The sequence below is a fragment of the Mesorhizobium sp. WSM4829 genome (genome assembly GCF_055811475.1).
Genome location: NZ_JBVVQJ010000004.1, coordinates 43,112 through 99,903, shown reverse-complemented (window position 1 = coordinate 99,903; position 56,792 = coordinate 43,112). Strand labels below are relative to the sequence as shown.

At 64.2% G+C, this 56,792-nt stretch carries 49 protein-coding genes and 1 pseudogene (1 of these 50 cut by a window edge); 26 read left to right on the top strand and 24 right to left on the bottom strand.

Annotated features, from left to right (window positions below; genetic code table 11):
• A protein-coding gene (locus AC0L17_RS05665) for a [protein-PII] uridylyltransferase (RefSeq protein WP_473515103.1) crosses the window boundary here: on the bottom strand, positions 1–1,055 show its 5' portion. It extends 1,747 nt beyond the left edge of the window; the window shows 1,055 of its 2,802 coding nt (coding positions 1–1,055); its start codon is at positions 1,053–1,055; its stop codon lies off the left edge, out of view.
• A gap of 106 nt (positions 1,056–1,161) precedes the next feature.
• Between AC0L17_RS05665 and AC0L17_RS05660 the strand changes: the two are divergent.
• The 3 genes and pseudogenes from AC0L17_RS05660 to AC0L17_RS05650 all read left to right on the top strand — a co-directional run.
• Positions 1,162–1,632 (top strand): annotated as a pseudogene (locus AC0L17_RS05660) (HAD-IC family P-type ATPase); the annotation flags it as partial.
• Positions 1,633–1,675: 43 nt separating this feature from the next.
• Positions 1,676–2,077 (top strand): CopM family metallochaperone, encoded by a 402-nt coding sequence (copM, locus tag AC0L17_RS05655; protein WP_473515102.1) that lies wholly within the window; start codon positions 1,676–1,678, stop codon positions 2,075–2,077.
• Positions 2,078–2,146: 69 nt separating this feature from the next.
• The gene (locus AC0L17_RS05650; RefSeq protein WP_473515101.1) at positions 2,147–2,992 is read left to right on the top strand and encodes an aldo/keto reductase; all 846 of its coding nucleotides are present in this window, start codon (positions 2,147–2,149) and stop codon (positions 2,990–2,992) included.
• A 226-nt stretch (positions 2,993–3,218) separates the two neighbouring features.
• Here AC0L17_RS05650 and mutS read toward each other — a convergent pair whose 3' ends face one another.
• Positions 3,219–5,906: a DNA mismatch repair protein MutS gene (mutS, locus tag AC0L17_RS05645; protein ID WP_473515197.1), complete on the bottom strand. Its 2,688-nt coding sequence runs from the start codon at positions 5,904–5,906 to the stop codon at positions 3,219–3,221.
• A 205-nt stretch (positions 5,907–6,111) separates the two neighbouring features.
• Between mutS and AC0L17_RS05640 the strand changes: the two genes are divergently transcribed.
• The gene (locus AC0L17_RS05640; RefSeq protein WP_473515100.1) at positions 6,112–8,391 is read left to right on the top strand and encodes an NADP-dependent malic enzyme; all 2,280 of its coding nucleotides are present in this window, start codon (positions 6,112–6,114) and stop codon (positions 8,389–8,391) included.
• A gap of 17 nt (positions 8,392–8,408) precedes the next feature.
• Here the strand turns inward: AC0L17_RS05640 and AC0L17_RS05635 are convergent, their stop codons facing one another.
• On the bottom strand, positions 8,409–9,401 hold the full coding sequence (locus AC0L17_RS05635; RefSeq protein ID WP_473515099.1) for an adenosine kinase: 993 nt from the start codon (positions 9,399–9,401) through the stop codon (positions 8,409–8,411).
• 210 nt (positions 9,402–9,611) lie between these two features.
• Here AC0L17_RS05635 and AC0L17_RS05630 point away from each other — a divergent pair, with 210 nt between their 5' ends.
• Positions 9,612–10,307 (top strand): sulfate transporter family protein, encoded by a 696-nt coding sequence (locus AC0L17_RS05630; RefSeq protein WP_473515098.1) that lies wholly within the window; start codon positions 9,612–9,614, stop codon positions 10,305–10,307.
• A 100-nt stretch (positions 10,308–10,407) separates the two neighbouring features.
• On the opposite strand, the gene AC0L17_RS05625 is transcribed toward AC0L17_RS05630, so the two are convergent.
• From AC0L17_RS05625 to AC0L17_RS05600, 6 genes are all read right to left on the bottom strand, one after another.
• Entirely contained in the window at positions 10,408–11,403 is a 996-nt protein-coding gene (locus tag AC0L17_RS05625) for a proline racemase family protein (RefSeq protein WP_473515097.1), read from the bottom strand.
• A gap of 14 nt (positions 11,404–11,417) precedes the next feature.
• Positions 11,418–12,221, bottom strand: a complete 804-nt coding sequence (locus AC0L17_RS05620; protein WP_473515096.1) for an isocitrate lyase/PEP mutase family protein — start codon at positions 12,219–12,221, stop codon at positions 11,418–11,420.
• 69 nt (positions 12,222–12,290) lie between these two features.
• Positions 12,291–13,139: a hypothetical protein gene (locus AC0L17_RS05615; RefSeq protein WP_473515095.1), complete on the bottom strand. Its 849-nt coding sequence runs from the start codon at positions 13,137–13,139 to the stop codon at positions 12,291–12,293.
• Positions 13,140–13,224: 85 nt separating this feature from the next.
• Positions 13,225–13,893 (bottom strand): HAD family hydrolase, encoded by a 669-nt coding sequence (locus tag AC0L17_RS05610; protein ID WP_473515094.1) that lies wholly within the window; start codon positions 13,891–13,893, stop codon positions 13,225–13,227.
• A gap of 150 nt (positions 13,894–14,043) precedes the next feature.
• The gene (gene dut, locus AC0L17_RS05605; RefSeq protein ID WP_473515093.1) at positions 14,044–14,529 is read right to left on the bottom strand and encodes a dUTP diphosphatase; all 486 of its coding nucleotides are present in this window, start codon (positions 14,527–14,529) and stop codon (positions 14,044–14,046) included.
• 84 nt (positions 14,530–14,613) lie between these two features.
• Positions 14,614–15,084, bottom strand: coding sequence for an Lrp/AsnC family transcriptional regulator (locus tag AC0L17_RS05600; protein WP_473515092.1), 471 nt, complete (start codon positions 15,082–15,084; stop codon positions 14,614–14,616).
• 115 nt (positions 15,085–15,199) lie between these two features.
• Here AC0L17_RS05600 and AC0L17_RS05595 point away from each other — a divergent pair, with 115 nt between their 5' ends.
• From AC0L17_RS05595 to AC0L17_RS05585, 3 genes are all read left to right on the top strand, one after another.
• Positions 15,200–15,454, top strand: coding sequence for a DUF6356 family protein (locus AC0L17_RS05595; protein WP_473515091.1), 255 nt, complete (start codon positions 15,200–15,202; stop codon positions 15,452–15,454).
• Positions 15,455–15,469: 15 nt separating this feature from the next.
• Positions 15,470–16,270: a class II glutamine amidotransferase gene (locus tag AC0L17_RS05590; RefSeq protein WP_473515090.1), complete on the top strand. Its 801-nt coding sequence runs from the start codon at positions 15,470–15,472 to the stop codon at positions 16,268–16,270.
• Positions 16,271–16,437: 167 nt separating this feature from the next.
• The gene (locus AC0L17_RS05585) at positions 16,438–17,862 is read left to right on the top strand and encodes an amidase (protein WP_473515089.1); all 1,425 of its coding nucleotides are present in this window, start codon (positions 16,438–16,440) and stop codon (positions 17,860–17,862) included.
• On the opposite strand, the gene AC0L17_RS05580 is transcribed toward AC0L17_RS05585, so the two are convergent.
• Positions 17,804–18,880 carry an NAD(P)/FAD-dependent oxidoreductase gene (locus AC0L17_RS05580; protein WP_473515088.1) on the bottom strand — a complete coding sequence of 359 codons (1,077 nt, stop codon included), beginning with the start codon at positions 18,878–18,880 and terminating at the stop codon, positions 17,804–17,806. The two genes, AC0L17_RS05585 and AC0L17_RS05580, sit on opposite strands and share 59 nt — an antisense overlap.
• Before the next feature lie 137 nt (positions 18,881–19,017).
• Here AC0L17_RS05580 and AC0L17_RS05575 point away from each other — a divergent pair, with 137 nt between their 5' ends.
• The gene (locus tag AC0L17_RS05575) at positions 19,018–20,610 is read left to right on the top strand and encodes a peptide chain release factor 3 (RefSeq protein ID WP_473515087.1); all 1,593 of its coding nucleotides are present in this window, start codon (positions 19,018–19,020) and stop codon (positions 20,608–20,610) included.
• Between the two features lie 173 nt (positions 20,611–20,783).
• On the opposite strand, the gene AC0L17_RS05570 is transcribed toward AC0L17_RS05575, so the two are convergent.
• Positions 20,784–21,257, bottom strand: a complete 474-nt coding sequence (locus AC0L17_RS05570) for a VOC family protein (protein WP_287174372.1) — start codon at positions 21,255–21,257, stop codon at positions 20,784–20,786.
• A 297-nt stretch (positions 21,258–21,554) separates the two neighbouring features.
• Between AC0L17_RS05570 and ilvD the strand changes: the two genes are divergently transcribed.
• The 4 genes from ilvD (at position 21,555) to AC0L17_RS05550 (ending at position 26,100) form a co-directional block, all read left to right on the top strand.
• Complete coding sequence (ilvD, locus tag AC0L17_RS05565) at positions 21,555–23,399, top strand: dihydroxy-acid dehydratase (protein WP_473515086.1); 1,845 nt, start codon at positions 21,555–21,557, stop codon at positions 23,397–23,399.
• Between the two features lie 28 nt (positions 23,400–23,427).
• Positions 23,428–24,738 (top strand): amidohydrolase family protein, encoded by a 1,311-nt coding sequence (locus tag AC0L17_RS05560; protein ID WP_473515085.1) that lies wholly within the window; start codon positions 23,428–23,430, stop codon positions 24,736–24,738.
• Between the two features lie 46 nt (positions 24,739–24,784).
• Positions 24,785–25,039 carry a hypothetical protein gene (locus tag AC0L17_RS05555; RefSeq protein WP_473515084.1) on the top strand — a complete coding sequence of 85 codons (255 nt, stop codon included), beginning with the start codon at positions 24,785–24,787 and terminating at the stop codon, positions 25,037–25,039.
• A 140-nt stretch (positions 25,040–25,179) separates the two neighbouring features.
• The gene (locus AC0L17_RS05550) at positions 25,180–26,100 is read left to right on the top strand and encodes a DMT family transporter (protein ID WP_473515083.1); all 921 of its coding nucleotides are present in this window, start codon (positions 25,180–25,182) and stop codon (positions 26,098–26,100) included.
• Between the two features lie 19 nt (positions 26,101–26,119).
• Here AC0L17_RS05550 and AC0L17_RS05545 read toward each other — a convergent pair whose 3' ends face one another.
• Complete coding sequence (locus AC0L17_RS05545) at positions 26,120–27,022, bottom strand: phosphotransferase (protein ID WP_473515082.1); 903 nt, start codon at positions 27,020–27,022, stop codon at positions 26,120–26,122.
• A gap of 159 nt (positions 27,023–27,181) precedes the next feature.
• Here AC0L17_RS05545 and AC0L17_RS05540 point away from each other — a divergent pair, with 159 nt between their 5' ends.
• Entirely contained in the window at positions 27,182–27,814 is a 633-nt protein-coding gene (locus tag AC0L17_RS05540; RefSeq protein ID WP_023802865.1) for a class I SAM-dependent DNA methyltransferase, read from the top strand.
• 115 nt (positions 27,815–27,929) lie between these two features.
• Here the strand turns inward: AC0L17_RS05540 and AC0L17_RS05535 are convergent, their stop codons facing one another.
• Together AC0L17_RS05535 and AC0L17_RS05530 are read right to left on the bottom strand one after the other, a co-directional pair.
• Positions 27,930–30,383 carry a GcvT family protein gene (locus tag AC0L17_RS05535; RefSeq protein ID WP_473515081.1) on the bottom strand — a complete coding sequence of 818 codons (2,454 nt, stop codon included), beginning with the start codon at positions 30,381–30,383 and terminating at the stop codon, positions 27,930–27,932.
• Positions 30,380–31,264 (bottom strand): phosphotransferase family protein, encoded by an 885-nt coding sequence (locus AC0L17_RS05530; protein WP_128168301.1) that lies wholly within the window; start codon positions 31,262–31,264, stop codon positions 30,380–30,382. Before AC0L17_RS05530 ends, AC0L17_RS05535 begins: the two co-directional genes overlap by 4 nt.
• Before the next feature lie 425 nt (positions 31,265–31,689).
• On the opposite strand from AC0L17_RS05530, the gene AC0L17_RS05525 reads away from it, so the two are divergent.
• The 7 genes from AC0L17_RS05525 to AC0L17_RS05495 all read left to right on the top strand — a co-directional run bounded on the left by AC0L17_RS05525 (position 31,690) and on the right by AC0L17_RS05495 (position 39,411).
• Positions 31,690–32,463, top strand: a complete 774-nt coding sequence (locus tag AC0L17_RS05525) for a DeoR/GlpR family DNA-binding transcription regulator (protein WP_091592890.1) — start codon at positions 31,690–31,692, stop codon at positions 32,461–32,463.
• A 76-nt stretch (positions 32,464–32,539) separates the two neighbouring features.
• The gene (locus AC0L17_RS05520) at positions 32,540–33,466 is read left to right on the top strand and encodes a LysR family transcriptional regulator (RefSeq protein ID WP_023802869.1); all 927 of its coding nucleotides are present in this window, start codon (positions 32,540–32,542) and stop codon (positions 33,464–33,466) included.
• A 125-nt stretch (positions 33,467–33,591) separates the two neighbouring features.
• Positions 33,592–34,743 (top strand): ABC transporter substrate-binding protein, encoded by a 1,152-nt coding sequence (locus AC0L17_RS05515; RefSeq protein ID WP_473515080.1) that lies wholly within the window; start codon positions 33,592–33,594, stop codon positions 34,741–34,743.
• 185 nt (positions 34,744–34,928) lie between these two features.
• Positions 34,929–35,927: an ABC transporter ATP-binding protein gene (locus AC0L17_RS05510; RefSeq protein WP_473515079.1), complete on the top strand. Its 999-nt coding sequence runs from the start codon at positions 34,929–34,931 to the stop codon at positions 35,925–35,927.
• A gap of 256 nt (positions 35,928–36,183) precedes the next feature.
• A complete protein-coding gene (locus AC0L17_RS05505) occupies positions 36,184–37,149 on the top strand; it encodes an ABC transporter permease (protein WP_287327952.1) in 966 nt (321 codons plus the stop codon).
• Positions 37,139–37,954: an ABC transporter permease gene (locus AC0L17_RS05500; RefSeq protein ID WP_473515078.1), complete on the top strand. Its 816-nt coding sequence runs from the start codon at positions 37,139–37,141 to the stop codon at positions 37,952–37,954. Before AC0L17_RS05505 ends, AC0L17_RS05500 begins: the two co-directional genes overlap by 11 nt.
• 29 nt (positions 37,955–37,983) lie before the next feature.
• A complete protein-coding gene (locus tag AC0L17_RS05495) occupies positions 37,984–39,411 on the top strand; it encodes a gamma-aminobutyraldehyde dehydrogenase (protein WP_473515077.1) in 1,428 nt (475 codons plus the stop codon).
• 69 nt (positions 39,412–39,480) lie between these two features.
• Here AC0L17_RS05495 and AC0L17_RS05490 read toward each other — a convergent pair whose 3' ends face one another.
• The 7 genes from AC0L17_RS05490 to AC0L17_RS05460 all read right to left on the bottom strand — a co-directional run bounded on the left by AC0L17_RS05490 (position 39,481) and on the right by AC0L17_RS05460 (position 47,092).
• Entirely contained in the window at positions 39,481–39,822 is a 342-nt protein-coding gene (locus AC0L17_RS05490; RefSeq protein ID WP_128168295.1) for a formate dehydrogenase subunit delta, read from the bottom strand.
• Positions 39,812–40,642 carry a formate dehydrogenase accessory sulfurtransferase FdhD gene (gene fdhD, locus AC0L17_RS05485; RefSeq protein ID WP_473515076.1) on the bottom strand — a complete coding sequence of 277 codons (831 nt, stop codon included), beginning with the start codon at positions 40,640–40,642 and terminating at the stop codon, positions 39,812–39,814. Before fdhD ends, AC0L17_RS05490 begins: the two co-directional genes overlap by 11 nt.
• Before the next feature lie 3 nt (positions 40,643–40,645).
• A complete protein-coding gene (gene fdhF, locus AC0L17_RS05480; RefSeq protein ID WP_473515075.1) occupies positions 40,646–43,522 on the bottom strand; it encodes a formate dehydrogenase subunit alpha in 2,877 nt (958 codons plus the stop codon).
• Between the two features lie 10 nt (positions 43,523–43,532).
• Positions 43,533–45,092: a formate dehydrogenase beta subunit gene (locus tag AC0L17_RS05475; RefSeq protein WP_473515074.1), complete on the bottom strand. Its 1,560-nt coding sequence runs from the start codon at positions 45,090–45,092 to the stop codon at positions 43,533–43,535.
• A complete protein-coding gene (locus AC0L17_RS05470) occupies positions 45,089–45,568 on the bottom strand; it encodes a formate dehydrogenase subunit gamma (protein ID WP_473515073.1) in 480 nt (159 codons plus the stop codon). Before AC0L17_RS05470 ends, AC0L17_RS05475 begins: the two co-directional genes overlap by 4 nt.
• A gap of 131 nt (positions 45,569–45,699) precedes the next feature.
• A complete protein-coding gene (locus AC0L17_RS05465) occupies positions 45,700–46,599 on the bottom strand; it encodes a LysR family transcriptional regulator (protein ID WP_473515072.1) in 900 nt (299 codons plus the stop codon).
• A 115-nt stretch (positions 46,600–46,714) separates the two neighbouring features.
• Positions 46,715–47,092, bottom strand: a complete 378-nt coding sequence (locus AC0L17_RS05460; protein ID WP_091592913.1) for a VOC family protein — start codon at positions 47,090–47,092, stop codon at positions 46,715–46,717.
• Positions 47,093–47,329: 237 nt separating this feature from the next.
• Between AC0L17_RS05460 and AC0L17_RS05455 the strand changes: the two genes are divergently transcribed.
• On the top strand, positions 47,330–48,523 hold the full coding sequence (locus tag AC0L17_RS05455; RefSeq protein ID WP_473515071.1) for an Mrp/NBP35 family ATP-binding protein: 1,194 nt from the start codon (positions 47,330–47,332) through the stop codon (positions 48,521–48,523).
• A gap of 236 nt (positions 48,524–48,759) precedes the next feature.
• On the opposite strand, the gene AC0L17_RS05450 is transcribed toward AC0L17_RS05455, so the two are convergent.
• Positions 48,760–49,221, bottom strand: coding sequence for an SRPBCC family protein (locus AC0L17_RS05450; RefSeq protein ID WP_473515070.1), 462 nt, complete (start codon positions 49,219–49,221; stop codon positions 48,760–48,762).
• Between the two features lie 157 nt (positions 49,222–49,378).
• Between AC0L17_RS05450 and AC0L17_RS05445 the strand changes: the two genes are divergently transcribed.
• Complete coding sequence (locus tag AC0L17_RS05445; RefSeq protein WP_473515069.1) at positions 49,379–51,184, top strand: IlvD/Edd family dehydratase; 1,806 nt, start codon at positions 49,379–49,381, stop codon at positions 51,182–51,184.
• A gap of 176 nt (positions 51,185–51,360) precedes the next feature.
• On the opposite strand, the gene AC0L17_RS05440 is transcribed toward AC0L17_RS05445, so the two are convergent.
• Entirely contained in the window at positions 51,361–51,780 is a 420-nt protein-coding gene (locus AC0L17_RS05440) for a GFA family protein (protein ID WP_473515068.1), read from the bottom strand.
• Positions 51,781–51,967: 187 nt separating this feature from the next.
• Between AC0L17_RS05440 and AC0L17_RS05435 the strand changes: the two genes are divergently transcribed.
• The 3 genes from AC0L17_RS05435 to AC0L17_RS05425 are packed head-to-tail and all read left to right on the top strand — an operon-like array spanning position 51,968 to position 54,662.
• The gene (locus AC0L17_RS05435) at positions 51,968–52,786 is read left to right on the top strand and encodes a chromate resistance protein ChrB domain-containing protein (RefSeq protein ID WP_473515067.1); all 819 of its coding nucleotides are present in this window, start codon (positions 51,968–51,970) and stop codon (positions 52,784–52,786) included.
• Complete coding sequence (chrA, locus tag AC0L17_RS05430; RefSeq protein ID WP_473515196.1) at positions 52,783–54,210, top strand: chromate efflux transporter; 1,428 nt, start codon at positions 52,783–52,785, stop codon at positions 54,208–54,210. Before AC0L17_RS05435 ends, chrA begins: the two co-directional genes overlap by 4 nt.
• A gap of 53 nt (positions 54,211–54,263) precedes the next feature.
• Positions 54,264–54,662, top strand: coding sequence for a hypothetical protein (locus AC0L17_RS05425; RefSeq protein ID WP_473510309.1), 399 nt, complete (start codon positions 54,264–54,266; stop codon positions 54,660–54,662).
• Positions 54,663–54,780: 118 nt separating this feature from the next.
• On the opposite strand, the gene AC0L17_RS05420 is transcribed toward AC0L17_RS05425, so the two are convergent.
• Entirely contained in the window at positions 54,781–56,370 is a 1,590-nt protein-coding gene (locus AC0L17_RS05420) for a trimethylamine methyltransferase family protein (RefSeq protein ID WP_473515066.1), read from the bottom strand.
• Positions 56,371–56,792: the final 422 nt, after the last annotated feature.

Here is a 56,792-nt window from a genome sequence, read left to right as displayed (position 1 = left end):
GCCGCGCAGAAGATGCGGGTCAGATCGCCGACGTCCTTGGCGACGAGGAAGTAATGCTTCATGAAGCGCTCGACCGCCGACAGGCCCGGGTGTGTGGTGTAGCCCAGCCGCTCGGCGATCTCGCGCTGGATGTCGAAATGCAGCCGTTCCTCGGCCTTGCCGATGAGGAAATGCATGTGGCAGCGCACCGCCCACAGGAAGTCCTCGGCCTTCTGGAATTCCCGGTATTCGGTGCCGGTGAAGACGCCCTTGTCGACCAGTTCCTCGCCGGTGCGGACCCGGTAGAAATACTTGCCGATCCAGAACAGCGTCTGCAGGTCGCGCAGGCCGCCCTTGCCGTCCTTGACGTTGGGTTCGACCAGATAGCGGCTTTCGCCGGCCTTGGCATGACGCTCGTCGCGTTCGGCAAGCTTGGCCTGCACATATTCGGGTCCGGTCGTGCGCACCACCTCGCGGTCGAAGCGCTGCAAGAGCTCGTCATAGAGTTTCTGCTCGCCCCACAGGAACCGCGCCTCCAGGATCGAGGTGCGGATGGTGATGTCGGTGCGCGACTGCCGCAGGCATTCGTCGATGTTGCGGGTGGCGTGGCCGACCTTCAGCCCCAGATCCCACAGCACGTAGAGCATGTATTCGACGATCTGCTCGCCCCATGGCGTCTGCTTGTAGGGCAGCAGGAAGAGCAGATCGATATCGGATCCCGGCGCCAGCGTGCCGCGGCCATAGCCGCCGACCGCGACGACGGCCATGCGTTCGGCCGATGACGGGTTTTTGACGCGATAGACGTGAGTGGCGGCGAACTCGTAGAGCGCGCGGATGATTTCGTCCATGAGATGCGACAGCCGGGCGGCGCAGGCAGTGCCGCTGCCGTCGTCCATCAGCATGCGTTCGGCGATGCTGCGGCCGGCGGCCAGCCTGCCCTTGAGAAGCTGGAGAACACCGGCACGCGCAGCCTTGCCGGAGCCGTCGCCTACCGTAGCCTCAGTCAGCGCGGTCATCTCGCGGCGCAGGGCTTCGCCGTCGATCAGTTCGTCGAGCTTTAGAGAGATTCTTGCCATAAGTGCCGTTCGGCCTCACCGTTTTGGCGGCGTCTATAGCGCGTTTTCGCGGCGCTGGGTATGGGGCGGACGGACACCCTCTCCACGGGCGTCGTCGATGGCATGCGAACGCACGGCGAAGGCCATCGCAAGCAAACTCGGCATCGACGAGGTGCGTGCCGGCCTGCTGCCGGAACAGAAGAGCGCGCTGGTCGAGGAGTTGCGCGCCAGCGGCGGCGGCGTCGCCATGGCCGGCGACGGCGTCAACGACGCGCCGGCGCTGGCCGCCGCCGATGTCGGCATCGCCATGGGCACCGGCGCCGATGTCGCGGTCGAAAGCGCCGGGATCACGCTGGTCAAGGGGGATCTCAACGGCATCGTCCGAGCCCGCACGCTCGCCCAGGCGACGATCCGCAACATCCGCCAGAACCTGTTCTTCGCCTTCCTCTACAACGTGCTTGGCGTGCCGGTCGCCGCCGGCGTGCTCTATCCGCTCACCGGCACACTGTTGTCGCCGATGCTGGCGGCAGCGGCGATGAGCCTGTCCTCGGTTTCGGTGATCACCAACGCGTTGCGGCTCAGGACGTTGAAACTCTGAGCCAAGTCCCCAGATAGGAACTCGTTCAAAAAGGAGATCATGAATGACGTTGGCCAAGAAGATCGTGCTGCTGCTGATGGCGGCCGGAATGCTGCTTGCCGTTTTCCTGGAAAGCATTCCGTCGCAAGCCCAGGAGACGAAACACGACATGGGGGCGCACGACATGGGGGCGATGGGCGCGCAGGGTGCCTCGACCGACAGCTACAAGGCGGCGATGGACAAGATGCACAGCGCGATGACGGCGATCGAATATTCCGGCAATGCCGATGTCGATTTCGCCCGCGGCATGATCCCGCATCACCAGGCGGCTATCGACATGGCCAAGGTCGAGCTTGCCAATGGCAAAGATCCGGAAATGCGCAAGCTGGCCGAAGCGGTGATCGCGGCGCAGGAAGCCGAGATCAAGCAGATGCAGGATTGGCTGGCCGCCCATCCGGTGAAGTAGCATCAGAGCGGGAAGGACTTTGATCTGGATTTCTCCCCGGCTGCCATCGGGCCTCGACTGGAGCACGCCATGCCGTCAACGATAAGAACCACAACATTGCCCTCGGGCGAAGCCGTTCCCGTGCTCGGTCAAGGCACCTGGAAAATGGGCGAGGACGCCCGCCGCCATGCCGATGAGGTCAATGCCCTGAAGCTTGGGCTGGATCTCGGCATGACGCTGATCGACACCGCCGAAATGTATGCCAGCGGCGGCGCCGAGGAAGTGGTGGCGGATGCTATTGCCGGGCACCGCGACGAGGTGTTCCTGGTTTCCAAGGTGCTGCCGTCCAACGCCTCGCGCACCGGCGTGCCGGCTGCCTGCGAGGCAAGCCTCAGGCATCTGCGCACCGACCGCATCGACCTCTATCTGCTGCACTGGCCCGGCAGCGTGCCGCTGGCGGAAACGGTCGAGGCCTTCGAAGCGTTGAAAAAAGCCGGCAAGATCCGCCACTGGGGCGTTAGCAATTTTGACACTCATGAGATGGAGGAACTGGTCAGCCTGCCGGCCGGCGACGGCGTCCAGACCAACCAGATCCTCTACAATCTGTCCCAGCGCGGCCCCGAATTCGACCTTGCGCCCTGGAGCCGGCAGCGTGGCATTCCGCTGATGGCCTATTCGCCGGTCGACCAGGGCGTATTGGCGCGCAACGCCAGCCTCGAAGCCATCGCCACCCGCTACGATGCGACGCCGGCTCAGCTGGCGCTGGCCTGGGTGATGGCACAGGACGGCGTCATCGCCATTCCAAAGGCCAGCAAGCAGGAGCATATCCGCCAGAATGTCGCGGCGCTCGACATCGAGCTTACGCGTGAGGATTTCGCCGAAATCGACCGCGCCTTCCCGCCGCCGCGGCGCAAGTCGGGCTTGGCGATGATTTGAGGGGAGGGCGGGACCAGAAGCCAAGGTAGCGTTCTACGGCGCCCCCCTCTGTCCTGCCGGACATCTCCCCCACAGGTGGGGAGATCGGCCGTCATCTCGGCTTTCGCCAATTCGCCAACGTTGAAAGAGGAGCGGGACGGCGAAGCTGCCGATCTCCCCACCTGTGGGGGAGATGTCCGGCAGGACAGAGGGGGGCGCCGTAGAGCGCTATCCTACGAAGCCCACTCTACTTCCCCGCCATTCCCTTCAGCCGATACAGCGCCTCCAGCGCCTCCCGCGGCGTCATCTCGTCGGGGTTGATCGCGCCGAGCGCGGCGCCCAGTGCATCGTCCTTCACCGGCTTCGGCGCTTCCCGTTTCACCGCCACCGAAAACAGCGGCAGATCGTCGACCAGCCGATTGGCCTTGCCTGAAACCTCGCCAGCTTCCAGTTGGTGCAGCACTTCCCTGGCCCGCCCGACCACCGCCTCCGGCAAGCCGGCCAGACGCGCCACCTGCACGCCGTAGGAGCGGTCGGCGGCACCCTTGCCGACCTCGTGCAGGAAGACCACGTCGCCTTCCCATTCCTTGACCCGCATGGTGACATTGTGCAGTCGAGCGAGCTTGCTGGCCAGCGCAGTCATTTCGTGGAAATGGGTGGCGAAGATCGCCCGGCAGCGGTTTTTTTCGTGCAGATACTCGACCGCCGCCCAGGCGATCGACAGGCCGTCGAAGGTGGCGGTGCCGCGGCCGATCTCGTCGAGGATCACCAGCGCGCGTTCGCCGGCCTGGTTGAGGATCGCCGCCGTTTCGACCATCTCGACCATGAAAGTCGAACGGCCGCGCGCCAGGTCGTCGGAGGCGCCGACACGTGAAAACAGCCGGTCGACGACGCCGATATGGGCTGATGCCGCCGGCACGAACGAGCCGGTCTGGGCGAGGATGGCGATCAGCGCGTTCTGCCTGAGGAAGGTCGATTTGCCGCCCATATTCGGGCCGGTCAGCAGCCAGATCGCGCCGTTTTTGGCATTGCCTTCCGGCGACAGATCGCAATCATTGGCGACGAACGGTCCTTCGCCCGAACGCCGCAGCGACTGTTCCACCACCGGATGCCGCCCGCCCGAAATGGCGAAGGCGAGGCTCGCGTCCACGATGGGTCGGCACCATGCCTCGCTTTCGGAAAGCAGCGCCAGCGCCGCCGACACGTCGAGCACGGCGAGTGCTTCGGCGCCGGCGCGGATCTTGTCCGCCTCGCCGACGGCTTCCGCCGTCAGCCTGTCGAAGGCGGCAAGCTCGATCGCCAGCGCCCGGTCGGCGGCATTGGCGATCTTCAATTCCAGCTCGGCCAGTTCGGTCGTGGTGAAGCGCATGGCGTTGGCCATCGTCTGGCGATGGATGAAGCGCGCCTTCGCCCCGTCGCTGCTCGTCATGATCGCATGGTTGTTGGCGGTGACTTCGATGTAGTAGCCAAGCACATTGTTGTGCCGGATTTTCAGCGAGCGGATGCCGGTTTCGTCGATCAGCGAGCGCTCCAGCCCGGCGATCACCTTGCGCGATTCATCGCGCAGCGCTCGCATCTCGTCGAGCTCGGCGTTGTAGCTGGAACGGACGAAGCCACCGTCGCGCTTGAGCAGCGGCAGCTCGTCGGCGAGCGCCCGTGTCAGATGCTCGGCCAGCGGGCGCGGCAGCGCCTCGATCGCCGCCAGCGCCGCCGCCAATTCTGGCGACAGGGCGGTCGTCCCAAACAGTTCGGCAATAGCGCCGGCGGCCTCGAACCCGGCACGCAGCGCGCCGAGATCGCGCGGGCCGCCGCGGTTGAGCGCCAGCCGCGACAGCGCGCGTGGCATGTCGGCGACGCTCTTCAGGCTCGCCCGCACCGCCTGGCACAGCCGTGTCTCGGACCGGAAGAACGACACCGAATCCAGCCTTGCGCCAATTGCCGCCGGATCGGTCAGCGGCGCCATCAGCCGGTCGGCGAGCAGCCGCGCGCCGCCGCCGGTCACCGTGCGGTCGATCGCCTTGAACAGCGAGCCCTCGCGGCTGCCGGACAGCGTGCGCAGCAGTTCCAGATTGGCGCGTGTCGCCGGATCGATGAACAGCGTCGAACCCTGCTCCTCGCGCTCGGGCCGCGACAGCGGCGGCCGCTCGGCCTTCTGCGTCTTCTCGACATAGGCGATGGCGCCTGAGATCGCCGACAGCTCGGCGCGGGAAAACGTGCCGAAACTGTCCGGCGTCGCCACCTCGAAGAAACGGGCGATGCGTCCGGCGGCCGACGCCGAGTCGAACAGGCTCGGCGGCTGCGGACTGGCGATGCGGCCGAGCACATCGAACACCGGTTTCAGCTCCGGATCGTAAAATACCGGTTCGGCGACGATCAGCTCGCGTGGGTCGACGCGAAAGACATCGGCGAGCAGCCGGTCGGCGCTGGTCTCGGCAACGCGGAAGGCGCCGGTCGAGATCTCGATCCAGGCCAGCGCAAAACTTCCTTGGTTCCCTGTCGCGCTGCCGCGATCCCCGCTTCTTTGTTCGGCTCCGCCCTTGACCCGGCCAAGTGCCATCAAGAAACTCGATTCCGACGGCGCCAGCAATTTGTCCTCGGTGATGGTGCCGGGCGTTACCAGCCGCACCACGTCGCGGCGCACCACCGATTTGCCGCCGCGTTTCTTCGCCTCTGCCGGATCCTCGATCTGCTCGCAGACGGCGACGCGGAACCCTTGTCCAATCAGCTTCTGCAGATAATCGTCGGCGGCATGCACCGGCACGCCGCACATCGGGATGTCGAGGCCCTGGTGCTTGCCACGCTTGGTCAGGACGATGCCGAGCGCCCGGCTCGCCTTCTCGGCGTCGTCGAAGAACAGCTCGTAGAAATCGCCCATGCGGTAGAACAGCAGCGAATCCGGGTTCGCCGCCTTGATCTCGATATACTGCTCCATCATCGGCGTTGCCGGCGCAAAGGCCGGCGTAGCGCTGTCGCTGCGAATGGGCGTTTCGTCGTTCAAGAAGTTGCTTCCAAAATTTCCCAAGCCATCTGCTTGGCGGTTTACAGCGGCGAAGTGTAGCCTTAATCCCGAACGTTCCACAAAAGAAAGCACCGCGCCCGTCTCAACGAGGTGCTGCACGGGTGAGGAAATCGAAAGCATCATGGCCAAGAAAACCGAAAGCAACGGCCCCTCCGTCAGTGCGCAGGAGGCGCTGGAATTCCACGCCATGGGCCGCCCGGGCAAGCTGGAGATCGTCGCCACCAAGCCGATGGCCACCCAGCGCGACCTCAGCCTCGCCTATTCGCCGGGCGTCGCGGTTCCGGTGCTTGCCATTGCCGAGGATCCCAGCCGCGCCTTCGACTACACGGCGCGCGGCAACATGGTCGCCGTCATCTCAAACGGCACCGCCATCCTTGGCCTCGGCAATCTCGGCGCGCTGGCCGCCAAGCCGGTGATGGAAGGCAAGGCGGTGCTGTTCAAGCGCTTCGCCGATGTCGATTCGATCGATCTCGAGGTCGACACCGAGGATGCCGAAGAGTTCATCAATTGCGTGCGTTTCCTTGGGCCGTCGTTCGGCGGTATCAATCTGGAAGACATCAAGGCGCCGGAATGCTTCATCATCGAGCAGCGGCTGCGCGAACTGATGGACATACCGGTCTTTCATGACGACCAGCACGGCACCGCCATCATTTCGGCGGCCGGCCTGATCAACGCGCTGGAAATCACCGGCCGCGACATGAAGACCACCAAAATGGTCTGCAACGGCGCCGGTGCCGCCGGCGTCGCCTGCATCGAGCTGATGAAGGCGATGGGCTTTGCGCCCGAAAACATCATCCTGTGCGACACCAAAGGCGTCGTCTTCCAGGGCCGCACCGAAGGCATGAACCAGTGGAAGTCGGCGCATGCCGTCAAGACCGACGCGCGCTCGCTGGCCGAGGCGCTCGACGGTGCCGACGTGTTCCTCGGCCTCTCAGCCAAGGGCGCGCTGACCACCAGGATGGTGCAGTCCATGGCCGAGAAGCCGATCATCTTCGCCATGGCCAACCCCGATCCGGAGATCACGCCGGAGGAAGTCGCCGAAATCCGCGCCGATGCCATCATGGCCACCGGCCGTTCGGACTATCCGAACCAGGTCAACAACGTGCTCGGCTTCCCTTACATCTTCCGCGGCGCGCTGGACGTGCGGGCGACCACCATCAATGACGACATGAAGATCGCCGCGGCGCGTGCGCTCGCCGAACTGGCGCGCCAGGATGTGCCTGACGACGTCGCCGCCGCCTACCAGGGCATGCGGCCGAAATTCGGCCCCAACTACATCATCCCGGTGCCGTTCGACCCGCGCCTGATCTCGGCCATTCCGATCGCGGTTGCCAAGGCCGCGATGGAATCCGGCGTCGCGCGCAAGCCGATCCTCGACCTCGACCGCTACGCGCAGGAGCTTTCCGCCCGCCGCGATCCGATCGCCTCGACCCTGCAGCGCATCTACGACCGCGTGCGCCGCCAGCCCAAGCGCATCGTTTTCGCCGAGGGCGAGGAGGAGCAGGTGATGCGCGCTGCCGTCTCCTATGTGAGCCAGCGGCTCGGCACCGCCATCCTGCTCGGCCGCGACGACATCATCAAGGAGAACGCCAGGAACGCCGGCATCGAACTGAACAAGCAAGGCATCGAGATCATCAATGCCAGGCTGTCGCGCCGCAACGGCGTCTACACCGACTATCTGTACGAGCGCATGCAGCGCAAGGGTTTTCTGTTTCGCGACTGCCAGCGCCTGATCAACAATGACCGCAACCATTTCGCCGCCTGCATGGTGGCGCTGGGCGATGCCGATGGCATCGTCACCGGCGTCACCCGCAACTACTCGACGGCGCTCGACGACATCCGCCGCATCATCGACGCCAAGCCCGGCCACCGTGTCATCGGCGCCTCGATCGTGCTGGCGCGGGGCCGAACCGTGATTGTCGCCGACACCGCCGTGCATGACATGCCAAATGCCGAACAGATCGCCGACATCGCCGAGGAGGCCGCCGGCTTTGCCCGCCGCATGGGTTATGAGCCACGGCTGGCCATGCTTGCCTATTCCACCTTCGGCCATCCGCAGGGCGAGCGCTCCGAACGCATCCAGGAAGCGGTGCGCATCCTCGACAAGCGGCGCGTCGATTTCGAATATGACGGCGAGATGGCCGCCGACGTGGCGCTCAGCGCACGCGCCATGGCGCAATACCCGTTCATCCGGCTGACCGGCCCGGCCAATGTGCTGATCATGCCGGCCTTTCACTCGGCCTCGATCTCGACCAAGATGCTGCAGGAGCTCGGCGGCTCGACCGTTATCGGCCCGCTGCTGGTCGGCCTGGACAAGCCGGTTCAGATCGTCTCGCTCAACGCCAAGGACAGCGACATCGTCAACATGGCGGCGATTGCCGCATATACGGCGGGGGCCTGAGGCGCGAGCGCCTCTTCCTAAATCAGGCCTGCCTGCTCAGCCTCGTGGCGTAAATTCTGCCGCGGCCTTGGCCCGATCTGCTGGATCACCAGCCCGGCCGCCAGCGAGCCGAGATCGCCGCAATGCTTCAGGCTGCGGCCTTGTGTGTAGCCGTAGAGGAAGCCGGCGGCATAGAGGTCGCCGGCGCCGGTGGTGTCGACCAGTTCGCGGATTTCCGTCGCATTGATGGTGACGGTCTCGTAGCCGCGCACGATGACCGAGCCCTTTTCGGAGCGGGTGACGGCGGCGATCTTGCAATCCTTGCGGATCTGGGCCAGCGCCTCGTCGAAGGAGGCGGTCTGGTACAGCGACTTGATCTCGTGGCTATTGGCAAAGACGATATCGACGGTGCCCGAGCGCATCAGCTCCAGAAACTCCTCGCGGTAGCGGTCGACGCAGAACGAATCCGACAATGTCATCGACACTTCGCGCCCGGCTGCGTGGGCGAGCTTCGCCGTCTGCCGGAATGCTTCCTTGGCGCGCGGCGGGTCCCACAGATAGCCCTCGAAATAGGTGACGGCGGCGCCCGACGCCTTATCCGCCTCGACATCCTCCGGACCGAGCTCGACGCAAGCGCCGAGATAGGTGTTCATCGAGCGCTCGCCGTCCGGCGTGACGAAGATCATCGAGCGCGCCGTCGGCGGTTGGCCATTGAGCGGCCTGGTGTCGAAGGCCACGCCCTGGGCGTGCATGTCATGGGCGTAGATTTCGCCGAGCGTGTCGTTCGAAACCTTGCCGAAGAAGGCGGCGCGGCCGCCGAAGCTGGCGACGCCCGCCGCCGTGTTGCCGGCGCTGCCGCCGGAGGCTTCGATGGCCGGGCCCATGCGGCTGTAGAGCAGTTCGGCGCGCCTCGTGTCGATCAGGTTCATCGCGCCCTTGATGATGCCGTTCGTCTCAAGGAATGCCTCGTCGCACTGGGCGATGATGTCGACAATGGCATTACCGATACAAAGCACGTCATAGTTCGGCATCAATCATGTCTCCGCGAAAAACCACCGGCTTTCTGGCATGCCGGCCGCGGGCGGGTCTAGCGATTTGATGCGGCTTTGCCTAGGCCGTGATTTTTGAATGGCGTGACGCCGCACTTGGTTGTGCCCTTGGGTTGCGCCCTTTTGGTTGCGCTTGTGACTTCTCGTGTCTCCGCTTATTTCGCAGATGTTCAACATGGAATTGGAAACGCCGTGATCTCCAGCGCCGCCCGCGCCGCCGCCAGCCAGCTGTTCTCGCCCGAATTCCGCTCGGTGTTCGTAAAAACGTTGGGCCTGACCTTGCTGGCGCTCGCCGCGCTTTGGTTCGCCATCGAGGGCCTGTTCGAATGGCTGGCCTGGCCATGGATCGACGCATGGCTGCCCGCCCTGCCGTCCTGGGCCGGATGGCTTGGCTTCATCGTCGCCGGGACCGGACTGGCGCTGGGTCTGGCGCTGCTGATCGCGCCGGTGACGGCGATCATCGCCGGCCTGTTCCTCGACGACGCCGCCGAACTGGTCGAGCGCACGGACTATCCCAATGACCCGCCCGGCCGCGCCATGCCGGCGCTGCGCTCGCTGGTGCTGGCGATAAGATTCTTCGGCGTCGTCATCGTCGGCAACCTTTTGGCCTTGCTGCTTCTGCTGGTGCCGGGCATCAACATCGCTGCCTTCTTCATCGTCAACGGCTATCTGCTGGGACGCGAATTCTTCGAATTCGCCGCCATGCGCTTTCGCCCGGAGGCCGAGGCCCGGGCATTGCGCAAAAAACATGCCGTCACGGTGTTTCTCGCCGGGCTGGTTGTCGCTGCCTTCCTCGCGGTGCCGCTGCTCAACCTTTTGACGCCGCTGTTCGCCGCCGCCATGATGGTGCACCTGCACAAGGCGATCTCGGCGCGGGAAGCAGCGTAGGAGTGCTGATGCTCAGGTGAGGCCGGCCTGCGAATGCCGATGGCCTGCGCTTCCGGGGCGTACCCAACGGTACGCTTGGTTCGGTTTCTCGGGGCCGGCGCTAGCGTAAAAGAAAACCACGTCCCAACTCGTCCTCGGGTTCGACGATGAATTCGGCCCGGCCGCTGTAGAAGGCGCGGCCGCCGACGCGGGCGATGATGGCATCATGCGGCCCGGCTTTCGCGGTCCTCGCCACGCTGCCGGAAAAGCGCGAGCCTGCAACACTCTCGAACACCCGCGTCTGGCCGGCGATTTCGCCCTTGGCATGCATTGCCGTCAGCCGCGCGGCGACGCCCGATCCGGTTGGCGAACGGTCGACCTCGGCGTCGGCGAAGACGCAGATGTTTTTGGTCGGGCTATCGGAATATGCGTCCTGTCCGTCGGTCAGGATGGTGCCGTAGAGAAAGGCAAGGTCGGCATGGTCCGGATGCGACAGCGGGAATACTCTCTTCAGCCTCTCCGTCAGCGCCGTCGCCGCATCGACGAAATCACGCACGCGGTTTTCGCCGAACACCAGCCCGAACTGCCGGCAATCGGCGAGCGCATAGAAGGCGCCGCCATAGGCGATGTCGAAGCTGATTGCCCCGAAGCCCGGCAATTCGACCTGCTGGTCGCGGGCGAACAGAAAGGCCGGCACGCTTTCGAACGATACAGCACCGGCCTTGCCGTCTTGCACCTCGACCGAGGCGACGACCAGTCCGCACGGCGCCTCGATGTTGACTGTCGTCAGCGGCTCCTGCCGCGCCACCAGTCCCTCGTCGACGGCGTAGCGGCCGAGCGCGACGATGGCGTGGCCGCACATCGTCGAATAGCCCTCATTGTGCATGAACAGCACGGCGAGGTCGGCGCCGGGCAGGTCGGGTTCCACCAGCAGCGCGCCATACATGTCGTGATGGCCGCGCGGCTCGAACATCAGAATCTTCCTGAGATGATCGAGGTGATCGCGCACATAGGCGCGTTTTTCCAGGATCGTGCCTGCAGGAATCCTTGGATAACCACCGGTGACGATCCGCAGCGGCTCGCCGCCGGTGTGCATGTCGACGACGCTGAGCGTCATGCGTTGGGCCCTATCTAAGCTGAAGATTCGGCAAACAACGCCTGCAGCTTGCCGAACGGCATGGCGGTGCGGGTGAAGCCAAAGGTGCCGTCCTGCTGGATCTCACGCGCCGCCGTTTCCAGCATGCCGAAGGCATAATTGGTCAGCCAGGGCCCGAGCGAAATGCGCTTGACCCCTACCAGGGCAAGATCGGCGACGGTGAAGCCGGGCCTGACCATGACGTTGACCGGCTTGGTCAGAGCCGAGCAGACGGTTTGCACCGTCTCGATATCGCCGAGGCCTGGCGCGTAGAGCACGTCGGCGCCGGCCTTCTCGAAGGCCTGCAGCCGCTTGATCGTGTCGTCGATGTCTGGCCTGCCCCACAGAAAATTCTCGGCCCGCGCGGTGAAGACGAAGTCATGCTTCAGCGCCCGTGCCGCCTCCGCTGCAGCGGCGACGCGCTCGACGGCATGCGAAAATTCATAAATCGGCTTGTCGGGCTCGCCGGTGTGGTCCTCGATCGAGCAGCCGGCGAGGCCTGCCGCTTCGGCTGCGAAGACAGTTTCCGCGGCACTTGTCGCGCTGTCGCCCTTGCCCTTCTCGAGGTCGGCCGAGACCGGCAGGCCGGTCGCCGCGGTCACCTCGCGGCAGTGGTGGATCATCGCCTCGAAGGTCACCGCGCCATCGGGCAGGCCGCGCGAAAAGGCAAAGCCGGCGCTGGTCGTCGCCAACGCCTTGAAACCGAAGGAGGCCAGCAGTTTCGTCGTGCCGACGTCCCAGGGGTTGGGCATGACGAAGATCGAACTGTGCAGGTCGCGAAAGATTTTGCCCTTGTCCATGGATGCTCCCCGGAGTGCGAAGCGCATTTTATCCCGCCACTGCCCGCCGGGCAAACGAATGCGATTGGGTCAGAAGCGATTGGCGTTCTCTCCTGCCAATTTGTCCAGTGCGTCGGACCCCTTGACGTATGCGGTCCCGTCCCAATGGTAGGTGACGGAGATGTCGCGCGAGGAAGCCTCGGGCGCCGCATCGTCGCAGCTTTCGCCATTCGGCATGGTGGCATCGGTCACCGTCGCCTTGATGGCCGCATAGGGCTGGCCTTCCGCAACGGTCTGAAACGCCAACTCCTGCGTGCGCCTGTAGGCGCACAGGGACTCGTCGAACGTAGAGATCATGTCGATCAGCTCGAACCTGTCGTCGCGGACCAGGATCAGCGGCGTGCTCACATAGCCCTGGCTCGAATTGAAATGCGTGCTCAGGGTGATGATGACGTCATCGCCTAGCCCGATCGAAAGCTTGCCCGGATCGCGGAAATAGGTGCTCCGGTCGACGGCGACATTGACAGCGTCGAGCAGTCTCGGCTTGCCGGCAAGATCGTAGAGCGCCAGCACCGCAAAGCCCTCTGCGCTGTCGGAGGAACTGCCGAGGTCGAACAGCATGGCCAGCCGTTCCTTGCCGCCGGCCCTGATCTGGAGCACGCCAGCATCGGAAAAGCCCGACGTTTCGGGCGGCGAGCCACCGCTATCCCCACCTTCGATATGGCGCATCTCGATCGGCATGGAACCACGGTAGAAGCCATCCTTGTCCGCCGCCAGATCGGGAATGACCATCCTGGCGAGGTCGAGATAGGTCGTGTTCTCGTGGCCGGGGAGGGTGCTGCCAAGGTCCGGGAAGCTGACGCCCTGCGCGCCGGCCGCGGCCCACAGACACGGCAGCAGCAAGCAGGCGAGGGTGAAGCGAAACAGGATCGAGTTCATAGGCTGGGCGCCTCCCACTGTCGAACATTGGCAAGCTAGCATGGGCGCCTGGCGCGTCCAGCCGGATAAAAACCTGAAGACCAGATCAGGGGATCGGCACCAGCCCGGCCAGCTCGCGCATGTCGTCAAACAGGATGCCGCCGGCCTCGGTCAGGCCGACGCGGTCGGAATGCGGGTCGCCGTAGTAGGAAAATACGCGCATGCCGGCGGCAATGCCGGCTAATGTCCCGGCGACGCTGTCCTCGATGACGATGCAGTCGGCTGGCGGGAAGCCCATCGTGCTTGCGGCATGCAGGAACAGGTCGGGAAAAGGCTTGCCGCGCGAAACCATGGTCGAGCTGAACAGTGCACGCTCGAACAGCGGCAGCAGCCCGGTCTGGCCGAGCGTGATGTGCATTTTACTCACCCGCGCCGACGAAGCGACGCAAGTTGCGATGCCGGCAGCGTGCACGGCTTCGATGAACTGCCTGACATAGGGGACGGCTTCGACGCCATGCGCGAACAGGTCCGGCAGACCGGCGTTCCAACGGTCGACGAAATCGGCGCCGAGGCTGGCGCCGGTCGCCTCGACTTCCTTCTGCACCGAGACCATGGCGCGGCCGGAGAAGTTCTTGCGGCAATATTCGAAGCTTGCCGGGTAGCCGGCGGCGCTGAGCCATTCGGCGAGGCGCCGATTGGCCAGATTCTCGGTGTCGACCAGAACCCCGTCGCAATCGAAGATGACGAGTTTGGGAAGGGATCGTGTTTCACTCATATTGAACCATTCTGCCGGAGGGAATTCGGGTCAAGGTCGAGGCCTTCGGCGTGGGCCGTGCTGGTGGCACGGCCAAGTCCGAAGGCCGAAGGATTTGGCTCGAATTAACCCTGCAGAATGGTTCAATATGAGTGAAATACGACCCAGACATCAGGCCGTGCCGGTCGATCCGAAGCCGCCGGAGCCGCGCGTCGTTCCGCCGGCCAAGCTGCGCTCATCGACCGTCGCCTGCGTCACCGGGGCGAAGATGATCTGCGCGATCCGCATGCCGCGCGTCACCGCGAAATCCTCGTCGCCAAGATTGATCAGCAGCACCTTGACCTCGCCGCGATAGTCGCTGTCGATGGTGCCCGGCGTGTTGAGGCAGGTAAGCCCGTGCTTGAAGGCGAGGCCCGAGCGTGGCCGGACCTGGCCTTCCACCCCCTCCGGAATCTCCAGGATCAGCCCGGTCGGCACCAGCGCGCGTTTTCCCGGCAGGATCAGCAGCGGCCGGTCGTCCGGCACCGCGGCGCGCAGATCCATGCCGGCGGCGCCCGGGCTTTCATAGGCGGGAAGCGGCAGGCCTTCACCGTGCGGCAGCCTGATGAAGCCGACGGACGGACCGATGACGGAGGAAGTGTAGAGTGCTGCGCGCATGAGGCTGATCCTATCGCTGTCAACGCCGATTCAGTCAACTCGGCGGCCAGACTATCAACGGCTTTCTTTCAGCGCAGTTCCGTTTCAGCGCAGTTCTACGGGGACGATGGTCGTCTCCTTGATCTCCTCCATGACGAAGGACGCCGAAACATCCGACAGCGCCACCTTGGCGATAAGTCGCTGATAGAGCCGGTCATACGCCTTCACGTCGGCGACGCGGGCACGCAATACATAATCGAGGTCGCCGGACATGCGGTAGACGCCGGTGATCTCGGGAAAGCCGCTCACTGCCGCCCGGAATTTTTGCAGCCAGTCCGGATCATGATTGGAGGTCCGGACCAGGATGAACACCGAAAGGCCAAAGCCAAGCTTGTCGGCATCGACCAGCGCCACCCGGCCGGTGATGACGCCGTCTTCCTCGAGCCGCTTGACGCGGCGCCAGCAGGCGTTGCGCGACAGCGACACTCTTTCCGACAATTGGTCGACCGACAGCGTGCCGTCGCGTTGCAACTCGGCCAGCAATCTTCGGTCGATCTCATCGATTTCCAGAGACATGTGGGATGCTTGTCCCATTATTTGGCCAAACACAAGGATGATTTGGGACCGATGAACCGAAAGCTCGTGCCAGAATACTCAGCATCGGGGGCTTACCCAGCCAGGAGGGATCACCATGACGACACGGCTTGCAAGGCTCTTTACCTCTCACCCGGCCAAGGTGGGCGAGACCTATTTCAGCCATATGGCTTTCGCGGCGTGGTTCTGCTCGCGTCTGTTCATGGCAGCGTTCGCCGCACTCGTTCACGCTTTCTTGCCGTTTCTGTGTGAGACTACGGCCAGCCGAATCGTCCGCGAGCTCTATGAGCGCACGCACAACAGAGGCACACACGCGATCAAGGAGCCTGCGGCTCGAATGGATCGCGCCTGAGGGGGGATTAAGCAGATGTGCCGGTGGGCGGCCTACCTTGGCGAAGCGGTTTTCCTGGAAGACATCGTCACGGCGCCCTGCCATTCGCTGATCGCCCAGAGTCATTGCGCCCAGGAAGCCAAGTCGCCGACCAATGGCGATGGCTTTGGTCTCGCCTGGTACGGCGACCGGCCCGAACCGGGCCTGTATCGCGACATCCTGCCGGCCTGGTCCGATCCCAATCTGAAGAGCCTGTGCCGCCAGATCAAATCCGGCCTGTTCCTGGCCCATGTGCGCGCCTCGACCGGCGGCGCCACCAGCCGCATGAACTGTCATCCCTTCACTGCCGGCCGCTGGTCGTTCATGCACAACGGCCAGATCGGCGGCTTCGAAAGAATCCGCCGCGCGCTGGAAAACGCGCTCTCCGACGATGTCTTCGATCGGCGCGAGGGCACCACCGATTCCGAACTTTTCTTTCTCCTGATGATCGACGAGGGTCTGGCGGGCGATCCGCAAGGCGCGGTGTCGCGCGCTACGGCGCGGGTGATCGACGCCTCGCGCCGCGCCGGCTTCGAACCGGCGCTGAGACTTACCGCCGCCTTGTCGGACGGCGAATCGCTCCATGCGGTGCGCTATGCGACCGATGCCCACGCGCCGACGCTCTACACCTCCGTCTTCCGCAACGGCGGCGGGCGATGCCTGATGTCGGAGCCTTTCGACCGTGATGGCGGCGACTGGCAGCCGATCCCGCCCTCTAGCTTCGTCACCATTACCAGAGACGGCATGACCACTCGTCCATTTGCGCCGGAACCGGCAAGACTGGCGCTGGCCGTGTAGCTCCCTCGCTATCGCGGCAACATCGCGGGACAGCGCCCCTCAACAGACCCTCGCAGCGCAATTCCGATCAAGCACCACCTGTCCTCGAATGCTGAACTCGGCTTGAAGACGCGCCGTAGTCCGCCATTTGGTGAGGCTGGCGCCGCTAGCAAGCCGGAGCATTGGTCATGGACCTCGTCTTTTCCTCCACCAGAGACTTGGCTGCCGCGATCCGCGACCGCAAGATTTCCGCCGTGGAAGCGCTGGACGCGCATTTGGCTGAGATCGACAGGCATAATGAGGCGGTCATCGCGGTCGTCACGCTCGACAGGGAAGGGGCTCGCGCTCGCGCGAAGAAGGCCGACGAAGCGCAGGCGCGCGGCGACGCTCTCGGGCCGCTGCACGGCGTGCCGTTCACGCTGAAGGACACTCACGAAACACTGGGGATGAAGACGACGGTCGGCTTCCCGCCTTTTGCCGACTATGTGGCGAGAAAAGACAGCCCGGTCGTTCTCAGGTTGAAGGCGGCCGGCGGCGTGCTGGTCGGCAAGACAAATGTCGCAACGATGCTGGGCGACTGGCAGTCGAACAACCCGCTTTTCGGCCGCACCCGTAATCCGTGGGATCTATCGCGCACCGCCGGCGGCTCCAGCGGGGGAGCGGCGGCAGCACTTTGCGCGGGCATGACGTCATTCGAACTCGGCACCGACATGCAGGATTCGATCCGCCTGCCGGCAGCCTTTTGCGGCGTCTACGGGCTCAAGCCGACCGAGCATCGCGTCTCCCTGGCCGGCGCCTTTCCCAATCCCGGTGGCGTACCGCGCGGCGTACGGCTGATGTCCTGCATCGGTCCGCTGGCCCGCAACGTCGAAGATCTGGCGCTGATCCTGAGGATCATTGCAGGACCGGATGGCAGCGACACCGACCTTGCCCCGGTGCCTGTCGAGGGCACCCCGGAGGTCAATCTCAAGACCCTGCGCATCGCTTTCGCGCCGGCCTTTCCGGGTTTTCCGGTAGCCGGCGAGATCAGGGCCGCGGTCGAAAGTCTGGCCGAGCAACTCAAGTCTGCGGGGGCAGCCGTCGAGGAAGCAAGACTGCCGACGCTCGATCTGCATGACGATCTAACGCAAGGCGGCGCGCTGATCGGCATGATGCTGGAGGCTGCGCAGCCGGAGCCGCCAGAAGAACCGACACCGGTCTCGCGCTGGTTCGAAGCGCTCGCCCGCCGCGACCAGTCAATCCTTGCCTGGGACCGGTTTTTCGAAGGTTGCGATGTCTTGCTTTGTCCCGTCGCCATGACCACGGCCTTTCCGCATTGCGAGCCGGGAACACCAATCAAGGTCGATGACAGGGAGCAGAGCTACTGGCTGCTGCCAGCCTATGGCGCGGTGTTCAACTACAGCGGCCACCCGGCACTGTCGATGCCCTGCGGGCAGGACCGCGACGGCCTGCCCATCGGCCTGCAGCTGGTCGGCCGTCGCTGGTCAGAATCGCGGCTGCTTGGCATCGCCAGGGCGATAGCGCCGCTGAGCGGCGGTTTTCGCCGCCCCCCGGCTATTGAGCAAACCGCGTCAGCCCATAGGGCTCAAGCAGCGGATCGCGCGCGTCATTGAGGATTTCCCGGGCGGCGAACAGGCCGACCGCAGGCGCCAACGTGATGCCCGAATGCATGACCGCGACATAGAGGCCGCTCACGCCTTGAGCCCGCCCGATGATCGGAAAGCCGTCGACGGGCGTCGGCCGATAGCCGACGGTGTGAAAATCCAGTTCCAGCCGGTCGGCGCCGCGCAGCATGGTTTTCATCGACGCATACAACTCGCGGGCTGTGGCTTCGGCATCCATGCCCGGATCGGCGCCGCCGAAATCCGAGCCGGCGATGATGCGGCCCTCGGCAGTCTGGCGGATGTGCAGCCGGTCGCCGATCACCAGGCCGTTGAGCAGCTTTTCGTACGGGCGTGAATGGACGATCAGGCCGGGCGGCGTCTCGATCGGCAGTTTTAGCCCGGCCGTCGCCGCAATTGCCGCAGAGCCGGCGCCGGCCGCGATCACCACCTCGTCGGCGACAATCCGTCCGCCTGATGTATCGACGCCGCTAATCCTGCCATTGGTCTGTATCAGCGCGGTGACTGTCGTGCCGGTAATCACCCGCGCGCCAAGTCGCTCGGCGTCGGCCAGCAGTGTCTGCGTGGCCGCGACCGGTTCGGCCACGCCCTCCCCAGCGACGTGAAGGGCGAAGTCGGGAAGCTCGGTCAAATTGGGCTCTATACGTGCGGCTCCCGCGCGGTCGACGCGCTCGATCCCGTAGCCCCAGGCGGAATGCTCGGCGGCATAGGCCTCAAGCTCGGCCGGCGGCAGGTCCCAGCACAGGCCGCCGCACCAGGCGAGCGGAATGCCGGGCACGTCATGAGCAAGCCGCGTCCATTCGGCCATCGAACGGGTACGCAGCCGGAAATACGGTTCTGGATTGCCCCAACTGGCATTGATCCAGGCAAAGGAATTCGGCGTGGCGACACCGCCGGCGCCGCTGTCGGCAATGATCGTCACGTTCGCGCCAGCCTTCGCCAGATGCCAGGCGATGGACGCGCCGATGATGCCGGCGCCGACAACGATGACGTGCTTGGCTGCGCTCATGGATGGACCTTTATCGAACCGCCTCTTGTTGATGCCATTGCGGCGGACCTATCTCAAGGCCGGGCAACCGCCCAAAATTGTTCGACAGGCTGCAAAAGCGCTGCTAGAAGCCCGCGCACCACATGGGATTCCATAAATTGGCTGAAGACATCACGAACGCGGTGGCGCGCCGCCGCACTTTCGCGATCATCGCGCATCCGGACGCCGGCAAGACGACGCTGACCGAAAAGCTGCTTTTGTTCGGCGGCGCCATCCAGCTTGCCGGCGAGGTCAAGGCCAAGAAGGATCGCATCCAGACCCGGTCGGACTGGATGAAGATCGAGCGCGAGCGCGGCATTTCGGTCGTCACCTCGGTGATGACCTTCGAGTATGAGGACAATGTCTTCAACCTGCTCGATACGCCCGGTCACGAGGATTTCGCCGACGATACCTATCGCACGCTGTCGGCGGTCGATGCGGCGGTCATGGTCATCGACGCCGCCAAGGGTATCGAGCCGCGCACGCTAAAACTGTTCGAGGTCTGCCGGCTTCGCGATATCCCGATCATCACCTTCGTCAACAAGATGGACCGCGAAAGCCGCGACCCGTTCGAGATCCTCGACGAGATCGAGCAGAAGCTGGCGCTGGACACCGCACCGATCACCTGGCCGATCGGCCGCGGCAAGACCTTTTCCGGCACCTATCATCTGGCGCTGAACGCCGTGCGAAAGGGCGACGCGGAGAAAGAACGCACGCCGGTCAACGGTCCCGATTCCAACCGCGTCGCCGGCCTGTTGCCGGAGAACGAGCGCGAGGCTTTCATCGAGGAGCTGGAGCTGGCGCGCGAAGCCTGCCGCCCGCTCGACATCGATGCGTTCCGCGAGGGCCATCTGACGCCGGTCTATTTCGGTTCGGCGCTGCGCAACTACGGCGTGCGCGATCTGATCGAGGCGCTTGGCGCCTACGGACCGCCGCCGCGCGCGCAGGAGGCCGACACCCGCAAGGTCGAGGCGACCGAGGATAGGATGACCTCCTTCGTCTTCAAGATCCAGGCCAACATGGATCCCAACCACCGCGACCGCATCGCCTTCGTCCGCGTCTGCTCGGGCAAGCTCGAGCGCGGCATGAAAGCCAAGCTGGTACGCACGGGAAAACCGATGAGCCTGTCGGCGCCGCAATTCTTCTTCGCCCGCACCCGCGTCACCGCCGACGAGGCCTTTGCCGGCGACGTCGTCGGCATCCCCAACCACGGCACGCTGCGCATCGGCGACACGCTGACCGAGGGCGAGGAGATCCTGTTCCGCGGCGTGCCGAATTTCGCGCCGGAAATCCTGCGCCGCGTCCGCCTCGGCGACGCGATGAAGGCCAAGAAGCTGAAGGAGGCGCTGCACCAGATGGCCGAGGAAGGCGTCGTGCAACTGTTCTCGCCAGAAGACGGCTCGCCGGCAATCGTCGGCGTCGTCGGTGCGCTGCAGCTCGACGTGCTGAAGGAGCGGCTAAATATCGAATACACGCTGCCGGTCGATTTCGAGATGTCGCGCTTTTCCGTCTGCCGCTGGATATCGGCCGACGACAAGGCCGAGGTGCATCGCTTCATCGAGGCGCATCGCGGCGACATCGCGCGCGACCTCGACAACGATCCGGTGTTCCTCGCCCAGCACGCCTTCTCGCTCAACTACGAGGCCGAGCGCTGGAAGGCGATCCGTTTTGCGGCGGTCAAGGATTACCAGGTCCGCGACAAGGCGGCCTGAGCACTCTTCACCTTCTCCCCTTGTGGGAGAAGGTGTCGCCGAAGGCGACGGATGAGGGGTGGCCCAGGGAACACCGACGTCTCATTCTGTCCAACACCCCTCAACCGTCTCGGCGCTGCGCGCCGATCCACCTTCTCCCACAAGGGGAGAAGGCAAGATCGGTCGTCTTCCGCTCACCCCCTGGCGGCCTCTTCGATCTTGGCGATGTCGATCTTGGTCATCTGCATCATCGCCTGCATGACACGGCCGGCCTTTGCGGTGTCGGGGTCCTGCAGCAGCCTCGGCAATTGCTCCGGCACGACCTGCCAGGAGACGCCGAATTTGTCCTTCAGCCAGCTGCACTGGCCGGGCTCGCCACCGCCCTCGATGAGCCTGTCCCAGAAATAGTCGACTTCCTCCTGCGTCTTGCAGTCGATGGACAGCGAGACTGCCTCGGTGAACTTGAATTGCGGCCCGCCGTTGAGCGCCTGGAACTGCACGCCGTCGAGCTCGAAATAGGTCACCAGCACCTTGCCCTCATTATCGCCGCTGCCCTTGGGCCAGCGCATCACGCTCAGCACCTTCGAGTTCTTGAAGATGGAGATGTAGTGGTTCATGGCCTCCTCGGCCTGGTCGTCGAACCACAGGCAGGGGGTGATCTTTTGCATTTTCTTGCTCCTCGGGCTGTTTTGGCTTGTTTTCATGCGTAGAACGGCCGGCTGGCGATTGATGCCGGTCGCCGCCGTCTGCCCAAGGACGCTCGAACAAAACACGATCCGACAGCACCTCCGACTTTTTTACGGCCTGGTCCGGCTGCCCGACTTTGGCTCGAGACCATCGCCGCTGGTTCCATTATCTGGCGCATCGCAAAACCGTGGCCAGACCAGACCGCGGCGTATATAACGCCGCTCAATTCCGGTTTTCCGCGCCTGTCCGGGCGCGACGCAGACAGCAAGGGACAGCCTATGCCCGCCTATCGCTCCCGCACAACCACCCATGGCCGCAACATGGCCGGCGCCCGCGGCCTGTGGCGCGCCACCGGCATGAAGGATTCCGACTTCGGCAAGCCGATCATCGCAGTGGTCAATTCCTTCACCCAGTTCGTTCCGGGCCACGTCCATCTCAAGGATCTCGGCCAGCTGGTCGCTCGCGAGATCGAGAAGGCCGGCGGCGTGGCGAAAGAGTTCAACACCATCGCTGTCGACGATGGCATCGCCATGGGTCATGACGGCATGCTCTATTCGCTGCCTTCGCGCGAGCTGATCGCCGACTCGGTCGAATATATGGTCAACGCCCACTGCGCCGACGCCATGGTCTGCATCTCGAATTGCGACAAGATCACGCCGGGCATGCTGATGGCGTCGCTGCGCCTCAACATCCCGACCGTCTTCGTCTCCGGCGGCCCGATGGAGGCCGGCAAGGTGGTGCTTGCCGGCAAGACGCAGGCGCTCGATCTGGTCGACGCCATGGTCGCGGCTGCCGACGACAAGATCTCCGACGACGACGTCAAGACCATCGAGCGCTCGGCCTGCCCGACCTGCGGCTCCTGCTCGGGCATGTTCACCGCCAATTCGATGAATTGCCTGACCGAGGCGCTCGGCCTTTCGCTGCCCGGCAACGGTTCGACGCTGGCGACGCACGCCGACCGCAGGCGGCTGTTCGTCGAGGCCGGCCACCTGATCGTCGATCTCGCGCAGCGCTACTACGAGCAGGACGACGACACCGCGCTGCCGCGCAGCATCGCCTCGAAGGGCGCCTTCGAGAACGCCATGACGCTCGACATCGCCATGGGCGGCTCGACCAACACCGTGCTGCACATCCTGGCTGCCGCGCATGAGGGCGAGATCGATTTCGGTCAGGACGAGATTGACGCGCTGTCACGCAAGGTGCCGGTGCTATGCAAGGTTGCCCCCGCCAAGGCGGATGTGCACATGGAAGACGTCCACCGCGCCGGCGGCATCATGGCGATCCTCGGCCAGCTCGATAACGCCGGACTGATCAACCGCGACCTGCCGACCGTGCACACCGCAAGCCTCGGCGAAGCGCTCGACCATTGGGATATCTCGCGCACGTCAAGCCAGAATGTCCGCGACTTCTTTCTGGCGGCCCCGGGCGGCGTGCCGACGCAGGTCGCCTTCAGCCAGGATCGCCGCTGGGACGAACTCGATCTCGACCGGGAGAAGGGTGTCATCCGCTCGGCCCAATATCCTTTTTCCAAGGATGGTGGCCTTGCCGTGCTGAAAGGCAACCTGGCGCTCGACGGCTGTATCGTGAAGACCGCGGGCGTCGATGAATCGATCCTGAAATTCACCGGCCCGGCCAGGGTGTTCGAAAGCCAGGACGCCAGCGTCAAGGCGATCCTGTCCAACGAGATCAAGGCCGGCGATGTCGTCGTCATCCGCTACGAAGGGCCGCGCGGCGGCCCCGGCATGCAGGAAATGCTCTATCCGACCAGCTATTTGAAGTCGAAGGGCCTCGGCAAGGCCTGCGCGCTGGTCACCGATGGCCGCTTCTCCGGCGGCACCTCCGGCCTGTCGATAGGCCATGCTTCTCCCGAGGCGGCGGAAGGCGGGCTGATCGGGCTGGTGCATGAGGGCGATACGATCGAGATCGATATCCCGAACCGCACCATCCGGCTTGCCGTCGACGATGCCGAACTGGCCGCCCGCCGCGCCGCGATGGAGGCCAAGGGAGCCGCCGCCTGGAAGCCCGAGGAAAAGCGCAAGCGCAAGGTGACAATGGCCTTGCGCGCCTACGCCTCGATGGCGACCAGTGCTGCAAAGGGTGCGGTAAGGTATGTGCCGGAATAGGTTCGCTTCTTCAAAGGGATGACGGTAGATGGATTTCGACCTTATCGTCCGCGGCGGCACGCTGCCCGACGGCAGGATCGCCGATATCGGCATCATCGGCGAGACGATCGCGGCCATCGAGCCGGAGCTGAACGCTGGCGCGGGCACGGCGATCGACGCCCATGGCAATCTGATCTCGCCGCCCTTCGTCGATCCGCATTTTCACATGGACGCCACGCTCTCGCTAGGCATCCCGCGCATCAACGTGTCGGGCACGCTGCTCGAAGGCATCTCGCTGTGGGGCGAACTGAAGCCGCTGTTGACGCACGAAGCGGTGCGCGACCGCGCGCTCGCCTATTGCGACTGGGCAGTGTCCATGGGCCTGCTCGCCATCCGCAGCCATGTCGATGTCTGCGATACCAGGCTGCTGGCGGTCGAAGCCCTGCTCGATGTGAAGAAGACCGTCGCGCCCTATATCGACCTGCAACTGGTCGCCTTCCCGCAGGATGGGTTTTATCGCTCGCCGACGGCGCGCGATAACACCATCCGCGCGCTCGACATGGGTGTCGACATCGTCGGCGGTATTCCGCATTTCGAGCGCACCGTGGCCGACGGCACGCGTTCGGTGACGGAACTGTGCGAAATCGCGGCAGAACGCGGCCTCATGGTCGACCTGCATTGCGACGAGACCGATGATCCGCTGTCGCGCCATATCGAACAACTGGCCTATGAGACGCAACGCCTCGGCCTGCAGGGCAGGGTCGCCGGCTCGCATCTTACGTCGATGCACTCGATGGACAATTACTATGTCTCGAAGCTGTTGCCGCTGATATCAGAGGCAGGCGTCTCGGCGATCCCCAATCCGCTGATCAACATCATGCTGCAGGGCCGCCACGACACATTCCCCAAACGCCGCGGCCTGACGCGGGTCAAGGAAATGCTTGCCCACGGTATCCGCGTCGGCTGGGGCCAGGATTGCGTGCTCGACCCCTGGTATTCGCTGGGCACCGCCGACATGCTCGACGTCGCCTTCATGGGCCTTCACGTCGCCCAGATGTCGAGCCCGGCCGACATGGCGCGCTGCTTCGACATGGTCACCAACGTCAATGCCGCCATCATGGGCCTCGACCACCTCGGCCTGTCGGTCGGCAAGCGCGCCAGCCTCGTCGTCCTCGATGCCGGCGATCCGGTCGAGGCCTTGCGCCTGCGTCCCGAGCGACTCTGTGTCATCGCCAGGGGCAAGGTGGTGGCCGAGCGGGCCAGGCAGGAAACACGTCTCTCGATCGCCGGACGGCCGGCAACAGTGAACCGCAGGCATCGCCCGTCTCAAAACTCCATCGATCAGATTGATAGGTCCTGACCGCAAGTCTACAATCAACCTCCAGTTTTATGCCGAGGAGGATGCCATGTGGCACAAGACGGCGATGGTGGTCGCGTTGGCGGCGACCTGTGCAGGCTGCATGACGGCCGAAGACCGTCGTGCCGCGGACGAGGCGAAATGCCGTTCCTACGGCTTCGTCAGGAAGAACGATGCCTTCGCCGAATGTCTGCAGCGCATCGATCTGGCGCGCCGCGCCGAGCTCAGAAGCGCGTCGGTCTTCGATCCCTGGGATCGGCCGGTGATCTATCGTCCGGTTATCATTCGGCCACGGCCAATGTAGGCCGTTGCGATCGTCCGTACAGGCCCAGCCGATTTCCGGTCCCTGGTCTGGCCGGCTTCCCGATTTCCGCTCGTCAAAACGGCCGCTTGCGTCTACGACGCTGCTCACCGGGCTTTCATGCGGGAGGAAGCGACATCGGCATGGCAGAGCCAACAGCCCAGAATTCGACGATCAGGAACGTGCTTTTGGCTGGCATTCTGCTAATGCTGGCCGGCGATTTCCTGTTTGCGTTGAATGATGCGATGGGTAAATGGCTGGTCGCCAGCTTTTCCGTCGGCCAGGTCGTGCTGATCCGTTCCATCGGCGCCTTTTTCGTGCTCGGTCCGATGATCGCGCGTCAAGGCGCGGCCAGGCTGTTCCGCATGGAGCGCCTGGAACTGCAGGTCTTGCGCGTCGTCATGACGACGCTTGACACGGCGCTGTTCTACGCCGCCGTCGTCTATCTGCCGCTCGCCGACGTCATGAGCTTCTATATGGCGGGGCCGATCTACGTGGCGGCGCTGTCCCACCTGCTGCTTGGCGAAAAGGTCGGCTGGCGCCGCTGGATGGCGATTCTGGTCGGGTTCTGCGGTGTGCTGATCATGCTCGAACCGTCCTCGGCCGCGTTTTCGCTGTCGTCGGCCTTCGCGCTGGCCGGAAGCATTTCATTCGCCTTCGCCATCATTCTCAACCGGCGGTTGCGTGGCACCAGCGACACCTCGCTCGTTACCTGGCAAACCATCGGCACGCTGCTGGTCGGCGGGTTTCTCACTATCGGCAACTGGCAGACGCCGTCCTCGCTCGATTTCGGCGCCATGCTTCTTCTTGGCATCGTCTCCTGCGGCGCGCATCTGATGATCACCAGGGCGCTGAAGCTGGCGCCGGCGTCGACGCTGGCGCCGCTGCATTACAGCCTGCTGCTGTGGGCCGTCATCTTCGGGCTGGCCTTCTTCGGCGACATGCCCGGCCCGCGCATCCTGATCGGCTCGGGCATCATCGTGCTGGCCGGCCTGTTCATCTTCCATCGCCAGAAAGTGGTCGACACGGTGCCGCCCGAAAACGTGCCGAAAGGCGTCAACTGATTCCAATTTTCTCTGGTCCTTAGCCCGCGCGCACTGCCGCCAGATGCCGTGAGAAGTCCGCCGTCTCCATCAGCGCCCTGCAGCGTGAAAAGCGACCGTCGGCATAGGCGCGGAAATCGTCGGCCGGATTGCTGTTGGCAAGCTGGATCAGTCCCCACAGCGTCCACAAGAGATCGCACATCGCCTTGTAGATGACGATGCGGCCGCGCTCCGCCGGCGTCGGCTCGCCACCGAAATAGGCGCCCATCATCTCGTCCTCCTGCGCCGTATCAAACTGGCCTTCGACGCTGAGGTCGCCGAGATCCCAGAGCGGGTCGTTCATGCCGGAATATTCCCAGTCGACGATCCACATCCTGTCGCCCGTATCGAGAAAATTTTCGCACAGCGGATCGCAGTGGCAGGCGACGAGAGGCAGGGGATGCGCGGCAAGCGCCGAGCGCACGGTTTCCGCCTCGATAACGACGTCGTGGTAACCGGCAGGCAGGGCGACGTCCTTGGTCGACAGCACCTTCAGGTAGTCGTCGATCATCGCAAACAGCTCGAAGCGGAAGGGAAACACCGCGCCGGATGTATGCAATCTGCGGAAGGCTTTGCCGGCACGCGCCGGACTGCCCGGCCGGGTCTTGAATTTATCCGGCGACATCGTCTCGGCGCCCGCGATGAAGCGCGTCACCATCACGCCTGACTCGCCGTCGACATGCAGCAGCTCGGGGCTGACGCCGGCCATCGCTGCCTCCCGCGCCGCCACCGCCTCGTTGGCCCGGTTGATATACTCCTGCGTGCCCTTGCCGGGAATCCGCAGGCAGGCATCTCCAGCCCTGAAGACGAGGTTGGTGAGGCCACCCAGCCGCTCCAGCGGTCCCTCGTAGCCGGCCAGCGCCGGAATGGCTGCAAGCGCCGCGCGTGCTTCCTCGTCCACCATCGCTTCTGCCCTCTTTTCGCGTCTATTTGTGGTGACGACGGTTCCACAAATTTCGCCGTTTGGCTATCATCGCTTGCATGCGGTTCACTCCAGCGCCGTGCGTTCCTGCAGGACGCGCTAACAACGCTGCGGCGCTTTGATTTTGCGGACGAGACTGTAATGGCGGACAGGAAAAACAAAGGCGCGCTCGCCGCGGCCTATGCAGCGAAGCGGCCAGAGGAGGTGGCGGCGCTCTACGACCGCTGGTCCGACACCTACGACGCCGACATGTCGGCGGCCGGTTATCGCCATCCGACCATCTGCCTTGCCCTGCTTGCCCGCCACCTGCCGCGCGGCGCGGCACCGCTCCTCGATGCCGGTGCCGGCACCGGGCTCATCGGCGAGTGGCTGAAGATCGCGGGCTATCCGCAGGTCGAGGCGCTCGACATTTCCGAAGGCATGCTGGCCCAGGCAGCGCGCAAGGGCGTCTATTCGGCGCTTCACTGCTTGGCGCTCGGCGGCCCGCTGCCCTTCGCGGATGATGCCTATGCCGGCATCATATCGGCCGGCGTCTTCACCTCGGGCCATGTCGGCGCTGAGGGGCTGGACGAACTGATCCGCATCTGCCGGCCGGGCGGGATAATCGTGCTGACGGTCAAGAACACCCTGTGGGACGCCGGCTTTTCCGCAGGGATAGCCGACCTCGAGGCGAAGGGCGTCGTCACGCGCGCCGAGGAGACATCGCCCTATGTCTCCATGCCGGGTGAGGCCGACACCGTGCCCAGCCGCGGTCTCGTTCTGCGCGTGAACTGACCATCCCCGCTCTTATGCATGTCGCGCAAAAGTGCGCAGCGGTTTTGCGATAACGACATGCATAGAAACAAGAACCTAAAGCGCCTCGCATGAATCCGTTCAGACGCGACGCGCTTTAGGCTCTGATCCTTTCTCCGGCCGGGTCGTAAAGCGGCTCGAGATGGATTTTTGCCGGCGTCCGCTGCATAGCCACCACCAGCTCGTAGTCGCCGCAGGTGAGGAAATCGTCGCTGACGCCGTCGGCGTTGCGCACATAGCCGTAGCCGATGTTCTTTCCGACCGTGTAGCCATAGCCGCCGCTGGTCAGGTAGCCGACCGGCTCGCTGTTGCGCAGGATCGTTTCGCGCCCGAGCAGCACGATCTCGCAATCGTCGACGGTGAAGCCGGCAAAGCGTTTTTTCAGAACCGCGCCGCCGATCTCTTCCAGCGCCCGCCGCCCGAGAAAATCTGTGTTCTTGCGAAGCTTCACCGCCCAGCCAAGGCCGGCCTCCTGCGGCGTGTCGTTGGGCGTGATGTCGGAGCCCCAGGCGCGGTAGCCTTTTTCCAGCCGCAGCGATTCCAGCGCCCTGTAGCCGACCGGGCGGATGCTGTGCTCCTCGCCCGCCGCCATCAGAGCGTCGAAGATTTCGCCCGTCGCCGCGATCGGCACATGCAGCTCCCAGCCGAGCTCGCCGACATAGGTGACGCGCAGCGCCCTAACTGTGGTGCCGGCGATGGAGATTTCTCGCACGTGTCCGAACGGGAAAGCGGTGTTCGACACGTCGGCATCGGTCACCGCAGCCAGCACGTCGCGGGCCCGCGGCCCCATCAGCGACAGCGTGCCGAAATCCTCGGTGACATCGGTGAGCGTCACGTCGAGCTCGTTGCCGACATGGTCGCCGATCCACGAGAAGTCATGCGTCCTAAAGCCGGTGCCGGTGACGACGTAGAATCGGTCTTCGCCGAGCCGCGCCACGGTCAGGTCGGCCTCGATGCCGCCGCGCGTGTTGAGAAGCTGCGTGTAGGTCAGCCGGCCGACCGGCTTGGCGACGTCGTTGGCGCAGATCCAGTCGAGCGCCTTCAGCGCATCCGCACCGGTCATTTCGTATTTGGCGAAGGACGACTGGTCGAAGATGCCGACGTTCTCGCGCACGTGCCGGTGCTCGTCGCCGACCGGCGAAAACCAGTTCTGCCGGCCCATCGAATAGATGTCCTTCGGCTCGACGCCTTCCGGCGCAAACCAGTTCGGCCGCTCCCAACCGAGCTTGGAGCCGAACACGGCGCGGTGCTTTTGCAGCCGTTCATAGAGTGGCGACACGATCCGTGGCCGGCCCGTGGCATACTCTTCATGCGGGAAGCCGATCGTATAGTGCTTGCCATAGGCTTCCAACGTGCGGTCGCGGACCCATTGCCGGTCGCGGTGCAGGTCGGAAAAGCGCCTGATATCGACCACCCACAGGTCGAGTGGCGCCTCGCCATCGACCACCCACTGCGCCAGCACCCAGCCGGCGCCGCCGCCCGCCGCGATGCCGAAGGCGTTGAAGCCGGCGCCGACGAACATGTTGGCGCATTCGGGCGCCACGCCGAGAATGAAATTGCCGTCCGGCGTGAAGCTCTCCGGCCCGTTGATCATCTGCTTGACGCCGGCGGTTTCGAGCGCCGGAACCCGCTTGATTGCCTGGTTCATATGCTGCTCGAAATGATCGTAGTCGTCGTCGAACAGCCGGAACTGCCAGTCGTCTGGGACATCGCCGCCGGGAAGATCGGTCGTCCAGGCTTGCGGGTTCGGCTCATAGCCGCCCATCACCAGCCCGCCGACCTCCTCCTTGAAATAAATGCGGCGATCGGGGTCGCGGATCGTCGGCGCATCGCTCGCCAACCCGTCTATTCTCTCGGTGACGATGTACTGGTGCTTCACCGGCTGCAGCGGCACGTTGATGCCGGCTAGCGCCCCCACCTGCCGCGCCCATTGCCCGGCACAGTTCACCACCTTGTCGCAGGCGATATCGCCCCTGTTGGTCTTTACCGCTGTGATGCGGCCATCCTGCATGTCGAAGCCGGTGACGCGGATATCCTCGAACAGCCTGGCGCCGTGCATGCGCGCGCCTTTGGCCAGCGACTGCGTGATGTCGGAAGGGTTTGCCTGGCCGTCGGTCGGCAGCCAGCTGGCGCCGACGAGATCGCCGGTTTCCAGCAGCGGCCACATTGCCTTGACTTCGGCTGGTGACAGCAACTGCATATCCATGCCGAAGCTTTTCGCCGTCGTCGCCAGCCTCTTGTACTCGATCCAGCGGTCGGGTTTGGTGGCGAGCCTGAGGCACCCGGTCATCTTCCAGCCGGTGGCCAGCCCGGTTTCGGCTTCCAGCCCCTTGTAGAGATCGACCGAATATTTGAGCACGCGGGTGATCGAGGCCGAAGACCGCAATTGACCGACCAGCCCCGCCGCATGCCATGTCGAGCCCGAAGTCAGTTTGCCCTGTTCCAGGAGCACGACATCGGCCTTGTGGTCACGCGCCAGATGATAAGCCGTCGAACAGCCGATTATGCCGCCGCCGATGACGACGATCTCGGCGTGGGCGGGCAAGGTCATGATATCTGTCCGTACTTTGTTCTGTAGTTTTCCAGCGCGGCATCGAGCCGCGTCAGGTTTTCGTCGGTATAGGCAACGTAGTCGATGCCGGGCGCGTCGAGATAAAGTTCGGAAACCATGCTCCACATCGCCTCGCGCAGCAGCGATGCGCATTGCATGGCCGCATGCGAGCGGCGGATCGCCTCGTCCGGCTCCTTCATGAAATAGGCGGTCAGGAAGGCGAAGGACTCCTCGTCGTTCATGGTGGCGTTCGAGGCGACGCCGGCGAGGTCGAACATCGCCGTGTTGAAGCCGGCATATTCGAAATCGATCAGCCACAGCCTGTGGCCGTCATCGAGAATATTAGCCGGCAGAAGGTCATTATGACCAAAGACGATCGGCAGCAATTTCTGCGCCCGTTCGAGCTCGTCTGCAAGCGTCAGCAGCCGCGGCAACTCGCTTCGCATGCGGCTGTCGGCTTCCTCCAGCGTGCGCGCATAGTCGCGGATGACATGGAAAACCCAGAACATGAAGCCGGCGCCGGAGACATGATTGGGCATCTCGCGATGGAAGCCGCGCATCAGGGCGGCGACGCGGTCGATATTGGCGCGGACGTCCTCGGCGACAAAAGTCTTGGCGCCGAGAAATTCCGTTACCAGGATGCCGGGCTCGGAATGGCGGACCGCAGGCGCGAAGCCGGCGGCGTGCGCCGCGCGCGCGGTCATCACCTCGCGCTCGCGAAAGACGTGATGGAAGGGAAAGTCCTGGCCAAAGCGCACGACATGCCGCCCGGCGGCGTCCTTGACCAGATAGTTGGCGTTGCTCAGGCCGCCCGGCAGCGGCGCGATCTCGACGCTGCCGGTCCAGCATGGCAGGGCGCGGATGCGGTCCTCGGTGGTCACAGGTGAATCCCTCGTTGCGCGGGGTTCAAGGCGTCGCGGGCGACGCAAAGAGGGCGGCCGGCAGGAGGGAGCAATGCGAAGTCCTCGTCGGTGCGGGATCCCGGGATCGGTATCCCGCACCGCACCGACGAGCCCCAGTGCCGGGTTCTTTGACTCCGGCATCCGCCCCCGCGGATTCAAAAAAGTCCTTTTCCCTTACGTCAGACGATTTCCCGGACGTTCGGGCAGGCGAATTTTGGTGCGGCTCTGCCATCGTTCTCCCGTGGCAGTTCCGAAGCCTGTCACAAGCCAGTGTCGCGCCATGTGATCCGGCTTGTCAACGACAACTTGTGGCTTTTTGCCCGAAATCACAAGGATTTCTTGTAAACTGTGGCCGATTTGCCTTAGAAGCGGTCAGTAGCGCAACAATCGATTGGGTGAGACCGATGCCCTCGAAGCGGCATGGCGAGATCCTGCGTCTCCTCCATGAGGAAGGCACCGTCACCATCGCCAGCCTGGCCGACCGGCTGGGCGTCTCGCTGGAGACCGTGCGCCGCGACGTCAAGCCGCTGACCAGTGACGGTTCGATCCTGAAGATGCATGGCGCCGTCGGCCTGCCGTCGATGGCCGGCGAGGCGCCGTTCGAGCGGCGTATGCGCGAGAATGCCGATGCCAAGCGCGCCATCGCCCGCATGGTTGCCGCCACCATCCGCGACGGCGAAGCGATCATGCTCGACACCGGCACCACGACCTCTTTCCTGGCCCGCGAACTGCTCGGTCACCGGCGGTTGACGGTGGTCACCAACTCCTCCGACATCGCCCGCACTCTGGCCACCGTCAACGGCAACAAGGTCTATATGGCCGGCGGCGAACTGCGCAGCGATTCGGGCGCTGCCTTCGGCGTCTCGGCCATTGCATTCGTCAGCCGCTTTTCCGTTAGCCACGCTGTGATCTCCACCGGCGCGGTCGATGCCGTCACCGGCGTGATGGACTATGATCTGGACGAGGCGGAATTCGCCCGCATGGTGCTGTCGCGCGGCCAGCGCTCGCTCGTCATCACCGACCACACCAAGTTCGGCCGCCAGGGTCTGGTCCAAGTCTGCGGCCTCGACGGTTTTTCCGAACTCGTCACCGATCGGCCGCCGCCGCACGCCATCGCCGCAGCCCTCGAGCAAGCGGGCGCGCGGCTCAGCATTGCCGGCAGCGAAAGCGGGATCTGACCTGGCCAGAGCAGTAATGCGGTGAGCCTGGGATCGGCGGCTTTTCTTCCTTGCCGTCCCGGTGTTTAGTCCGGCCATGGCTTTCACCATCCGCCAATTGCAGTTCTTCATCGCCGTCGCCGAGCAAGGCACAGTGTCTGGCGCCGCCCAAAACCTGTCCATCTCGCAATCGTCGGTCACCGAGGCGATCAAGGAGCTCGAAGGCGATCTCGGCGTCGAACTGTTCGAGCGCCATCCGCGCGGCCTCAACATCACCCACAAGGGCCACCAGTTCCTGCGCCACGCGACAAAGATCCTTGCCGATGTTTCCGATGCGCGCCGCGCCTTCTCCGGCGAGCAAGCGGCAGCTGGCGGCCGGCTGCAACTCGGCGTCACCTCGCTGGTCGCCGGCTATGTGCTGTCCGACCTTCTCGCCCGCTATCGCCGCGCCTATCCGGGCGTCGAGATCTCGGCCATCGAGGACAATGGCGACTACCTCGAACATCTGCTGGTCGGCGGCAAGCTCGACATCGCCGTCATGGTCACCTCGAACCTGCGCGACCGCACCGCCCTGCAATCGGAAATTCTCGAAGTCTCGCCCTACCGGCTATGGCTGCCGCTTGGCCATCCGCTGTCCAGCGCCGACATCATCGGCATCAGCGATATCGCGTCGGAGCCGCTGATCATGCTGACCGTCGACGAGATCGAAGAGAATACCGGAAAATTGCTGGCGGCGATTGCTGCCAAGCCGCATGTCGCCTTCCGCACCCGCTCGGTCGAAGCGGTGCGCAGCCTCGTCGCCACCGGCGCCGGCGTGGCGCTGCTGCCCGACCTCGTCTACCGGCCATGGTCGCTTGAAGGCGACCGCATCGAATCGCGCGATATTTCGGGCTCGTTGCCGGTTGTCCAAGTCGGCACGGTCTGGCGGCGCGGCTCCGGCCTGCCACAGGCCGCGCGCGACTTCATCGGGCTTGCCCAGTCGCAGCGCATGGTTCGTCAGCGGCCGGACAAGAACGGCCGCTGATCTATCGGAAAAACCGATATCGCCTTTCTGACAAATGAATTTGCGAAACCGGAAATTTCACAGCACCCTGACAATCAGGGACCAAGCCGCCGCGAGAGTGCGGCCCCTCAAATGGGAGATCGACGATGAATTCATTCCTGAAGTCATGCACTGCATTGACGGTCGCGCTGGCCTTCTCCGGCCAGGCGATCGCCCAGGTTAAGGAACTTGGCAAGGGCGAAGGCCAGGTCAACATTGTTGCCTGGCCCGGCTACATCGAACGCGGCGAAACCGACAAGAACTATGATTGGGTCACGTCTTTCGAGAAGAACACAGGCTGCAAGGTCAATATCAAGACCGCCAACACCTCCGATGAGATGGTCGCGCTGATGAACGAGGGCGGTTTTGACCTCGTTACCGCCTCGGGCGACGCTTCGCTGCGCCTTGTCGCCGGCAAGCGGGTCCAGCCGATCAACACCGATCTCATCCCGAGTTGGAACACGGTCGACGACCGGCTGAAGGATGCGCCGTGGTTCACGGTCGGCGGCGTCCACTATGGCGCCCCCTACCAGTGGGGGCCGAACGTGCTGATGTACAACACCGAGGTGTTCAAGGAAGCGCCGAAGAGCTGGAACGTCGTCTTCGAGGAGATGACCTTGCCCGACGGCAAGTCGAACAAGGGCCGCGTCCAGGCCTATGACGGGCCGATCCACATCGCCGATGCGGCCAACTATCTGATGTCCCACAAGCCGGAGCTCGGCATCAAGGATCCCTACGAGCTGACCGAAGATCAGTACAAGGCCGCCCTCGATCTGCTGCGCGTCCAGCGCACGCTGGTCGGACGCTACTGGCATGACGCCGCCATCCAGGTCGACGACTTCCAGAACGAAGGCGTCGTTGCCTCCGGTTCATGGCCTTATCAGGTCAACACGCTGGTTGCTGCCAAGAAGCCGGTCGCTTCGACCATCCCCCAGGAAGGCGTCACCGGCTGGGCCGACACGACCATGCTGGCAGCCGACGCAGCCCACCCGAACTGCGCCTATATGTGGATGGAGCACTCGCTGTCACCGAAAGTGCAGGGCGATGTCTCCGCCTGGTTCGGTTCGCTGCCGGTGGTGCCGGCTGCCTGCAAGGGCAACGAATTGCTCGGCGAGGAAGGCTGCAAGACCAACGGCTATGACAATTTCGAAAAGATCAAATTCTGGAAGACGCCGGTGTCGAAATGCGCCACCCAGGACCAGTGCGTGCCTTACTATCGCTGGGTGTCGGACTATATCGGCGTCATCGGCGGACGGTGAGTTCGTTTCGCATTGCTCGCAAGTTGGCGCTGCCCCTTACGCTCTCCCGTGAACAACGGGGAGAGGGGATCGCGAGCGTTGCGGCTAGCCCCTTCTCCCGTCTCTATACGGGGAGAAGGCCGGCAGGCGGATGAGGGGCAGCGCTGTCGTCTGAATTGACGAGCCTGGCAGATCAGGACAGCTCCATGACATCAGCCGTTTCCTTCCAAAAAGTCTCGCGCCATTTCGGCAGCGTGCGCGCCGTCGACATGGTCGATCTCGACATCGTGCCGGGCGAGTTCTTCGCCATGCTTGGACCTTCGGGTTCCGGCAAGACGACCTGCCTGCGCTTGATCGCCGGCTTTGAGCAGCCGACATCGGGCTCGATCTCCATCTTCGGCGAACGCGCCGAAGGCGTTCCGCCCTATCGCCGAAACGTCAACACCGTGTTTCAGGACTACGCGCTGTTCCCGCATCTGAACGTGCTCGAAAACGTCGCCTACGGGCTGATGGTCAAGGGTGTCGGCAAGCCCGAACGGCAGAAGGCAGCCGAGGAAGCATTGTCGCTGGTCCGGCTTCCCGGCTACGCCGCCCGCCGCCCGAGCCAGCTTTCCGGCGGACAGCGCCAGCGCGTCGCGCTCGCCCGCGCGCTGGTCAACCAGCCGAAGGTGCTTCTGCTCGACGAGCCGCTTGGCGCGCTCGACCTCAAGCTCCGCGAAAACATGCAGGAGGAGCTGAAGTCGCTGCAGAAGGCGCTCGGCATCACCTTCGTCTTCGTCACCCACGACCAGGGCGAGGCGCTGTCGATGGCCGACCGCGTTGCCGTCTTCAACGACGGCAAGATCATGCAGATCGGCACGCCGGAGGACATCTACCAGCGGCCGAGGACGCGCTTCGTCGCCGATTTCGTCGGCTCGTCCAATGTGCTGCCGCCGGATTTCGTTCAGCGCTATTCCGGCCAGCATCGCTGGGGCAGCCTGCGCCCTGAATCCATTCGCATCGGCCGGGCGGCGACGGGCGACGGCGTTGCCGCCCGTCTCGTCTCGACCAATTATCTCGGCGCCACGACCAGACTGGCGCTCGACGCCGACGGGTTGAGATTGCATGCCATTATGCCGGCCGGTGCCGCTTTGCCGAAAGAGGGCGAGGCGGTCGTGCTCACTTTTAACCGCGAGCATTTGCATCTGATGGACGAGCCGGGATGATGGCGCTGAGGAAAGTCTTGGCTGACAGGCCAAGTGGGGCGCTTCACGGCGCCCCCCTCTGTCCTGCCGGACATCTCCCCCACTTGGGGGGAGATCGGCAGCTTCGCCAGTGGCGCCTCTTCTGCAACGTTGGTGATTGGCGAAAGCAGTCGCGACAGCAAATCTCCCCCCTCGTGGGGGAGATGTCCGGCAGGACAGAGGGGGGCGCGAAGGATCGCGGCCTCTCATATATCCTCCGTCAAGACAGGGCGGCGTCATGACAATCGCCGCGCTCAACTCCACTCCCGCTCCCGCCATCCTGCCGGGAAGCGGCGGTGTGCGCGGCGCCCTGTCCGACCTGTTCTGGCGCAAGCCGAAGCTGCTGCTGCTGTTGATGCTGCTGCCGCCGGTTCTGTGGCTTGGCATCGTCTATGTCGGCTCGCTGTTCGCGCTGCTCTTGCAGAGTTTTTTCTCGATCGATGAATTCTCCGGCCTCATCAACCGGCAGTTCACGCTGAAGACCTATGGCGACCTGCTGCAGGCCGCCAATCTCGACATCATCCTGCGCACGGTGACGATGGCGGCCCTGGTCACGTTCGCCTCGGCGATCATCGCCTTTCCCATCGCCTTTTACGCGGCGCGCTATGCGCGCGGCCGCTGGAAGGCGCTGTTCTATCTCGGCATCATGCTGCCGCTGTGGTCGAGCTATCTGGTCAAGATCTACGCCTGGAAGCTCATTCTCGCCAAGGAAGGCATCCTCACCTGGCTGCTCGCCAAGCTGCATCTGCTATGGCTGCTCGACGGCTGGCTGTCGCTGCCGGTCGTCGGCGGCAACTCGCTGTCGGTGTCGTCCACCGGCACCTTCATCGTCTTCGTCTACGTCTGGCTGCCGTTCATGATCCTGCCGGTGCAGGCGGCGCTTGAGCGCGTGCCGGGCAATCTGGTCGAGGCCTCGTCCGATCTCGGCGCCTCGCCCGGCCAGACCTTCCGCAACGTGCTGTTCCCGCTGGCGCTGCCGGGTATCGTCGCCGGCTCGATCTTCACCTTCTCGCTGACGCTGGGCGACTACATCATCCCGCAGATCATCGGCACCTCGCGGCTGTTCATCGGCCAGGCCGTCTATTCGCAGCAGGGCACCGCCGGCAACATCCCGCTCGCAGCCGCCTTCACCGTGGTGCCGATCGTCATCATGGGCTTCTACCTCTGGGGCGCCAAGCGCATGGGGGCCTTCGATGCGCTCTGATGGCTCACCATCCGCCCCTCTCGGCCTGAAGGTCGCCGCCGCCTGCGGCCTGCTGTTCCTGCATCTGCCGATCTTCCTGATCTTCGTCTATGCCTTCACGACCGAGGAAAAGAGCTTCGCCTGGCCGCCGCCGGGGCTGACCATGCAATGGTTCGCCGTCACCTGGAACCGCCCGGACGTGTGGGAAGCGCTGTCGCTGTCGGTCCGTGTCGCCGCCATCTCGACACTCGTCGCCCTGATCCTCGGCACGCTCTGCGCGGCCGCCGTGTCGCGAACACGGTTCTTTGGCCGCGAAACCATCTCGCTGCTGGTCATCCTGCCGATCGCGCTGCCCGGTATCATCACCGGCATCGCGCTGCGTTCGGCCCTTTCGCTGGCCGAGATTCCGTTCTCGTTCTGGACAATCGTGCTCGGCCACGCCACCTTCTGTGTCGTCGTCGTCTACAACAACGCCGTCGCCCGCTTTCGCCGCACCTCCGGCTCGATGATCGAGGCGTCGATGGACCTCGGCGCCGACGGCTTCCAGACGTTTCGCCATGTCGTGCTGCCCAACATCGCCACCGCGCTGCTTGCCGGCGGCATGCTGGCTTTCGCTCTGTCGTTCGACGAGGTCATCGTCACCACCTTCACCGCCGGCCAGCAGCAGACGCTGCCGATCTGGATGCTGGAAGAACTGATCCGTCCGCGCCAGCGCCCGGTCACCAACGTCGTGGCCGTGGTCGTCGTGCTGGTGACGCTGCTGCCCATCCTCGTCGCCTATTACCTGACCCGCGACGGCGACCAGATCGCCGGTTCGGGCAAATGACGTCAAGAATCCATAAGGGAGAGACTGCCATGGACACAAAGATGCTGATCGGCTCGAAATTCGAGAAGGGCACCGAGACCGAGGAGCCGATCCTCAATCCGAAGACCGGGGCGACTATCCTCAACCTGCCTGAAGCCAGCCAGGCGCAGATCGAGGCGGCGGTGCTGGCGGCCGAAAAAGCCTTCGTCACCTGGTCGCGCACCACGCCCGCGCAGCGCTCCGGTTATCTCCTGAAGATCGCCGATCGCATCGAGGCCGCGGCACAAGATTTCGCCGCCCTCGAGGCGCTCAATTGCGGCAAGCCGATCAATGCCGTGCTCAACGACGAAATCCCGGCGATCGTCGACTGCTACCGCTTCTTTGCCGGCGCTGTCCGCTCGATGCCCGGCCAGGTCGCCGGTGAATACATTCCGGGCCACACTTCGATGGTTCGCCGCGATGCCATCGGCGTCGTCGCCTCGATCGCGCCGTGGAACTACCCACTGATGATGATGGCCTGGAAGCTGGCGCCGGCGATTGCCGGCGGCAACACGGTCGTCTTCAAGCCGTCCGAGCAGACGCCGCTGACAGCGCTGAAGCTGGCAAAAACCCTTGCCGAGATACTGCCCGAGGGCGTCGTCAACGTCGTGCTCGGCAGAGGCGACAGCGTCGGCAACACGCTGATCAACCACCCGAAAATCAACATGATCTCGATCACCGGCGATGTCGCCACCGGCAAGAAGGTGCTGCAGGCCGCCGCCAAATCGGTCAAGCGCACGCATCTCGAGCTAGGCGGCAAGGCTCCGGTCATCGTCTTCGACGACGCCGATCTCGGCGCGGTGGTCAATGGCCTGCGCGCCTTCGGCTATTACAATGCCGGCCAGGACTGCACCGCCGCCTGCCGCATCTATGCCGGCAAGAAGATCTACGACAAGCTCGTCGCCGATCTTTCCTCCGCCGTCTCGACCATCAAATACAACCGCCCCGACGACACCGAAAACGAGATCGGGCCGTTGATCTCACGCCGCCAGCGCGACCGCGTCTCGAGCTTCGTCGAGCGCGCCTCGGAGCTTAAGCACATCGAGATCACCACCGGCGGCAAGCCGGGCGAGGGCACCGGCTTCTTCTATCAGCCGACCGTCGTCGCCGGCGCGCTGCAGGAAGACGAGATCGTGCGCCGCGAGGTGTTCGGGCCGGTTGTCTCCGTCACCCGCTTTGCCGAGGTCGACGAGGCGGTGAACTGGGCCAATGACAGCGACTATGGCCTCGCGTCGTCGGTGTGGACCAAGGATGTCTCGCGCGCCATGGCGACGGCCGCCCGGCTGCAATATGGCTGCACCTGGATCAACACCCACTTCATGCTGACCAACGAGATGCCGCATGGCGGGCTGAAGCAGTCCGGCTACGGCAAGGACATGTCGCTCTATGCGCTGGAGGATTATACCGCCGTCCGCCATGTGATGGTTGCGCACGGGTAGCGCCTTTTTCTTCTCCCCGTTGACGGGGAGAAGGTGGCCCGAAGGGCCGGATGAGGGGCAGCACCGGGCCTACTTCTGCGAAGCGGCGATATTCGACTCACCGGCCCCAAGGCCCTTGCCGCCTGGAACGACGCCGCCGGCATCGGCGCCGAAGCCCGCTGCTTCCGGTGCGGCCGGCCGCTTGATCCTTGCCGAGGCGGCCACAACAAGCTCGTTGAAGCCTTCGCCACCATTGTCCAGCATCTCGAACAATTGCCGCCGCATCCTCGGTTCCCAGAATTTGTTGATGTGCTCGGCGACGCCGGCAATGCCTTCCTCGCGCGGCTTGGAGTGAAAAAAGGCGGCAATCTGGTTGGCCATGCGGACCAGCTTTTCGCTGGTGCTCATGATGTGGCCTTCGTCATGCGACATGCTTGGCAACTCCGGAAGCCACCCGCTCGGGGTGGGTGAAAATATCGAAATCATCGCCGCGCACCAAAGCCACCAGCGTCATGCCGGCGTCCCCGGCGGTACGGATGGCAAGTGCCGTCGGCGCCGAAACGGCGATGATGAACGCAGCGCCGATCGCCGCCGTCTTCTGCACCATCTCGACCGAAACGCGCGACGTCACGACGACGGCACCCAAGGTGCCATCGATGCTGGCTTTGGCGAGCGCCCCGGCGAGCTTGTCGAGCGCATTGTGGCGGCCGACATCCTCGCGCGCCATGACGATGCCCTTGCCTGGGATATAAAAACCGGCGGCATGGACCGCACCGGTCTCGGCATGAAGCGGCTGCGCTTTCGACAAAAGCCTGACCGAACGGACGATGTCGTCGGTGTCAAGTGTAAGTCTTGACGAACCAACCGCCTCGACCGAGCGCATCGCCTCCTCGATCGACTCGATGCCGCACAGCCCGCAGCCGACCGGGCCGGCCAGGCGTCGGCGCCGCGCCTCGAAGCGCCTATTGGCCTGGTCCTTCAGCCTGATCTGGATGTCGATGCCGGCGCCGTGATCCTCGACCTCGATCGCCTCGATTTCCCGGCCGTCGGCGATGATGCCTTCGGTCAGCGAGAAGCCGAGCGCGAAATCCTCGAAATCGGCCGGGCTTGCCATCATCACCGCGTGAGTGGTGCCGGCAAAGGAGAACGCCACCGGCGTCTCTTCCGGCACCATCCGGTTGGCGGCCGCACTGCCGCCGGCGCGGTGGGCGAGGCGGGAGATTTGTGTGGTCGCTTTGCGGCGCGCGCTCAAAGATTACTCCGCTGCTTCCAAGGTCGCGATGCGACGGCTGTTGCGGGCCTGCTCGTCATAGTCGAGCTGCCATTCCGACGGCCCGTTGGACGCGCCGACCTGCACCGCCGTCACCTTGTATTCCGGGCAGTTGGTCGCCCAGTCGGAGAAGTCGGTGGTGATCACGTTGGCCTGCGTGTCCGGATGGTGGAACGTCGTATAGACCACGCCAGGCGACACCTTGTCGGTGATCAGCGCGCGCAGCGTCGTCTCGCCGGAGCGGCTGGTCAGGCGGACCCAGTCGCCGTCGCGCAAACCGCGGTTTTCGGCGTCATGCGGGTGGATCTCGAGACGGTCCTCGCTGTGCCACATGACATTGTCGGTACGCCTGGTCTGCGCGCCGACATTGTACTGCGACAGGATGCGGCCGGTGGTCAGCAGCAGCGGGAAGCGCGGTCCCGTCCTCTCGTCGGTCGCCACATATTCGGTGCGGATGAACTTGCCCTTGCCGCGCACGAAGCCGCTGATATGCATGATCGGCGTGCCTTCCGGCGCCTGTTCGTTGCAAGGCCACTGCACCGAGCCCATCTTTTCCAGATAGTCGTAGGAGACCTTGGCGAAGCTCGGCGTCGTCCTGGCGATCTCATCCATGATTTCGGACGGATGCTGGTAATTCCAGGAAAGCCCCATCGCCTGCGCGAGCTTCTGCGTCACTTCCCAGTCGGCCAGCCCGTTCTTCGGCGCCATCACCTTGCGCACGCGGTTGATGCGGCGCTCGGCATTGGTGAAGGTGCCGTCCTTTTCGAGGAAGGTCGAGCCGGGCAGGAAGACATGCGCGTAGTTGGCGGTCTCGTTGAGGAAGAGATCGTGGACGACGACACATTCCATCGCCGCAAGGCCTGCGGCGACATGCTTGGTGTCGGGATCGGACTGCAAAATGTCCTCGCCCTGCACATAGAGGCCCTTGAACGAGCCGTCGACGGCGGCGTCCAGCATGTTGGGGATGCGCAGGCCGGGCTCGTCGTCGAGCTTGACCCCCCACAGGCTTTCATAAATGTCGCGCACCGCGTCGCCGGAGACGTGGCGATAGCCGGGCAGCTCATGCGGGAACGAGCCCATGTCGCAGGAGCCCTGGACATTGTTCTGGCCGCGCAGCGGGTTCACGCCGACGCCCGGCCGGCCGATATTGCCGGTCGCCATGGCAAGATTGGCGATGGCGATGACGGTGGTCGAGCCCTGGCTGTGCTCGGTCACGCCGAGGCCGTAGTAGATCGCGCCATTGCCGCCGGTGGCAAACAGCCGTGCGGCGCTGCGGATCTCTTCAGGATCGACATTGGCGAGCTGGCCGACCACCTCAGGGCTGTTTTCCGGCAGCGCCACGAACGACGCCCAATCCTGGAACTCGTCCCAGTCGCAGCGTTCGCGGATGAAGGCCTCGTCGAACAGGCCTTCGGTGACGATGACATGGGCAAGCGCGGTGACCACGGCGACATTGGTGCCCGGCTTCAGCGGCAGATGATGCTGCGCCTCGATATGAGCCGAGCGCACGATGTCGGTGCGGCGCGGGTCGAGCACGATCAGCTTGGCGCCCTTGCGCAACCGCTTCTTCATGCGCGAAGCAAACACCGGATGTGCGTCGGTCGGATTGGCGCCGATGATCATCACCACATCGGTCTGCTCGATCGAGTCGAAATCCTGGGTGCCGGCCGAAGTGCCGAAAGTCTGGCCAAGGCCATAGCCGGTCGGCGAATGGCAGACGCGGGCGCAGGTATCGACATTGTTGTTGCGGAAACCCTGGCGGATCAGCTTCTGCACCAGATAGGTTTCCTCATTCGTGCAGCGCGACGAGGTGATGCCGCCGATCGAGGTGCGGCCATACTGGTACTGGATGCGGCGGAACTCGTTGGCGGTGTGGGTCAGCGCTTCCTCCCACGACACCTCGCGCCATGGATCGGTGACCTTTTCGCGGATCATCGGATTGAGGATTCGCTCCTTGTGGGTCGAGTAGCCGTAGGCAAAACGGCCCTTGACGCAGCTATGGCCACGGTTCGCCTTGCCGTCCTTGTAGGGCACCATGCGCACCAGCTCGTCGCCGCGCATTTCGGCCTTGAACGAGCAGCCGACGCCGCAATAGGCGCAGGTGGTGACGACCGAATGCTCGGGTTGGCCGATCTTGATCACCGATTTCTCGGAAAGCGTCGCCGTCGGGCAGGCCTGCACACAGGCGCCGCAGGACACGCACTCGCTGTCGATGAAAAGCTGGTGCATGCCGGGCGACACACGGCTATCGAAGCCGCGGCCCTCGATGGTCAGCGCGAATGTGCCTTGCACCTCCTCGCAGGCGCGCACGCAGCGCGAGCAGACGATGCATTTCGATGGATCATAGGTGAAGTACGGGTTGGACTCATCCTTCGCCATCCATTTGAAGTTTTCTGCGCCATCGTTCTTCTTGAAGACGTGGTTGTCGCCCTCATAGCCGTAGCGCACGTCGCGCAGGCCGACGACGCCGGCCTGCGTCTGCAATTCGCAGTCGCCATTGGCCGCACAGGTCAGGCAGTCGAGCGGATGGTCGGAAATGTAGAGCTCCATCACGCCGCGGCGGATGTCCTTCAGCCGACCGGTCTGGGTGTGCACGACCATGCCCGGCGCCACCGGCGTCGTGCAGGAGGAGGGCGTGCCGTTGCGGCCGTCGATCTCGACCAGGCAGAGCCGGCAGGAGCCGAAGGCGTCGACCATGTCGGTGGCGCAGAGTTTTGGAATGGCGATGCCCGCCTCCATCGAGGCCCGCATGATCGAGGTGCCTTCCGGCACGGTGACGGTGAAGCCGTCCACCGTCAGCGTCACTTGCTTCTCGGATGTCGAGGCCGGCGTGCCGTAGTCGATTTCCTGAACGAGACCCATCGCGAGGCTCCTATTCTGCTGCTTCGGCGACCGGCGCCGGCTTGAAATCATCGCGGAAGTGGTTGATTGCGCTCATCACTGGATAAGGCGTGAAGCCACCCAGCGCACAGAGCGAACCGAACTTCATCGTGTTGCAGAGGTCTGTCACCAGCTCGATCTGCTTTTCAGGTTCGATACCTCTGGCGATCTTGTCGATCGTCTCGACGCCGCGCGTCGAGCCGATGCGGCACGGCGTGCACTTGCCGCAGCTTTCGATGGCGCAGAACTCCATGGCGAAGCGCGCCTGCTTCAGCATGTCGGCGGTGTCATCGAACACGGTGATGCCGGCATGGCCGATCAGCCCGTCCTTGGCGGCGAAAGCCTCGTAGTCGAATGGCGTGTCGAACAAGGCGCGGGGAAAATAAGCTCCCAACGGACCCCCGACCTGCACCGCCTTGACCGGACGTCCGGTCGCCGTGCCGCCGCCGATGTCGTCGACGATCTCGCCCAGCGTCATGCCGAACGCTGCCTCGAACAGGCCGCCATATCTGACATTGCCGGCGATCTGGATCGGAATGGTGCCGCGCGAGCGGCCCATTCCGAAATCCTTGTAGAAGGCAGCACCCTTGTCCATGATGACAGGCACCGAGGCCAGCGAGATGACGTTGTTGATCACCGTCGGCTTGCCGAACAGGCCCTGGATGGCCGGCAGTGGCGGCTTGGCGCGAACGACGCCGCGCTTGCCTTCGAGGCTGTTGAGCAGCGAGGTTTCCTCGCCGCAGACATAGGCGCCGGCGCCGACGCGGATTTCCATGTCGAAGGCGTTGGGCGAGCCCAGCACGTTGACGCCGAGCAGGCCGGCCTTGCGGGCGATCTCGACCGCCTTCTGCATCATCGCCACCGCATGCGGATATTCCGAGCGGATATAGACAAAACCCTTGGTCGCGCCGGTGGCGACACCGGCGATTGCCATTCCCTCGATCAGCACGAAGGGATCGCCCTCCATGATCATGCGGTCGGCGAAGGTGGCGCTGTCGCCCTCGTCGGCATTGCAGACGATGTACTTTTTGTCGGCGGTCGTATCGAGCACCGTCTTCCATTTAATGCCGGTCGGGAAGCCGGCGCCGCCGCGACCCCGCAGGCCCGACTCGGTGACCTGCTTGACGATGTCGGCCGGAGCCATCGCCACGGCGTTCTGCAGGCCCTTCAGTCCGCCATGCGCCTTGTAGTGATCAAGCGACAGCGGATTGATGACGCCGCAGCGCGCGAAGGTCAGGCGCGTCTGCCTGGCCAGGAACGGGATCTTGTCGGGCGCGCCCAGCCAGCGCTTGTGGTGACCGCCGGTGAGAAAGCCGCTGTCGAACAGGCCCTTGACATCGGAAGGCTTCACCGGCCCGTAGGCGACGCGGCCCTTGTCTGCCGTTGCCACTTCGACCATCGGCTCGAGGAAGTAGGCGCCGCGCGAACCGTTGCGCACGATCTTGGCCTCGATGCCGCGATCGGCCAATTCCTTCTCAATCGCCTTGGCAACCTTTTCCGCACCGAGCGCCAGCGCGCCGGAATCGCCGGGAATGTAAATGCGCGGGGTCATGACCGCACCTCGGCAACGATCTCGTCGAGTTTTTCGTCATCGAGCCGGCCGATCACCTCTCCGTCCAGCATCGCCGATGGCGCGCAGGCGCAAAGGCCGAGGCAATAGACCGGCTCCAGCGTCACCGAACCGTCGCGGGCCGTCTCGTGGAAGCCGATGCCCAGCAATTGCTTGAGCCTGGCGGCAATCGCGTCCGAGCCCATCGATTGGCAGGCTTCCGCCTGGCAGAGTTTTAGCACATGCCGGCCGGCCGGGCGGCTGCGGTAATCGTGGTAGAAGGTGACGACGCCGTGCACCTCTGCCTTGGAAATGTTCAGCGCCTCGGCGATGACCGGCAGCGCGTCCTGCGGCACATGGCCGAACTCTTCCTGGATGCCGTGGAGGATCGGCAACAGCGGGCCTTCGAGGCCCTTCAACTCCTGAACGATCGCCGCCGTGCGCGACGCGATCTCGGTACTTGCAGGCTGCATGATCATGCAGCGCCCTCCCTGGTCGTAGTAATCCGCTAAGTGCCTAGGAAATCGGAGGAAACCCGCTAAATCAATAAAGCTGATCCGTTGCTCGATAGAAATCTTCTATCGATGCCGTCCAGCCTGCAATCTCTAGCTCAGTGGCGGGCGCGGAAATCGTCTGCCAGCGCCATTGCCTCGTCCAGCAGCGCCGAGACCAGCGGGGTGTGCGGCTCGCGCAGCGTCGCCACCAGCCCGACGGTGTGGCTGGCGTCCGGCTCGACGATCGGAATGGCCCGGATCGGCTCGGAAAAGCCGAATGTTTCCGAGAGGTTGAGCGGCATGATCGACGACCATTTTCCGGTGCGGATGTGCGAGAACAGCACGATCATCGAATTGGATTCGAGTGTCGGCCGCACCTGCGTGCCGGCCTCGGCCAAATGCTGGTCGATGATGCGGCGGTTCTGCATGTCCGGCGTCAACAGGCAGAGCGGCAGCTGGCTGAGCTCCGCCCATGTCACTTTGTCGCGGTCGGAATAGGGGTTTCCGATCGCGGTGATCAGCTGATAGCGCTCGTCATAGAGCGGCACGCTGGTCACCCGCCCCAGCGGCTCGTTGTCGAGATAGGTGATGCCGGCGTCGATGTCGAAATTGCCGAGCAACGACAGCACCTCGATCGAGGTGCGCGACAGCACCGAGAAGGTGACGCCGGGATGTTTTGTCCGAAAAGGTGTCGTCAGCCGCGCCACCATGGCCAGCGCCGTCGGAATCGCGGCGATGCGGATGCGCCCCGAAAGGCCGTGACGCGCCGCCCGCATCTCTTCGCGCATGGTGCGAGTATCGCCGACGATGCGGCGCGCCCACGCCAGCACCTGTTCTCCCTCCGGCGTCAGCCCCTGGAAGCGCGAGCCGCGCAGAACCAGCATCACGCCGAGCTGGCCCTCCAGCTGCTTGATGCCGGCCGAAAGCGTCGGCTGGGTGACGCCGCACACCTCCGCCGCCCGGCCGAAATGCTCCTCCCTGGCCAGCGCGATGAAGAATTCCAGCTTGTCGATCATGAGCGGACGCTACCCGGCCGAGTGAGGCTGCGCCAGATGCATGCTGTTTTTGCCTGGCGAATCCTCATCGCGGCCGAAGCTTCGCCGCCGTCCCAGTTTAGCTGTCTACAAGGTTCTACCTGTCGACCAGGTTCAGAATGTTGCCGTCAGGATCCTTGAACCATGCGACCTTCATGCCGTAGCCGACATGGATGTCGCCTTCCAGCTTCAGGCCCGGCATCTCGTAGTGCTCGAAGACAACGCCTTTCGATTTCAGCGCCTTGACGATGGTGTCGATCTCGTCGCCGACCATCCAGGTCACCGCTGTCGCCTTGTTGGTTCCGGCGAACTGCGAGCGATAGACATTGATGCTGGTGTCGCCGCATTTGTAGACGATCAGTTCGTCCCCCTCGTTGTGAACCTCCGTCAGCCCCAGAACGTCTTCATAGAAGGCCTTGGCCTTGGCCAGGTCCTTCACCGCGAGATTGGCCGTTGCGTTGCTGTTTGCGAGCATGATTGGTCTCCTTTGCTTGCGGGCGAGCACGTCCGAAGCCTGCAAAGATAGGGCTGCTTCGTTTTCTGGCGACCGCAGCCTGTGCGATCGGCGTGCTTCTTCCCTAAAGACGTTTCGTCCTCTGCAAGACCGACAAACGGACGCAAGTCTTTGCAGCCACGCCCGTGCGTGTCGTTCCGCCGCTTGGTTCTGTTCGGGAACTGCACTATCTCAGTCGCAAAAGCAGAGGAAAAGCTGATGCCCGCCGTCCAGGAAAAAATCACCAAGGAAATCGTCATCGAGCGCCTGAAGACGGTCAACGGACCGGACTTCACCGGCAACATCGTCGACCTCGGCATGGTCTCCGAGATTTTCATTGCCGATGCCAAGGTATTCTTTTCGATCACGGTGCCGGCTGCCCGGGCCCAGGAGATGGAGCCGCTGCGTGCCGCCGCCGAGCGTGTCGTCAAGGCGATCCCGGGTGTCGCCGGCGCCGTGGTCGCCCTGACGGCGGAAAAGAAGGGTGGCGGCATGGAGGCTCCGGTGCCGCAAAGGCCTGCCACCAGGCCCGTACCGCCGGCCGCGCCCGCTGCCGCGCCGCGTCCGGCTCCGCACGCTCCGGCCTCGCACAGTCAGGGCAAGCGCGGCGTGCCCGGCATCGAGGCGATCATCGCTGTCGCTTCCGGCAAGGGCGGCGTCGGCAAGTCGACCACTGCCGTCAACATCGCGCTTGGCCTCGCCGCCAACGGCCTGAGGGTCGGCGTGCTCGATGCCGACATCTACGGCCCGTCGATGCCGCGGCTGCTCAACATCCATGGCCGGCCGCAGACCGTCGACGGCAAGGTGCTGAAGCCGATGGAGAATTACGGCCTGAAGGTCATGTCGATGGGCTTCCTCGTCGACGAGGAGACGCCAATGATCTGGCGCGGGCCGATGGTGATGTCGGCATTGACGCAAATGCTGCGCGAGGTCGAGTGGGGTCCGCTCGACGTGCTCGTCGTCGACATGCCGCCCGGCACCGGCGACGCGCAGCTGACCATGGCCCAGCAGGTGCCGCTGGCTGGCGCCGTTATCGTCTCGACGCCGCAGGATCTGGCCCTGATCGATGCGCGAAAAGGCCTCAATATGTTCAGGAAGGTCGACGTGCCGGTGTTGGGCATCGTCGAGAATATGAGCTATTTCCTCGCCCCCGACACCGGCAAGCGCTACGACATCTTCGGCCATGGCGGCGCGCGCCGCGAGGCCGAGCGTCTCGGCGTCTCCTTCCTCGGCGAAGTGCCGCTCGAAATGGGCATCCGCGAAAGCTCGGACGCCGGCACGCCGGTGGTGGTCTCGAAGCCCGACAGCGCCGAGGCCAAGATCTACCGCGACATCGCCGCGAACGTCTGGGGCAGGGTCAAAGAAGAACGCGGCGCAGCCGAAGCCGCCGTGCCGAACATCGTGTTTGAGTGACTATCGCAGGTGGAAGCTTTCGCTCTACGATGTACCCCCACCCCTAACCCCTCCCCACAAGGGGGAGGGAGACTTTCCGCTGGCGCTGACCTCGACAAATTGCCTGCCGTTCGGCGCCAAAGGGGAAGTTAAAGGCGTGCGGCAGCGTTCCCTCCCCCTTGTGGGGAGGGTTAGGGTGGGGGTCCTCTTCGCAAGAATCCAAATGCGAACCACCCCCCAAGACCCCTCAAGGGCCCTCAAGGGGGAGGGGAGCCGCCTACCTTCTCGCCAAAACTCGAAAAAAACTGTCCGGCCAGTTTCTTCGATGTCGATTCGATCAGCCGGCTGCCGAGCTGGGCGATCTTGCCGCCGACATCGGCCTTGGCCGCATATCTGAGGATCGTCGCCTCCGGGCCATCGGCGGTCAGCGTCACATCGGCGCCGCCTTTGGCGAAGCCGGCGATGCCGCCCTTGCCCTCGCCCTGGATGGTGTAGGAATGCGGCGGGTTGAGATTCCTGAGCGCCACCTCGCCATTGAAGGTCGCCTTGATCGGGCCGATCTTGACCACCACGGTCGCCGCCATCTCGGTGTCCGACTTCTTTTCGAGGCTCTGGCAGCCCGGAATGGTCTGCCTCAGAACGTCCGGGTCGTTCAGCGCCTCCCACACCTTTTGCAAGGGTGCGGCGATGCGTTCCTCGCCTTCGATAACCAAAGCCATCAAAATCTCCCGGATACGAATTGACAAGCCCCGATCCGGTCTAGCGTGGGGGTAAACGCATGTCTATCGCACCAAAGTCCGGAATCGGATGGCGCGTGCCTCTTGCCTGCTCTCGCGCGTTGTCATATCGATTTGTCATACAAATACGGAGACCATGATGGCCGGCGCCCCCACGCAGAAAAAGAAATTTCGCTCGCAGGAGTGGTTCGACAATCCCGACAATCCGGGGATGACGGCGCTTTACCTCGAGCGCTACCTTAATTACGGGCTGACGCGTGCCGAACTGATGTCGGGCAAGCCGCTGATCGGCATCGCCCAGACCGGCTCGGATCTGTCGCCCTGCAACCGCCATCATCTCGAGCTGGCCAAGCGCGTGCGCGAGGGCATCGTCTCGATGGGCGGCATCCCTTTCGAGTTCCCGTGCCACCCGATCCAGGAGACGGGCAAGCGCCCGACCGCCGCACTCGACCGCAACCTTGCCTATCTCGGCCTGGTCGAGGTGCTCTACGGCTATCCGCTCGACGGCGTCGTGCTCACCATCGGCTGCGACAAGACGACGCCGGCCCTGCTGATGGCCGCCGCCACCGTCAACATTCCGGCAATCGCGCTGTCGGTCGGCCCGATGCTCAACGGCTGGCACAAGGGCAAGCGCACCGGCTCCGGCACGATCGTCTGGGAATCGCGCCAGCGTCTGTCGGCCGGCGAGATCGGCTATGACGAGTTCATGGACATCGTCGCCTCCTCGGCGCCGTCCACCGGCTATTGCAACACAATGGGCACCGCAACCACCATGAACTCGCTGGCCGAGGCCCTCGGCATGCAGCTGCCGGGCTCGGCCGCCATTCCGGCGCCCTACCGCGAGCGCGGCCAGATCGCCTATGAGACGGGAAAACGCATCGTCGACATGGTGCATGAGGATCTAAAACCCTCCGACGTCATGACCCGCCAGGCCTTCGAGAACGCCATCGTTGTCAACTCGGCCATCGGCGGCTCGACCAACGCGCCGATCCACCTCAACGCCATCGCCCGCCATCTCGGCGTGCCGCTCGACAATGACGATTGGCAGACGGTCGGCCTGAAAGTGCCGCTCATCGTCAACCTGCAGCCGTCGGGCGAATATCTCGGCGAGGATTATCACCATGCCGGTGGCGTGCCGGCGGTGGTGGCCGAACTGATGAAGGCCGGGCTGTTGCCTCATCCCGACGCCATGACGGTCAACGGCAAGACGATCGGCGCCAATTGCAGCGCGGCCGTCAACGAGAATCTCGATGTTATCCGGACCGTCGCCGAGCCGCTCAAGGCCAATGCCGGATTCATCAATCTTAGGGGTAATCTGTTCGATTCGGCGATCATGAAGACCAGCGGCATCTCGCCCGAATTCCGCGAGCGCTATCTGTCGAACCCGAACGACCCCGAGGCCTTCGAGGGCAACGCCATGGTCTTCGACGGGCCAGAGGACTACCACGCCCGCATCGACGATCCGGCGCAAGGCATCGACGAGCACACCATCCTGTTCATGCGCGGCGCCGGCCCGATCGGTTATCCCGGCGGCGCCGAAGTCGTCAACATGCAGCCGCCGGCCCATCTCATCAAGAAGGGCATCCATGCGCTGGCCTGCATCGGCGACGGCCGCCAGTCGGGCACCTCGGGCTCGCCGTCGATCCTCAACGCCTCGCCCGAAGCCGCCATCGGCGGCGGGCTGGCGCTGTTGAAGACCGGCGACCGCGTCCGCATCGACCTGCGCAAGGGCACCGCCGACATTCTCGTCACCGATGACGAGATCACGCGCCGGCGCGCCGAGCTGCAGAACGATGGCGGCTATCGCTACCCCGAGCACCAGACGCCATGGCAGGAGATCCAGCGCGGCATGGTCGATCAGTTCTCCGAAGGCATGGTGCTGAAGCCGGCGGTGAAATACCAGGACGTGGCGCACACCAGCGGCGTGCCGCGGGACAATCACTGAACGCCTCTTCTTTCCTTCTCCCCTTGTGGGAGAAGGTGGATCGGCGCGCAGCGCCGAGACGGAAGAGGGATGTTGGACGGAGTGCGGCTTTGCCAAGCTGGAGCACCCCTCATCCGACCTCGCTTCGCGAGGCCACCTTCTCCCACAAGGGGAGAAGGGACAGCGCCAAGCAGCGCCTATAGATAACCAACAATCTCCGGCGCTTGGTCCTGCCTGTCGCGCTTGCCGTCCTCGTAGACGATTGGTGCTGCGGCGAGTTCCTCTTCGGTGACGTCGTCGAGGCAGGCGACGTTCACCGCCCAGAAATTCCCGCCCATGAAATCGAGATAGCCGCGCGAGAGAAAATTCGCGCCGCAGTTCGGGCACATATAGTGGTTGATGTCGCCTTCCGGCCAGTTCGACGGCGTCGCCTTGTACTCCCGCATCCGGTCGCGGCCATCCGTCACCCGCACGGCCTCATAGGCGGCGAAGGATTTCCGGTAGCCGAGTTTCCAGCAGAAGCTGCAATTGCATTTGCGGATGCCCTCAGTGAGGTCGATTTCGGCTTCGAAATGCACCGCACCGCAATGGCAACTGCCGTGATAGGTCTTTTTCATGGGTTTCCTCCCAAACATGTCCTGGCTCCGCCGCCCGCCGGAGCCAGGGCATCCTTTGCTCCAGGCATGGCGCTTGACAAGCGGGCGCGACAAATCCACGATCATGGCAAGGGGTGCATCGCGACGACCCCGTGAGGCGTCAGCCCAACGTTCGCGTCCAAGCTTCTCTCTCAAGGAGGTGGACGCCATGCCGTCGACAACCGCTATCACCGTATCGCAACTGTCCCGTCTGATTGGTCTGCCGGGCGCGCCCGCGATCATCGATGTTCGCATCGAAGAGGATTACAGCGCCGATCCGCGCCTGCTGCCGGCCTCAAACCGGCGTGATTTCAAAACCGTCTCGACCTGGGCATCCGAATTCGCCGGCAGCCGAGTGACGGTCGTCTGCCAAAAAGGGCAAAAGCTCTCGCAAGGCGTGGCCGCATGGCTGCGGCATGAAGGCATTGCCGCCGAATCCCTCGAAGGCGGGTTCGAGGCCTGGCGCGATGCCAAGGGGCCTTTGATCGATGCCGGCAAGATACCGCCCCGCGATGAAAGGGGCCGCACCGTGTGGGTGACGCGGAGCCGCCCGAAGGTCGATCGCATCGCCTGCCCCTGGCTGATCCGGCGTTTTGTCGATCCGAGCGCGGTCTTCCTCTTTGTCGAGGCGGCCGAAGTGTCGGCCGTTGCGGACCGCTTTCAGGCCGTGCCTTTCGACATCGACAATGTGTTCTGGACTCACCGGGGCGAACGCTGCACCTTCGATACGATGATCGAAGAGTTCGGGCTCCAATCCGAGGCGCTCGACCGCCTGGCCATGATCGTGCGCGCAGCCGATACCGCACGCCTCGATTTGGTTCCCCAGGCAGCCGGATTCCTGGCCGCCTCGCTTGGCCTGTCGCGGATGTTTCGCGACGATCTGGAACAGCTGGAGGCAGGCATGCCGCTCTACGACGCGTTTTTCCGATGGTGCCGCGATGCCACCGAGGAGACGCACAATTGGCCAAGCGCGAGCAAGCCATCATGAGCGCCCTGCCTTCTGACAAAACGGGGGCTTCTGACAAAACGGGGGCTTTGGGAAAAACGGCCGAGATCGTCGAAGCGCCGGCTGCGCCAAGCTTCCGTGAAGGCGTAAAACTCTGGGCGAAAATCGGCCTGCTCAGCTTCGGCGGGCCGGCCGGCCAGATCGCGCTCATGCACAGGGAATTGGTCGAGGAACGGCGTTGGATCGGCGAGCAACGTTTCCTGCATGCGTTGAACTACTGCATGCTGCTGCCCGGCCCTGAAGCCCAGCAACTCGCCATCTATATCGGCTGGCTGCTGCACCGGACGATCGGCGGCCTGGTCGCCGGCATCCTGTTCGTCGCGCCGGGCGCGCTTGTGATGCTCACCTTGAGCATCCTCTATGCGCTGTATGGCGACGCTCCGCTCGTCGAGGCACTGTTTTTCGGGGTAAAGGCGGCCGTGCTCGCCATCGTGATCGAGGCGATGATCCGGATCGGACGTCGTGCCCTGAAGAACCGGGTCATGGTTTCGATCGCGCTCGCCGCCTTCATCGCCATCTATGCATTGAACATGCCGTTTCCGCTCATCATCCTGCTTGCCGGCCTGGCGGGCTGGATTGGCAATCGTGTTGCGCCGGCGCTTTTTTCCGGCGCGGCGCACGGCAAGGACGCGGTTCCCGACATCAAGGGCGCGGTCGACCTGATGTTCGAGCGCGGCGAGCTGGCCCACGTCAGGCCGACGCGATGGCATGCGCCGCGCACCGTCGCGATCTGGCTGCCGATCTGGCTCGGGCCGATGCTGCTGATCTGGGCGTTCACCGGGTCCGCCAGTGTGTGGACGCAGATCGGCGGCTTCTTCAGCGTCATGGCGGTCGTCACCTTCGGCGGCGCCTACGCAGTCCTTGCCTATGTCGCGCAGGCAGCGGTCGAGTCGTTCGGCTGGCTCGCCCCCGGTGAGATGGTCGATGGCCTCGGGCTTGCCGAAACCACGCCCGGCCCGCTCATTCTGGTCCTGCAGTTCGTCGGCTTTCTGGCCGCGTTCCGCCAATCCGGATCGTTGAGCCCGTTGCTTGCCGGATCGCTTGGGGCGATGCTCACCTTGTGGGCGACGTTCACGCCTTGCTTCTTCTGGATATTCCTCGGCGCCCCCTATATCGAATCCCTGCGCGGCAACAAGGCGCTGTCGGCGGCGCTGGGCGCGATCACCGCTGCCGTCGTCGGCGTCATCATGAACCTCGCTTTGTGGTTCGGCTTGCACGTCATTTTCGGCGAGGTGCGCAACGTCGGGCTTGGCATGGACGTGCCGGTGTTCTCGTCCATCGACTGGGGTGCGGCGCTGCTGTCGTGTGCTGCAATGATCGCCATCCTGAAGCTGAAGATCGGCATGCTGCCGACGCTGGCGGGATCGGCCCTCGCCGGTGTTCTGTTGCTGGCAGCGAGCGGTTAGCGGCTGCCTGCGGCGGGCTTCGCTGCGGTTTCGGGCATTCGGATAGGAACATCATGGCGAGACGGCGCTCTTCCCTTGGCTTCCTTGGAATGTTCGGCCGTTCAGGCGACCTCCGGCAACTCGACGCCGCGTTGCGCGACGTCGACCTTCATCCCGCCCTTGTGCCGGAGGGAGCAAAGCTCACCATCGTCAATCTGATGAAGGACCACTGGCCCGACGAGCCGCCGCCACAGGCCTATCCGCCGGTGGCGCAGCTGCTTGGCTATTGTATTGCCGGGCCGGAAGCTTTCGAGCAATCCAACGGTGTTCGACATAGGCTGGATGCGGAGCGCCGGCTCGAGGCGGCACTTGAGGCCGGCGACAGCTTCGATGCGCAAATCATATTGATGACGCTGCATGCCAGGCTGATCAGTGGCGAGGTCGTCGACCGCTACGGGTTGAGCGCCGACTGACCATGATCCCGAAAAGTGGGACCTGATTTTCGGAAAAGATCATGGTCAAACAGAAAGGTAGAGCCCCATCCCGATTTTGTCGGGATGGACTAGGCTCTGACCGTTTTGACGGGAACCGTCAGCCGCCCATGCCGCTGCGCGGCAGTTGGATCAGATTGCCGAAGCGGGCCCGCAACTTGTCGTCGACCGGCCTGGGCACGTGGCGCGGGAAGCGCTCGGCGAGGATGCGTTTCTTCTCGATGATCGCCCGCTGCAGGATGTCAGGCCTGCCTTTCTCGTTCCATTCCTTCGGCGAAAAGCGGTCGCCGACCGCCGGATAGAAATATTCCGTCTGCATCAGCCGCAGTGTCTGCTCGTTGCCGAGGTAATGACCCGGCCCCTTCAGGCAGACGTCGGCGATGGTGTCTATCGACAGCGACTCCTCGGTCACCTCGATGCCGCGCACGCAGCGCAGGCAATGGCCGAGCATGTCGTTGTCGATGATCAGGCTTTCCAGGCAAAAGCCGAGCAGCGAGGCGTGCATGCCGGCCGATTCATAGACAAGGTTGAGGCCGGCAAGGCCGGCCATCACATCGGTGATGCCCTTTTCGTAACCGGACTGAATGTCGGGCAGTTTCGAATCCGTCATGCCGGCGGCCGAACCGCCGGGCAGGTCGTAGAATTGCGCCATCTGCGCGCAGGCAGCGGTCAGCACCGCTTGCTCGGCCGAGCCGCCGGACATCGCGCCGGTCCTGAGGTCGGAGACGAACGGCCAGGTGCCGAAGATCGCCGGATGGCCAGGTTTGATGGCGTTGACATAGACGAGGCCGGCGAGCACTTCGGCCACCGCTTGCACCACCGCACCGGCGATCGCCGCCGGCGCCGTGGCGCCCGCCTGGCCGGCCGACAGCAGCAGGATCGGAATGCCGCCTTCGACGCAGGCCTCGAGCACGCCGCAGGCATCCTCGGCAAACTTCATCGGCGGCACGACAAAACAGTTTGAATTGGAGACGAAAGGCCGAGCGCGAAAATTCTCTTCGCCGCCGGCAATCGCATAAAGCATGTCGAGCGCCGGCTTGACGTTCTCGCGCACCGTGAAGGATGTGCCGACATGCTTCGACGTGCCCATCACGCAGGCGTAAAGCGTGTTGAAATCCATGTCGAGCGGATCGGGGATGTCGCGCGGCACCATCGGCCGCTGGAAGAAATGGATGTTGTCGAGCCCTTCGACGATGCGGGCGGCGTCATAGATGTCCTGCAGCAGCGATTCGCGATAACAGCGCTTCTCGACGTCGACCAGATGCACCGCGGCGCCCGCCGTGCCGTAATGCACGCGCTTGCCTTGGATCAGCATGTCGTGCTTGGGATCCTGGCCATGCAGGGTGAAATGGCGTGCCGCTCGTCTGATGGTGTCGAGGACGAGCGCGCGCGGAAAACGGATGCGGCCGTCCTCGCCGAGCGTGGCGCCGGCCTCGGTCAGCGCCTCGATGCAGGATGGGATGGCATTGGCGAAGCCGACCGTCTCAAGCAGCGTCAGCACCGCTTCGTGAATGCGCTCGCGGTCGTTTTCGCTGAGCGGCCCGTAGCTTCCGCCTTCGAGGCCGGCGCGCACCGGCTTGATATCGTCGGCAAGGGGTGCTGCCCGCATGGCGCGACGCGCTTCGCGCCCGCCGGAACGCCGCGAACGCTGGTCCGAGGGCGTATCCGGCTTCTCAACAGCCACTGACATGGGAGGCACTCCACCTTTAACTGCGAAGCGGGCGGCGGTGGTTGGTCCACCAGGTGGTTGGTCCACCATCGTCCGCTTCGTCCCCCTTAGAGCGCCGCGCGTCCACTTGGACGCGCAAAGGACGCTCTAACACTTTCTTGCTTGCGCATGATCCTTTCCGGAAACCGAAGATTGGTTTCCGGGGTTATGCGCTATGCCTCGAACTATGCCGCCGGCATTGGCACAGCCTATGAGCCAGACGGTCCCGTCGCATATGCCAGGGGGCTAAACAACGGTGGCCGGTCACGGCCCCGACGAGGCATCAGGCGGGGGGCGGGCCGCCCCCCCGCCCCCCCCCCCCGGGGGGGGGGGGGGGGGGGGAGTGGGGGGGCCGGGGCGGGGGGGGGGCCCCCCCCCAGGAGCGCGCCCGCGGTTTGGGGGGG

Bases quoted from the DNA above. Each gene is read 5' to 3' on its own strand.
- AC0L17_RS05625 (WP_473515097.1), bottom strand. From the start codon at position 11,403: ATGACGCTCAGCGTCGTCGACATGCACACCGGCGGCGAGCCGCTGCGG.
- AC0L17_RS05615 (WP_473515095.1), bottom strand. From the start codon at position 13,139: ATGAACTCGATCCTGTTTCGCTTCACCCTCGCCTGCTTGCTGCTGCCG.
- AC0L17_RS05500 (WP_473515078.1), top strand. From the start codon at position 37,139: ATGCGCTCTGATGGCTCACCATCCGCCCCTCTCGGCCTGAAGGTCGCC.
- AC0L17_RS05580 (WP_473515088.1), bottom strand. From the start codon at position 18,880: ATGAGCGCAGCCAAGCACGTCATCGTTGTCGGCGCCGGCATCATCGGC.
- AC0L17_RS05550 (WP_473515083.1), top strand. From the start codon at position 25,180: ATGGCAGAGCCAACAGCCCAGAATTCGACGATCAGGAACGTGCTTTTG.
- AC0L17_RS05455 (WP_473515071.1), top strand. From the start codon at position 47,330: ATGCCCGCCGTCCAGGAAAAAATCACCAAGGAAATCGTCATCGAGCGC.
- AC0L17_RS05520 (WP_023802869.1), top strand. From the start codon at position 32,540: ATGGCTTTCACCATCCGCCAATTGCAGTTCTTCATCGCCGTCGCCGAG.
- dut (WP_473515093.1), bottom strand. From the start codon at position 14,529: ATGCGCGCAGCACTCTACACTTCCTCCGTCATCGGTCCGTCCGTCGGC.
- AC0L17_RS05470 (WP_473515073.1), bottom strand. From the start codon at position 45,568: ATGATCATGCAGCCTGCAAGTACCGAGATCGCGTCGCGCACGGCGGCG.
- fdhF (WP_473515075.1), bottom strand. From the start codon at position 43,522: ATGGGTCTCGTTCAGGAAATCGACTACGGCACGCCGGCCTCGACATCC.
- AC0L17_RS05610 (WP_473515094.1), bottom strand. From the start codon at position 13,893: ATGAGTGAAACACGATCCCTTCCCAAACTCGTCATCTTCGATTGCGAC.
- AC0L17_RS05435 (WP_473515067.1), top strand. From the start codon at position 51,968: ATGCCGTCGACAACCGCTATCACCGTATCGCAACTGTCCCGTCTGATT.
- AC0L17_RS05450 (WP_473515070.1), bottom strand. From the start codon at position 49,221: ATGGCTTTGGTTATCGAAGGCGAGGAACGCATCGCCGCACCCTTGCAA.
- AC0L17_RS05535 (WP_473515081.1), bottom strand. From the start codon at position 30,383: ATGACCTTGCCCGCCCACGCCGAGATCGTCGTCATCGGCGGCGGCATA.
- AC0L17_RS05475 (WP_473515074.1), bottom strand. From the start codon at position 45,092: ATGACCCCGCGCATTTACATTCCCGGCGATTCCGGCGCGCTGGCGCTC.
- AC0L17_RS05465 (WP_473515072.1), bottom strand. From the start codon at position 46,599: ATGATCGACAAGCTGGAATTCTTCATCGCGCTGGCCAGGGAGGAGCAT.
- AC0L17_RS05590 (WP_473515090.1), top strand. From the start codon at position 15,470: ATGTGCCGGTGGGCGGCCTACCTTGGCGAAGCGGTTTTCCTGGAAGAC.
- AC0L17_RS05595 (WP_473515091.1), top strand. From the start codon at position 15,200: ATGACGACACGGCTTGCAAGGCTCTTTACCTCTCACCCGGCCAAGGTG.
- AC0L17_RS05600 (WP_473515092.1), bottom strand. From the start codon at position 15,084: ATGTCTCTGGAAATCGATGAGATCGACCGAAGATTGCTGGCCGAGTTG.
- AC0L17_RS05505 (WP_287327952.1), top strand. From the start codon at position 36,184: ATGACAATCGCCGCGCTCAACTCCACTCCCGCTCCCGCCATCCTGCCG.
- AC0L17_RS05555 (WP_473515084.1), top strand. From the start codon at position 24,785: ATGTGGCACAAGACGGCGATGGTGGTCGCGTTGGCGGCGACCTGTGCA.
- AC0L17_RS05460 (WP_091592913.1), bottom strand. From the start codon at position 47,092: ATGCTCGCAAACAGCAACGCAACGGCCAATCTCGCGGTGAAGGACCTG.
- AC0L17_RS05440 (WP_473515068.1), bottom strand. From the start codon at position 51,780: ATGAAAAAGACCTATCACGGCAGTTGCCATTGCGGTGCGGTGCATTTC.
- AC0L17_RS05515 (WP_473515080.1), top strand. From the start codon at position 33,592: ATGAATTCATTCCTGAAGTCATGCACTGCATTGACGGTCGCGCTGGCC.
- AC0L17_RS05525 (WP_091592890.1), top strand. From the start codon at position 31,690: ATGCCCTCGAAGCGGCATGGCGAGATCCTGCGTCTCCTCCATGAGGAA.
- AC0L17_RS05545 (WP_473515082.1), bottom strand. From the start codon at position 27,022: ATGGTGGACGAGGAAGCACGCGCGGCGCTTGCAGCCATTCCGGCGCTG.
- AC0L17_RS05650 (WP_473515101.1), top strand. From the start codon at position 2,147: ATGCCGTCAACGATAAGAACCACAACATTGCCCTCGGGCGAAGCCGTT.
- mutS (WP_473515197.1), bottom strand. From the start codon at position 5,906: ATGATGGAGCAGTATATCGAGATCAAGGCGGCGAACCCGGATTCGCTG.
- AC0L17_RS05640 (WP_473515100.1), top strand. From the start codon at position 6,112: ATGGCCAAGAAAACCGAAAGCAACGGCCCCTCCGTCAGTGCGCAGGAG.
- AC0L17_RS05510 (WP_473515079.1), top strand. From the start codon at position 34,929: ATGACATCAGCCGTTTCCTTCCAAAAAGTCTCGCGCCATTTCGGCAGC.
- AC0L17_RS05585 (WP_473515089.1), top strand. From the start codon at position 16,438: ATGGACCTCGTCTTTTCCTCCACCAGAGACTTGGCTGCCGCGATCCGC.
- AC0L17_RS05620 (WP_473515096.1), bottom strand. From the start codon at position 12,221: ATGGACAAGGGCAAAATCTTTCGCGACCTGCACAGTTCGATCTTCGTC.
- AC0L17_RS05540 (WP_023802865.1), top strand. From the start codon at position 27,182: ATGGCGGACAGGAAAAACAAAGGCGCGCTCGCCGCGGCCTATGCAGCG.
- AC0L17_RS05420 (WP_473515066.1), bottom strand. From the start codon at position 56,370: ATGTCAGTGGCTGTTGAGAAGCCGGATACGCCCTCGGACCAGCGTTCG.
- ilvD (WP_473515086.1), top strand. From the start codon at position 21,555: ATGCCCGCCTATCGCTCCCGCACAACCACCCATGGCCGCAACATGGCC.
- AC0L17_RS05560 (WP_473515085.1), top strand. From the start codon at position 23,428: ATGGATTTCGACCTTATCGTCCGCGGCGGCACGCTGCCCGACGGCAGG.
- copM (WP_473515102.1), top strand. From the start codon at position 1,676: ATGACGTTGGCCAAGAAGATCGTGCTGCTGCTGATGGCGGCCGGAATG.
- chrA (WP_473515196.1), top strand. From the start codon at position 52,783: ATGAGCGCCCTGCCTTCTGACAAAACGGGGGCTTCTGACAAAACGGGG.
- AC0L17_RS05495 (WP_473515077.1), top strand. From the start codon at position 37,984: ATGGACACAAAGATGCTGATCGGCTCGAAATTCGAGAAGGGCACCGAG.
- AC0L17_RS05425 (WP_473510309.1), top strand. From the start codon at position 54,264: ATGGCGAGACGGCGCTCTTCCCTTGGCTTCCTTGGAATGTTCGGCCGT.
- AC0L17_RS05490 (WP_128168295.1), bottom strand. From the start codon at position 39,822: ATGTCGCATGACGAAGGCCACATCATGAGCACCAGCGAAAAGCTGGTC.
- AC0L17_RS05570 (WP_287174372.1), bottom strand. From the start codon at position 21,257: ATGCAAAAGATCACCCCCTGCCTGTGGTTCGACGACCAGGCCGAGGAG.
- AC0L17_RS05635 (WP_473515099.1), bottom strand. From the start codon at position 9,401: ATGCCGAACTATGACGTGCTTTGTATCGGTAATGCCATTGTCGACATC.
- AC0L17_RS05445 (WP_473515069.1), top strand. From the start codon at position 49,379: ATGGCCGGCGCCCCCACGCAGAAAAAGAAATTTCGCTCGCAGGAGTGG.